40 protein-coding genes (1 of these 40 only partly in view) are annotated in these 43642 nt (G+C 58.9%); 29 read left to right on the plus strand and 11 right to left on the minus strand.

The window, feature by feature from the left end:
* Window positions 1-650: the 3' portion of a polysaccharide deacetylase family protein gene (locus SPL01S_RS13510; RefSeq protein ID WP_062868597.1), read on the plus strand. 631 nt of this gene lie to the left of the window's left edge; only the last 650 of its 1281 coding nucleotides appear in the window; its start codon lies beyond the left edge, outside the window; its stop codon occupies window positions 648-650.
* Between the two features lie 36 nt (window positions 651-686).
* Here SPL01S_RS13510 and panD read toward each other — a convergent pair whose 3' ends face one another.
* The 3 genes from panD to panB form a co-directional block, all read right to left on the minus strand.
* Window positions 687-1067, minus strand: a complete 381-nt coding sequence (gene panD / locus SPL01S_RS13515) for an aspartate 1-decarboxylase (protein ID WP_004947897.1) — start codon at window positions 1065-1067, stop codon at window positions 687-689.
* Window positions 1068-1202: 135 nt separating this feature from the next.
* Entirely contained in the window at window positions 1203-2057 is an 855-nt protein-coding gene (gene panC / locus SPL01S_RS13520) for a pantoate--beta-alanine ligase (protein WP_063200498.1), read from the minus strand.
* A gap of 22 nt (window positions 2058-2079) precedes the next feature.
* Entirely contained in the window at window positions 2080-2874 is a 795-nt protein-coding gene (panB, locus tag SPL01S_RS13525) for a 3-methyl-2-oxobutanoate hydroxymethyltransferase (RefSeq protein ID WP_006327867.1), read from the minus strand.
* Between the two features lie 159 nt (window positions 2875-3033).
* Between panB and qseB the strand changes: the two genes are divergently transcribed.
* On the plus strand, window positions 3034-3696 hold the full coding sequence (gene qseB / locus SPL01S_RS13530; RefSeq protein ID WP_062868595.1) for a quorum sensing response regulator transcription factor QseB: 663 nt from the start codon (window positions 3034-3036) through the stop codon (window positions 3694-3696).
* Window positions 3693-5051, plus strand: coding sequence for a quorum sensing histidine kinase QseC (qseC, locus tag SPL01S_RS13535; protein WP_063200501.1), 1359 nt, complete (start codon window positions 3693-3695; stop codon window positions 5049-5051). The genes qseB and qseC overlap by 4 nt, the downstream gene beginning before the upstream one ends.
* Window positions 5052-5075: 24 nt before the next feature.
* On the opposite strand, the gene folK is transcribed toward qseC, so the two are convergent.
* The 6 genes from folK to thpR form a co-directional block, all read right to left on the minus strand.
* A complete protein-coding gene (gene folK / locus SPL01S_RS13540; protein ID WP_004947882.1) occupies window positions 5076-5576 on the minus strand; it encodes a 2-amino-4-hydroxy-6-hydroxymethyldihydropteridine diphosphokinase in 501 nt (166 codons plus the stop codon).
* Window positions 5576-7129 carry a polynucleotide adenylyltransferase PcnB gene (pcnB, locus tag SPL01S_RS13545; RefSeq protein ID WP_073972054.1) on the minus strand — a complete coding sequence of 518 codons (1554 nt, stop codon included), beginning with the start codon at window positions 7127-7129 and terminating at the stop codon, window positions 5576-5578. The genes folK and pcnB overlap by 1 nt, the downstream gene beginning before the upstream one ends.
* 61 nt (window positions 7130-7190) lie before the next feature.
* Window positions 7191-8090, minus strand: a complete 900-nt coding sequence (gene gluQRS / locus SPL01S_RS13550; RefSeq protein ID WP_063200504.1) for a tRNA glutamyl-Q(34) synthetase GluQRS — start codon at window positions 8088-8090, stop codon at window positions 7191-7193.
* Between the two features lie 72 nt (window positions 8091-8162).
* Window positions 8163-8618 carry an RNA polymerase-binding protein DksA gene (dksA, locus tag SPL01S_RS13555; RefSeq protein ID WP_063200507.1) on the minus strand — a complete coding sequence of 152 codons (456 nt, stop codon included), beginning with the start codon at window positions 8616-8618 and terminating at the stop codon, window positions 8163-8165.
* 182 nt (window positions 8619-8800) lie between these two features.
* On the minus strand, window positions 8801-9508 hold the full coding sequence (sfsA, locus tag SPL01S_RS13560; protein ID WP_063200511.1) for a DNA/RNA nuclease SfsA: 708 nt from the start codon (window positions 9506-9508) through the stop codon (window positions 8801-8803).
* Window positions 9505-10047, minus strand: a complete 543-nt coding sequence (thpR, locus tag SPL01S_RS13565) for an RNA 2',3'-cyclic phosphodiesterase (RefSeq protein ID WP_062868587.1) — start codon at window positions 10045-10047, stop codon at window positions 9505-9507. Before thpR ends, sfsA begins: the two co-directional genes overlap by 4 nt.
* 80 nt (window positions 10048-10127) lie before the next feature.
* On the opposite strand from thpR, the gene hrpB reads away from it, so the two are divergent.
* From hrpB to SPL01S_RS13600, 7 genes are all read left to right on the plus strand, one after another.
* A complete protein-coding gene (gene hrpB, locus SPL01S_RS13570) occupies window positions 10128-12566 on the plus strand; it encodes an ATP-dependent helicase HrpB (RefSeq protein WP_174523959.1) in 2439 nt (812 codons plus the stop codon).
* Window positions 12567-12854: 288 nt separating this feature from the next.
* Window positions 12855-15362: a bifunctional glycosyl transferase/transpeptidase gene (gene mrcB / locus SPL01S_RS13575; RefSeq protein WP_063200518.1), complete on the plus strand. Its 2508-nt coding sequence runs from the start codon at window positions 12855-12857 to the stop codon at window positions 15360-15362.
* Window positions 15363-15610: 248 nt separating this feature from the next.
* A complete protein-coding gene (gene fhuA, locus SPL01S_RS13580) occupies window positions 15611-17806 on the plus strand; it encodes a ferrichrome porin FhuA (protein ID WP_063200521.1) in 2196 nt (731 codons plus the stop codon).
* Window positions 17807-17853: 47 nt separating this feature from the next.
* Window positions 17854-18651, plus strand: a complete 798-nt coding sequence (gene fhuC / locus SPL01S_RS13585; RefSeq protein ID WP_004947844.1) for a Fe3+-hydroxamate ABC transporter ATP-binding protein FhuC — start codon at window positions 17854-17856, stop codon at window positions 18649-18651.
* A complete protein-coding gene (gene fhuD / locus SPL01S_RS13590; protein ID WP_063200524.1) occupies window positions 18651-19559 on the plus strand; it encodes a Fe(3+)-hydroxamate ABC transporter substrate-binding protein FhuD in 909 nt (302 codons plus the stop codon). Before fhuC ends, fhuD begins: the two co-directional genes overlap by 1 nt.
* Window positions 19556-21544 (plus strand): Fe(3+)-hydroxamate ABC transporter permease FhuB, encoded by a 1989-nt coding sequence (fhuB, locus tag SPL01S_RS13595; RefSeq protein WP_063200527.1) that lies wholly within the window; start codon window positions 19556-19558, stop codon window positions 21542-21544. Before fhuD ends, fhuB begins: the two co-directional genes overlap by 4 nt.
* A gap of 309 nt (window positions 21545-21853) precedes the next feature.
* On the plus strand, window positions 21854-22006 hold the full coding sequence (locus SPL01S_RS13600; protein ID WP_013814445.1) for a Hok/Gef family protein: 153 nt from the start codon (window positions 21854-21856) through the stop codon (window positions 22004-22006).
* A 125-nt stretch (window positions 22007-22131) separates the two neighbouring features.
* Here the strand turns inward: SPL01S_RS13600 and metK are convergent, their stop codons facing one another.
* A complete protein-coding gene (gene metK / locus SPL01S_RS13605; RefSeq protein ID WP_062868577.1) occupies window positions 22132-23286 on the minus strand; it encodes a methionine adenosyltransferase in 1155 nt (384 codons plus the stop codon).
* A 584-nt stretch (window positions 23287-23870) separates the two neighbouring features.
* Between metK and yqgG the strand changes: the two genes are divergently transcribed.
* The 19 genes from yqgG to SPL01S_RS13690 all read left to right on the plus strand — a co-directional run bounded on the left by yqgG (window position 23871) and on the right by SPL01S_RS13690 (window position 42588).
* Window positions 23871-24014: a small protein YqgG gene (yqgG, locus tag SPL01S_RS25905; RefSeq protein ID WP_464773948.1), complete on the plus strand. Its 144-nt coding sequence runs from the start codon at window positions 23871-23873 to the stop codon at window positions 24012-24014.
* A 98-nt stretch (window positions 24015-24112) separates the two neighbouring features.
* Window positions 24113-24256, plus strand: coding sequence for a virulence promoting factor (locus tag SPL01S_RS25845; protein WP_006327842.1), 144 nt, complete (start codon window positions 24113-24115; stop codon window positions 24254-24256).
* A complete protein-coding gene (gene speA / locus SPL01S_RS13610; RefSeq protein WP_004947831.1) occupies window positions 24249-26225 on the plus strand; it encodes a biosynthetic arginine decarboxylase in 1977 nt (658 codons plus the stop codon). The genes SPL01S_RS25845 and speA overlap by 8 nt, the downstream gene beginning before the upstream one ends.
* A 957-nt stretch (window positions 26226-27182) precedes the next feature.
* The gene (gene speB, locus SPL01S_RS13615; RefSeq protein ID WP_062868575.1) at window positions 27183-28103 is read left to right on the plus strand and encodes an agmatinase; all 921 of its coding nucleotides are present in this window, start codon (window positions 27183-27185) and stop codon (window positions 28101-28103) included.
* A 297-nt stretch (window positions 28104-28400) separates the two neighbouring features.
* Window positions 28401-29264 carry a 23S rRNA pseudouridine(2604) synthase RluF gene (rluF, locus tag SPL01S_RS13620; RefSeq protein ID WP_063200530.1) on the plus strand — a complete coding sequence of 288 codons (864 nt, stop codon included), beginning with the start codon at window positions 28401-28403 and terminating at the stop codon, window positions 29262-29264.
* A gap of 360 nt (window positions 29265-29624) precedes the next feature.
* Window positions 29625-29942 carry a non-heme iron oxygenase ferredoxin subunit gene (locus tag SPL01S_RS13625; protein WP_004947822.1) on the plus strand — a complete coding sequence of 106 codons (318 nt, stop codon included), beginning with the start codon at window positions 29625-29627 and terminating at the stop codon, window positions 29940-29942.
* Window positions 29943-29944: 2 nt separating this feature from the next.
* On the plus strand, window positions 29945-30253 hold the full coding sequence (locus SPL01S_RS13630) for a recombinase-like helix-turn-helix domain-containing protein (protein WP_062868571.1): 309 nt from the start codon (window positions 29945-29947) through the stop codon (window positions 30251-30253).
* An 18-nt stretch (window positions 30254-30271) separates the two neighbouring features.
* Window positions 30272-31315, plus strand: coding sequence for a Rieske 2Fe-2S domain-containing protein (locus SPL01S_RS13635; RefSeq protein ID WP_063200533.1), 1044 nt, complete (start codon window positions 30272-30274; stop codon window positions 31313-31315).
* Complete coding sequence (locus SPL01S_RS13640) at window positions 31312-32067, plus strand: SDR family oxidoreductase (RefSeq protein WP_063200536.1); 756 nt, start codon at window positions 31312-31314, stop codon at window positions 32065-32067. Before SPL01S_RS13635 ends, SPL01S_RS13640 begins: the two co-directional genes overlap by 4 nt.
* 28 nt (window positions 32068-32095) lie before the next feature.
* The gene (locus tag SPL01S_RS13645) at window positions 32096-32890 is read left to right on the plus strand and encodes an IclR family transcriptional regulator (RefSeq protein ID WP_004947809.1); all 795 of its coding nucleotides are present in this window, start codon (window positions 32096-32098) and stop codon (window positions 32888-32890) included.
* Between the two features lie 109 nt (window positions 32891-32999).
* Entirely contained in the window at window positions 33000-33941 is a 942-nt protein-coding gene (locus SPL01S_RS13650) for a VOC family protein (protein WP_063200538.1), read from the plus strand.
* Entirely contained in the window at window positions 33938-35149 is a 1212-nt protein-coding gene (locus tag SPL01S_RS13655) for an NAD(P)/FAD-dependent oxidoreductase (RefSeq protein WP_063200541.1), read from the plus strand. The genes SPL01S_RS13650 and SPL01S_RS13655 overlap by 4 nt, the downstream gene beginning before the upstream one ends.
* A 23-nt stretch (window positions 35150-35172) precedes the next feature.
* Window positions 35173-36435 (plus strand): MFS transporter, encoded by a 1263-nt coding sequence (locus SPL01S_RS13660; RefSeq protein ID WP_062868565.1) that lies wholly within the window; start codon window positions 35173-35175, stop codon window positions 36433-36435.
* A 29-nt stretch (window positions 36436-36464) separates the two neighbouring features.
* The gene (locus SPL01S_RS13665; protein WP_017893910.1) at window positions 36465-36989 is read left to right on the plus strand and encodes a cupin domain-containing protein; all 525 of its coding nucleotides are present in this window, start codon (window positions 36465-36467) and stop codon (window positions 36987-36989) included.
* Window positions 36989-37807 carry an alpha/beta fold hydrolase gene (locus tag SPL01S_RS13670; RefSeq protein WP_063200544.1) on the plus strand — a complete coding sequence of 273 codons (819 nt, stop codon included), beginning with the start codon at window positions 36989-36991 and terminating at the stop codon, window positions 37805-37807. The genes SPL01S_RS13665 and SPL01S_RS13670 overlap by 1 nt, the downstream gene beginning before the upstream one ends.
* On the plus strand, window positions 37804-38598 hold the full coding sequence (locus SPL01S_RS13675; RefSeq protein ID WP_063200546.1) for an SDR family oxidoreductase: 795 nt from the start codon (window positions 37804-37806) through the stop codon (window positions 38596-38598). Before SPL01S_RS13670 ends, SPL01S_RS13675 begins: the two co-directional genes overlap by 4 nt.
* A 17-nt stretch (window positions 38599-38615) precedes the next feature.
* On the plus strand, window positions 38616-39410 hold the full coding sequence (locus SPL01S_RS13680; RefSeq protein WP_004947791.1) for an aspartate dehydrogenase: 795 nt from the start codon (window positions 38616-38618) through the stop codon (window positions 39408-39410).
* A 16-nt stretch (window positions 39411-39426) separates the two neighbouring features.
* Window positions 39427-40896: an aldehyde dehydrogenase gene (locus tag SPL01S_RS13685; RefSeq protein WP_063200549.1), complete on the plus strand. Its 1470-nt coding sequence runs from the start codon at window positions 39427-39429 to the stop codon at window positions 40894-40896.
* Between the two features lie 51 nt (window positions 40897-40947).
* Window positions 40948-42588 carry a thiamine pyrophosphate-binding protein gene (locus SPL01S_RS13690; protein WP_063200561.1) on the plus strand — a complete coding sequence of 547 codons (1641 nt, stop codon included), beginning with the start codon at window positions 40948-40950 and terminating at the stop codon, window positions 42586-42588.
* A 38-nt stretch (window positions 42589-42626) separates the two neighbouring features.
* Here SPL01S_RS13690 and loiP read toward each other — a convergent pair whose 3' ends face one another.
* Window positions 42627-43379 carry a metalloprotease LoiP gene (gene loiP, locus SPL01S_RS13695; RefSeq protein WP_004947785.1) on the minus strand — a complete coding sequence of 251 codons (753 nt, stop codon included), beginning with the start codon at window positions 43377-43379 and terminating at the stop codon, window positions 42627-42629.
* Window positions 43380-43642: the final 263 nt, after the last annotated feature.

Raw genomic sequence — 43642 nt, forward strand, 5'->3', positions numbered from 1 at the left:
CGTTCAGCAACCAGATGACCTACCTGAAGCAGGCCGGTTATGACACCATTTCCCTGTACCAGTTGGAAGCTTACCTGAAGAATCAGATCAATCTGCCGGGCAAGGCGGTGGTGTTGACCTTTGATGACGGGCTGAAATCGGTCTATCGCTATGCCTATCCGGTATTGAAGGACTACGGCTTCCGCGCAACGGCGTTTATTATTTCTTCGCGCATCAAACGCCATCCGCAGAAGTGGAACCCGGACTCGCTGCAGTTTATGAGCATTTCCGAACTGAAGCAGATACAGGACGTGTTCGACGTGCAGTCACATACGCATTTCCTGCACCGTACCGACGGCAACCGCCAGCCTATTCTGCTGAGCCGTTCGCTGCACAATATCGAATTCGATTTTGAGCGTTCGCGCCGTGCGCTGTCGCAGTTTAATCCGCACGTGTTGTACGTATCCTATCCGTTTGGCGGCTACAATCAGCGGGCGATACAGGCGGCGAAAGACGCCGGTTTCCACATGGCGGTGACCACGGTGCAGGGTAAGGTAAAGCCGGGGGATAATCCGTATACGCTGAAGCGGCTGTATATTCTGCGTACCGACTCCATTCAGACCATGGCGGACAGGATAGCCAACAAGCCGGGAACTGTGGTGGTGCAATAACAGGAAACGGGCGCTGAAAGGCGCCCGTTTTTATTCTCAGGCTACCTGAACCGGCACGGCTTTCGCTTTGCGTTGCAGGTTGTTGTCACCTTCGAAATAGGCGACTTTCGGGTGGTGCTGGCGGGCATCGGCATCGCTCATTTGCACGTAAGAGCAGATGATCAGTTTGTCGCCCACGCAGGCGCAACGTGCCGCCGCGCCGTTGACCGAAATGATGTGCGAACCGCGTTCAGCGGCGATGGCGTAGGTCGAGAAACGCTGACCGTTATCAACGTTATAAATATCTATAGCTTCATATTCCAGAATGCCTGCGGCCTCCAGGAAATCCTGATCGATGGCGCAGGAGCCTTCATAGTGCAAGTCGGCCTGAGTCACTTTCACCCGATGCAGCTTGCCTTGCAGCATAGTACGTATCATAACTTTACCTAACTGAGTATCAGCCTTCACAGGCGATTGAGGTTGAACATCCATCCGGCGTTTATCGTCACCGATAAGTGCCTCCATGTCTACTTTCAGAGGGGCTGAAACAGTGACGATTGCACAAAAAATAGCTTACAACGTCAGGTCAACCTGCTGGTTGTCGATCAGGCGCGCCTTGCCCAGCCAGGCGGCCATCAGTACCACTGCGCGTTGGCTTTCAACACCCAGCGGTTGCAGGCTGTCTGCGTCACGGATAAACAGTTCGTCCGGGGTGAAACCGGCGGCGCGCAGGTGCGCGGCGGTTTGCTCCAGCAGATCGTCGATGTGGCGCTCGCCGTTGCTGAGTTGTTCTGCCAATGCGTTCATGATCTTGCTGAGCTGAGGGGCGATTTTGCGTTCTTCGGCAGTCAGGTAGCCGTTGCGCGAGCTGAGCGCCAGGCCGTCTTTAGCGCGCACGGTCGGCACGCCGACGATATCGATGTCGTACCCCATGTCCGCCACCATCTTGCGGATCAGCGCCAGTTGCTGGTAGTCCTTCTCGCCAAAACAGGCCAGATCCGGCTGAACCAGATTGAACAGTTTGCTGACGATGGTGGCGACGCCGCGGAAATGACCGGGGCGGCTGGCGCCTTCCAGCATGGTGGAAATACCCGGCACGTCGACATAGGTTTGCTGTTCCAGCCCCTGCGGGTAGACATCGGCCGGCGCCGGTGCGAACACCAGGTCGACGTTGCGGCGGGTCAGCTTTTCGCTGTCCTCCTGCAGGGTGCGCGGGTAGCGCGCCAGATCGTCAGGGCGTTCGAACTGCATCGGATTCACGAAAATGCTGACCACCACGATATCGGCGCGCGCGCGGGCTTCATCAACCAGCGTCATATGGCCTTCGTGCAGATTGCCCATGGTCGGTACCAACGCGATGCGTTTGCCGTCCTGGCGCCAGCGGCGGATCTGCTGACGCAGCAAAGGCAGGGTTTCGATAATAATCATTGATAGCTCCTGGAACGATCGCTTAATTAAAAGAGTGTTCTTCAGCGGGGTAAGCGCCTTGCTCCACTTCCTGCATATACTGTTGCACCGCCAGGCGAATATCGCCGCTTTGCGCCAGGAAGTTTTTAGCGAATTTCGGCGTATGGCCACCGGTAATGCCAAAGGCGTCGTGCATAACCAGGATCTGGCCATCGGTCACGTTGCCGGCGCCAATGCCGATCACCGGAATGGACAGCGCTTCGGTGATCTTGCGCGCCAGTTCGGTCGGTACGCACTCCAGCACCAGCAGTTGCATGCCGGCCAGCTCCAGATTTTGCGCATCTTCCAGCAGTTGTTTGGCGGCGAGCTCGTCACGGCCTTGCACCTTGTAGCCACCGAATACGTTCACCGACTGCGGCGTCAGGCCGAGGTGGCCGCATACCGGTACGGCGCGCTCGGTGAGCATTTTCACCGTTTCGCACAGCCAACTGCCGCCTTCCAGTTTCACCATATTGGCACCGGCCTGCATCAGTTCGGCGGCGTTGGCGAAGGCTCGTTCCGGGGTGGCGTAACTCATGAAAGGCATGTCAGCCAGCAGCAGGCAGGCTGGGGCACCACGGCGTACGGCCCGTGTGTGGTAAGCGATGTCGGCGACGGTGACCGGCAGCGTGGAGTCGTGGCCCTGCAGCGTCATGCCCAGCGAATCGCCCACCAGCAGTACTTTAACGCCTTGCTCTTCAAACAGTTGGGCAAAGCTGGCATCGTAGGCGGTCAGTGAAGCAAACTTGCGTTGCTCCTGTTTCCACTGGCGCAAATGGGTCACGGTGGTGGGTTTCATCACTACGTCTCCTGAATAGAGCCGCGCGGTACGCGCAGGGCCCTGGCTGCAAAAAAGTGCTGTCATTCTACTGTAACCCTAACGGGGTGGGTAGCGCAGATCATGAAGCTTAAGGGGTTCTTAAGAACCTTGTGATGTAATAGCGAAAAAGGGATGAGCATGCGAATTCTGCTGATAGAAGATGACAAGTTAATCGGTGACGGCATCAAAGCCGGGTTGAGCAAACTCGGCTTTAATCTGGACTGGTTTACCGACGGGTTGGTCGGCAAAAGCGCGCTGGAAAGCGCACCTTACGATGCGGTGATCCTCGATCTCAGCTTGCCGGGCATGGATGGGATGGATTTATTGCGCCAGTGGCGCCAGGCTGGCCATGATGTGCCGGTGCTGATCCTTACCGCGCGCGATGCGCTGGAGCAGCGAGTCAGCGGCCTGCAGAGCGGTGCCGATGATTACCTGTGCAAACCTTTCGCCCTGACGGAAGTTGCGGCGCGCCTGCAGGCGTTGATCCGCCGCCGTCATGGCCAACTGATGCCGCAACTGGTGCATGGCAATCTGGTGTTTGACTCGGCCACTCGCAGTGTGAGCTGCAACGGCGAGCCGGTAACCTTGACGCCGCGTGAGCTGGCGGTGCTGGAGCTGTTCCTGCATAACAAGGGACGAGTGCTGGCGCGGTCGCTGATCCAGGAAAAACTGTACAACTGGGATGACGAAGTCAGCAGTAATGCCGTGGAAGTGCACATTCATCACCTGCGGCGCAAGTTGGGTAACGGTTTTATCCGTACCATTCACGGCGTGGGCTACACGTTGGGGGAGGTAGAGTGAAACATCTCAGCTTGCGGCTGCGGCTGATCCTGATTTTCAGCCTGCTGGCGCTGGTGACCTGGTGTTCCGCCAGCCTGGTGGCGTGGATGATGACGCGCAACAACATCAATGAAGTGTTTGATACCCAGCAGATGCTGTTTGCCAAGCGCCTGGCGACCGCCAATCTGGGCGATCTGCTGGCCGACGAAAGCGTGCGTAGCCTGCCGAAAACCAAGAAGTTGGTGCATCACGGCAAGCGGGGCAAGCAGGATGACGACGCGTTGGCGTTCGCCATCTTCGACCGCAACGGCAAGATGTTGCTCAATGACGGTGAAAACGGCGCGGATTTCCGCTTTGACGGTGAGCGCGAAGGCTTTACCGATGGCGAAAGGCTGGGCGATGACGACAGCTGGCGGCTGCTGTGGCTGACCAGCCCGGACGGCCGCTATCGTATCGTTGTCGGCCAGGAGTGGGATTACCGGCAGGATATGGCGCTGGGTATGGTCACCGGGCAACTGGTGCCGTGGCTGGTGACGTTGCCGATTTTGATGCTGTTGATCGCGCTGATGGTGGGGCGTGAACTGCGGCCACTGCGCGCGGTGGCCGTCGGGCTGCGCAAACGCGCACCGGACGACGCTACGCCGCTGGATGCGCGTCAGGTACCGACCGAAGTCAGGCCGCTGGTGGATGCGCTGAACGCGCTGTTTGCGCGCATCAATGCGTTGCTGGTGCGTGAGCGGCGTTTTACCTCAGATGCTGCCCATGAGCTGCGTAGCCCATTGGCGGCGCTGCGGGTGCAGACGGAAGTGGTGCAATTGGCCGGTGACGATGAGCCGATGCGCGAGCATGCGCTGGGCAATCTGACGGTGAGCATCGATCGTGCCACCCGCCTGGTCGATCAGTTGCTGACGTTGTCGCGGTTGGATTCACTGTCGGATTTGGCCGATTTGGAGCCGGTCGACTGGAGCCGGCTAGTGCCGATGACGTTGGCGGAGCAGGATCGTCATGCTCACGCCGCCGGTGTCACGTTGCGTTACGAACAGCAGGGCATGCCGGCACCGTTACAGGGGCAAGCGTTGCTGCTGTCGCTGCTGGTGCGTAATTTGGTGGACAATGCGGTACGTTACACGCCTGCGGGCGGCACCGTCACTGTGAGGCTTACAGAGCGCTTGCTGGCGGTCGAAGACAATGGGCCGGGGATAACGGCGGAGCACCTGGTACGGCTGGGGGAGCGCTTTTATCGTCCGCCGGGCCAGGAGCAAACCGGCAGCGGGTTGGGGCTGTCTATCGTGCAGCGCATCGCCGGTTTGCACGGGCTGCGCATCAGCTTTGCCAACCGGGCAGAAGGCGGGTTTGTCGCTCAGGTGATGCTGTAGGGGGCGCTGCATGCCGCGCCCGACTCAGGCTTTTTGTTTGGGCTGATGCCAAAGTTCCATGCCGTTCTCCGGCACGCGCTTCAGGCAACTGGCCAGCGACTCACCGTCAGGGAACACCAATTCGGGGGCGATTTCCGCCAGCGGGTAGAGCATGAACTCGCGTTCTTTCAGGCCGTAATGCGGCACTGTCAGGCGATCGGTATGAATAACCTGCTCGCCATACAGCATGATGTCCAGATCGAGGGTGCGCGGGCCCCAGCGCTCATCTTTGCGCACACGGCCCTGATTGCGTTCTATCGCTTGGGTATGATCGAGCAGTTGTTCGGCGGGCAGCAAGGTATCCAGCGCCACCACCGCATTGAGAAAGTCCGGCTGGTTCTGCGGCCCCAGCGGCTTGGTGCGGTAAAACGACGAACAAAGGATCAATCGGGTGCGCGGAAGATGCTCCAGCGCCTCCAGTGCGGCTTTTACCTGTTGCAGCGGTTGCGCCAGGTTACTCCCCAGCGCGATATAAACGCGGATCATTATGCTCCTTCTTTACGCGGCGTCCGGCGGCGAGGGCGACGCTGACGCGCGCGACGTGGCGCGGGGTCGTCACCCAAAGTACTCAACATGGTTTTCTGACGCGCCGGCGTGGCTTCCTGGAACTCGCCCCACCATTCGGTCAGACGCAGCATTTCCTGGTTTTCTTCCACTTCGGCGCGCAGCGCCAGCAGATCGTAAGCGGCGCGGAATTTCGGGTGTTCCATCAGCTTGTGCGCACGTTTGCCCTGACGGCGAGACAGGCGCAACTGCAACTGCCAGATATCGCGAACCAACGTGGTGATGCGTTTCGGGATCGCCAGCGAACGACACTGTTCGTCCAGCACGTCGTTCATCGCCAACGCGAAGGCGTCGTAATACGCCAGCCCGCTTTCCTGCGCCAGTTTCTGCGCATGTTCCAGCAGCGGATACCAAAGCATAGCAGCAAACAGGAACGCCGGATTGACGCGCATGTCGTTCTGCAGCCGATAATCGGTGTTTTTCAGCACCTGTGCCAGAATGCGCTCCATCGGCGTGTCATGGCTAGGCGTGAAGTGGCGTGCTATCTGCGGGAACAGCGGCTGGAACAGCTGGTATTCGCACAGTTTCAAATAGGTTGGGTAACCGTAACCTGCCTGCAGCAGCTTGAGCGATTCCTCAAACAGACGCGCCGGCGGGATCTCATGCAGCAACGACGCCAGGCGTGGGATCGGCTCGGCGGTTTCGTCGCTGATGCTCATGTCCAGCTTGGCGGCAAAGCGCACCGCACGCAGCATGCGCACCGGATCTTCGCGGTAGCGGGTTTCCGGATCGCCGATCAGGCGAATCACGCCCTGTTGCAGGTCACGCATACCGTCAACGTAATCACGCAGGGTGAAGTCCGCCACGCCGTAATACAGACTGTTGATGGTGAAGTCGCGGCGCTGAGCATCTTCTTCGATCGAACCGAAGATGTTGTCGCGCAACAGCATGCCATTTTGGGCCTGCTGGGAAGAATTCTTGTCTGATTCCGGGGTTTGCTGCTCGTGGTGGCCGCGGAAAGTGGCAACCTCGATGATTTCCGGCCCGAACATCACGTGCGCCAGACGGAAACGGCGGCCGACCAGGCGGCAGTTACGGAACAGCTTGCGCACCTGATCTGGCGTGGCGTTGGTGGTGATGTCGAAATCTTTCGGCTTTTTGCCGAGCAACAAATCGCGCACGCCGCCACCGACCAGATAAGCTTCGTAGCCGGATTTGTTCAGGCGGTACAACACCTTCAGCGCATTCTCACTGATGTCTTTGCGTGAGATTGAATGCTGATCGCGTGGGATCACGGTCATAGGGCCGGTTCCCTCCGCTGCGGGAAAAGGTGGGCGCTTACGCGGCGCAGGCCGGCGGGCAGGGGTTTCTCTGCCGCTTTCGGCGTGCCGTTGTTGTTGCGGCGCGGCAGGCTGTTCAGCCACCACGCTTTCTTCGCGGATTACCTTTTTATCGCTCACCGGCGCATCCTCGCGGGGCAGCTTGTCATCGCGGATTAGTACCTTACGGCAGAAATTGGCTACTCGGGTAAAAATGGTACACCTCGATAGTGACTGATAAAAATGGAGCTAACAAAAAATAGCGGCTAATCATAGCTCACCATGGCTCCTTTGAGAATGCCGATGTGTTTTCATCCACCTGGCGCGGCACATTTTCTAACGTCCAGTGTGCTATAGCCCAGCTCAATAATAACGACAGGTCAAGATCTTGCCAGCTTTCCGGCAGCGGTTGACGCAGAAATTTCAGCGCGGCGATCAACACCGGGCGCGGATCGCCTTCGGGCAGCGCGGGGGCATGATTTTGCTTCGACAACTTGATGCCGTTTGCGCCCAGCGCCAACGGCAGATGCACATAGGCGGGGACCGGCGCCTGCAACTGATGATACAGCGCAATCTGGCGCACTGTCGGCTCAATCAGATCGGCGCCACGCACGATTTCGGTCACGCCCTGGAAATGGTCGTCAACCACCACTGCCAAATTATAGGCAAACAACCCATCGCGTCGGCGAATGATAAAATCTTCCCGCGCCAAAGCCGGATCGGCCCGCAACTCGCCTTGCAGGCGATCGTGAAAGGCGTAAACCGGTGTGGATTGACGTAAACGGATAGCGGCGCCCTGCGGACCAAGATGCAAATCACGGCAGTGGCCGTCATACAAACCGCCAATTTGCTGGATACGGCTGCGGGTGCAATTGCAGAAATAGCTAAGCCCCTGTTGTTGCAGCTGATCCAGGGTTGCGCGGTAGGCTTCGTGACGTTGGGATTGATAGATGACCTGGCCGTCCCAGAGGAGACCATAGTGTTCCAGTGCGGATAAGATACGGGCGGCCGCACCGGCGACTTCGCGCGGAGGGTCAATATCTTCAATGCGAACCAGCCACTGCCCGCGTTGGGCACGAGCCTGGAGGTAGCTTCCCAGAGCGGCAATCAGCGAGCCGAAATGCAGATCCCCGGAAGGCGATGGGGCAAAGCGCCCCACATAATGACTTTCTTGCATATCAGAGGGGAAAGGTTCCCTTTTCTCTGTGTGGCGCACGTTGGAGCGTGCGCCACAGCGGTAACAACTGTATTAGCCGGCCATCTGCTTTTCGCGGATTTCTGCCAGGGTCTTGCAGTCGATGCACAAATCGGCAGTCGGACGCGCTTCAAGGCGACGAATACCGATCTCCACGCCGCAGGAGTCGCAGTAGCCGAAATCTTCGTCTTCCACTTTCTTCAGCGTTTTCTCGATCTTTTTGATCAGTTTGTGTTCACGGTCACGGTTACGCAGTTCAAGGCTGAACTCTTCTTCCTGCGCGGCACGGTCTACCGGATCCGGGAAGTTGGCCGCTTCGTCTTGCATATGCGATACAGTACGGTCCACTTCGTCCCTGAGCTGGTTGCGCCACGCTTCAAGAATAAGCTTGAAATGCTTCAACTGGGCGACGTTCATGTACTCTTCGCCCGGCTTCTCTTGGTACGGCTCCACCCCAGCGATGGCGAGAATGCTCAAGGACGAGGTTTTACGGGTTTGCCCTTCTTGCATGTTGCTTCTCCTACATACACACGCACTATCGAATCCCCAATGCGGGGGAAAAACAGGCCGCTATAAATAACAGATGGAAGGTAGGTTGGCAATTATTCCTGTCGCCTGCTTGACAATGCTGTGAAGGAAGGCGTATTTGGCGACGCGATGACCGGTTGTTGAATTATTGGTGCCCGGTGCCGCTAATCGATAAAAAACGGTAACTTATCACAGAGAGATATACCGTCAGGTGATAATTTAGCCCCATAACAAACGACTTCTACTCCCAACTGCCGAACCTGTGCCAACAGTGCCGCATAACGCTCATCTATATGATGTGCCGGTGCGACCTGTTCAATACCGCTATGTAACACAGCAAAAAACAAAACCGCCCGCTGCCCGCTTTCAACCACGCCGAGCAACTCACGCAGATGCTTTTGTCCTCTGAGCGTTACCGCATCAGGGAAGTAACCACGTTGTTGTTGCAGTAATGTGACTGACTTAACTTCAATATAGCAGTTAACCCTGTTTTCTGCCTGTAATAACAAATCGATACGGCTGTTTTCACTGCCATATCTTACTTCGCCGCTGATTTTACTGTAACCGGATAATTCATTGATTAAATTCTGTTCAATGGCTTCGCGCACCAATCCGTTGGCGCGAAGGGTGTTGACGCAGATCCAATCCCCCTGTTGGGTGTGCGTCAACTCCCAGCTGTGGGCATATTTGCGCTTGGCGTTATCCGAAGTGGAATACCAAAGGGTATCGCCTGGGGTGGCGCAGCCGGTCATGGCACCCGTGTTGGCGCAGTGCAGGGTAAATGTTTCGCCTTCCGGGGTAATCGCGTCGGCCAGAAAGCGCTTGTAGCGTTTAATCAGCGTGGCGGAACGTAGCGGTGGGGTGAAAATCATGGGGTATCCTGATGGGCTAAAGGCCATTGTTCCAGCGGGTGATAACGCGTGCGACCGTTCTCAAATACCGACTGGTACAGCGTGAAGGAGTCGGCGCTGAAGGTCCAGCCCGGCGTTGCGGGCGGCACGGCTACCGGTTGCGTTGCAGAGCGCAGCAGGGTGATGTGCGGATGAAACGGCATCGGGCTTTGGTAGCAGCCGCTGCGGGCCGCCTGTGATCGCAACAGCTCCGCCAGTTGCAACGCCCCTCGCGGTGCGCGGCGGGTGCCAAGCCATACCACGCCAGGGCGCGGCCAGTGGCCAAGATCGTCCAGTATCATGCTGAAGCCGGGTTGGATAATGCGGCCGGCCAGCTTTTTCAGCGCGGTTTCCTTTTGCGCGCTGACATCACCGAGAAACGCCAGCGTCAGATGCAGGTTGGCTGCGGCGACTGGCCGACCGGCTTCGGGCGTGAAAGCTTCGGCGCGCCAGCGAATCACCTGTTGCTGCAGTGCATCCGGTAAGGTCAGGGCGAAAAACAGGCGGCGCGAACTGGACATAGATACCCGGCAAATGAATGAAACGCAGAGTCTAATGCTACAATGTGCGTCGCCCAATGTTAACCACTACGGAGAGTTCTGTGTCTTCACTGCCCGTCAGTGCGGTTCTTGATGAATTGCTCACTGCGCTGCAATCCGCCCCGCAGGTGTTGCTGCACGCGCCAACCGGCGCCGGTAAATCGACCTGGTTACCGCTGCAGATCCTGGCTAAATCCGGCCTGCCGGGCCGCATCATCATGCTGGAGCCGCGCCGGCTGGCGGCGAAAAACGTGGCGTATCGGTTGGCACAACAGTTGGGGGAAGAACCGGGCCAGACCGTGGGTTACCGCATGCGCGCCGAAAGCAAAAGTGGGCCGCATACCCGGCTGGAGGTAGTAACCGAAGGCATTCTCACTCGCATGTTGCAGCAGGATGCCGAGTTGCAGGGCGTCTCGCTGGTGATCCTCGATGAATTCCATGAGCGCAGCCTGCAGGCCGATCTGGCGTTGGCGCTGTTGCTGGACGTGCAACAGGGGCTGCGAGACGATCTCAAACTGCTGATTATGTCTGCGACGCTGGATAACGCCCGTATGACGCAGCTGCTGCCGCAAGCGCCGGTGGTGGTGTCCGAGGGGCGCAGCTTCCCGGTTGAACGCCAATATCAGCCATTGGCCAGCCATCAACGGCTGGAGGATGGCGTGGCGGCGGCGGTGAAACGTCTGTTGTCCGAGCAGAGCGGATCGCTGCTGCTGTTCCTGCCCGGCGTGGCAGAAATCAACCGGGTGCTGGAGCGGCTGAACGGTGAGGTGGCGGCCGATACCGACCTGTGCCCGCTGTATGGCGCATTGCCGCTGGCGCAGCAGCAAAAAGCGCTTCAACCGTCGCCGGCCGGGCGTCGCAAGGTGGTGCTGGCGACCAACATCGCCGAAACCAGCCTGACCATCGAAGGCATTCGGTTGGTGGTGGACAGCGGGCTGGAGCGCGTGGCGCGTTATGACGTGCGTAACGGCCTGACGCGGCTGGTGACGCAGCGCATCAGCCAGGCATCGATGATCCAGCGTGCCGGCCGTGCCGGGCGTCTGGAACCCGGTATTTGCTGGCATCTGTTTGCTAAAGAGCAGGCAGAGCGGGCAGCGGAACATGCCGAACCCGAAATCCTGCAAAGCGATCTCGCCGGCTTCTGGCTGGAGCTGTTGCAGTGGGGCTGCCATGACGTTGGGCAATTGACCTGGCTCGATCGGCCGCCGGAGACGGCGCTGGCGGCGGCAAGAAAGCTGTTGCAACGTCTCGGTGCCACCGACGAAGCCGATAAATTAACCGCACGGGGCCGGCAGATGGCGACGCTGGGTTGTGAACCGCGATTGGCTGCGATGCTGACCCAGGGTGCAGAGCAGGGGACGGATGGATTGGCGACCGCTGCGGCGTTGGCTGCGCTGCTGGAGGAACCGCCACGCAATGGGCAGATGGATATCGGCTACTGGCTGAGCCGCCCACAGCCAAACTGGCAGCGCCGTGCTGCCCAGTTAGCGCGGCGTTTGCAGCCACGATGCGGGCAGATTGATGCAGATTTGGCGCCGAGCCTGCTGGCGTTGGCGTTTACCGACCGCATCGCCCAGCGGCGCGGTCAGGATGGCCGTTATCTGCTGGCCAACGGCATGGGGGCGGCGATGAATCAGGATGAGGCGCTGTCGCGTGCGCCGTGGCTGATCGCGCCAAGCTTGCTGCAGGGCCACAACAGCCCCGATGCGCGCATTCTGCTGGCGCTGCCGGTGGAGATTGATGCGCTGGCGGCGCAACTGCCGGCGATCGTTTCCCAGCAAACCGCGGTGGAGTGGGATGAAGAAAAGGGCACGCTGCGCGCCTGGAAACGCCAGCAGATTGGCCGTCTGACGCTGCGGGCGCAGCCGTTGGCCAAACCGGCCGATGAAGAATTGCAACTGGCGCTGCTCAACTGGGTACGCGCCCAGGGTATCGCGGTGCTCAACTGGGATACCGCCGCCGAACAGCTGCGTCTGCGTTTGCAGTGTGCGCAAAATTGGCTGCCGGAGGCTGCCTGGCCAGCGGTCGATGATGAGTCGCTGCTGGAGAGGCTGGAGCAATGGCTGCTGCCCTCCCTGAATGGCGTACGCGATATGCGCGGGTTGAAGCAGGTCAATATCGCCGAGGCCCTTGCGCGCCTGCTGGACTGGCAGCAAAAGCAGCGGCTGGATAATGCGCTGCCCACTCATTACACTGTGCCGACCGGCAGCCGTTTGCCGATTCGCTATGATGCCGGCAAACCGCCGGCGCTGGCGGTGCGTTTACAGGAAGTGTTCGGTGAACAGCGCAGCCCAATGCTGGCCGAGGGTCGCATCCCGGTGGTGCTTGAGTTACTCTCACCGGCACACCGGCCGCTGCAAATCACCGGCGATCTGGCGGCGTTTTGGCAAGGTGCCTACCGGGAAGTGCAAAAAGAGATGAAAGGGCGCTACCCGAAACACGTGTGGCCGGATGATCCGGCGAATACCGCCCCCACGCGGCGCACGAAAAAATATCAGTAACCCCGTCATACTTGACGCCGCATCTGTGTTGGCTGTGCTCACTTACCCGAATCACTTACTAGAGTAAGCTCATCGGGATAAGCTCTCTTGCCACGTTACTCGGCGCAGCCTCGCCCCGTTGGGGCCAGCGCAAGCGCTGTTCAACAAAACCCTTGGTTTTGTTGTGATGCAACGCCAATTATTTAGGGGGAGAATTCAGATGTTTCTTCTGTTCAGCGGCCTGGCGTCGGGACAGATTAAGCGACTAATAATGGCCGGCAGTGCCGCCAAGTCTGGAGAATGACAGCAATGGCTGGGGATGACCGCGAGCCCATCGGGCGCAAAGGGAAACAACCAAAACGCACCGCGTCGGGCAAACCGCCGCGCCGTCGCCGAGACGACGATTATGACGATTACGAGGAAGACGAGCAGCAAGATGACGATGATGAATATGAAGACGAGGAGGAAAGCGTGCCGCGTAAGGTAAAAGCGACTCCGCCGCGTAAAAAACGCCGTTGGCTTGGCCTGCTTATCAAACTGATTCTGGTGGTTGCGGTGCTGTTGGCGATCTACGGCGTGTACCTGGATTCCCAGATCCGCAGTCGCATTGACGGCAAGGTCTGGCAATTGCCGGCCGCGGTTTATGGCCGCATGGTCAACCTGGAACCGGGCATGCCGTACAGCAAGAAGGAAATGGTCGATCTGCTGGAAGGTATGCAATACCGCCAGGTTAGCCGCATGACCCGGCCGGGCGAGTTCACCGTGCAGGCCAACAGCATCGAGATGCTGCGCCGTCCGTTTGACTTCCCGGATGGCAAAGAGGGGCAAATCCACGCCCGTCTGGATTTCCAGAACAACCGTCTGGCGAAAATCGAAAACATGGAGAACCAGCGTAACTTCGGGTTCTTCCGCCTCGATCCGCGCCTGATCACCATGTTGCAGTCACCGAACGGTGAACAGCGGCTGTTCGTGCCGCGCGCCGGTTTCCCGGACCTGCTGGTGGATACGCTGATTGCCACCGAAGACCGCCATTTCTACGAGCATGACGGCATCAGCCCTTACTCCATCGGCCGTGCGATGCTGGCGAACCTGACCGCCGGGCGTGCAGTGCAGGGCGGCAGTACCCTGACGCAGCAATTGGTGAAGAACTTGTTCCTGACCAACGAACGCTCGCTATGGCGTAAAGTCAACGAAGCCTACATGGCGCTGCTGGTGGATTACCGTTACAGCAAGGACCGTATTCTTGAGCTGTATCTGAACGAGGTGTACCTCGGCCAGAGCGGCAGCGACCAGATCCGCGGTTTCCCGCTGGCCAGCCTGTATTACTTCGGCCGCCCGGTGGATGAACTGAGTCTGGATCAGCAAGCGTTGCTGGTGGGGATGGTGAAAGGTGCGTCGCTGTATAACCCGTGGCGCAACCCGACGTTGGCGCTGGAGCGCCGCAATCTGGTGCTCAAGCTGTTGCAAAATCAGGGGGTTATCGACGCCGAGCTGTACAACATGCTCAGCGCGCGGCCGCTGGGCGTGCAGCCGAAGGGCGGGGTGATCACGCCGCAGCCGGCGTTTATGCAGATGGTGCGTCAGGAACTGCAGGCCAAACTGGGCGACAAGGTGAACGACCTGTCCGGGGTGAAAATCTTCACCACGCTGGATCCGGTATCTCAGGATGCGGCGGAAAAAGCGGTCGAAGACGGTATTCCGGCTCTGCGTGCCGCCCGCCATCTTAACGATCTGGAAGCGGCGATGGTGATTGTCGATCGCTTCAGCGGTGAGGTGCGCGCCATGGTTGGTGGTGCCAATCCGCAGTTCGCCGGTTTTAACCGCGCGATGCAGGCGCGCCGCCTGGTCGGGTCGCTGGCCAAGCCGCCAACCTACTTGACCGCGCTTTCCGAGCCGGACAAATACCGCCTGAATACCTGGCTGGCGGACCAGCCGCTGTCGCTGAAACAGCCGAATGGCAGCGTGTGGCAGCCGAACAACTACGACCGCAAATTCCGTGGACAGGTGATGCTGGTGGATGGCCTGGCCTTCTCGCTCAACGTGCCGACGGTGAATTTGGGCATGGCGGTCGGGCTGGATCAAATCAGCGCTACCTTGCAGCGCCTGGGTATTCCGAAAGCGGAAATCAATCCGGTGCCTTCGATGCTGCTGGGGGCGATTGGCCTGACGCCGATGGAAGTGGCGCAGGAATACCAAACCATCGCCAGCGGCGGTAACCGTGCACCGCTGTCTGCGGTGCGTTCGGTGATTGCGGAAGACGGTTCGGTGCTGTACCAGAGCTTCCCGCAAGCGGAACGCATGGTGCCGGCTCAGGCCGCTTACCTGACGTTGTACGCCATGCAACAGGGCGTAGCGCGCGGGACTTCCCGTTCTCTGTCGGTGAAGTTCCCCAACTACAACCTGGCGGCGAAAACCGGTACCACCAACGATCTGCGCGACAGCTGGTTTGCCGGTATCGACGGTAAAGAAGTGGCTATCGCCTGGGTTGGCCGTGATAACAACGGCCCGGCCAAGCTGACCGGTGCCAACGGTGCGCTGACTCTGTATCGCCGCTATCTGGAAAACCAGACGCCGCTGCCGCTGATGCTGCAGGCGCCGGAAGGCATCAACCAGATTGGCATCGACTCCGCCGGTAACTTTGTCTGTGGCGAGGGCGGGCGCAGCATTCCGGTGTGGACCGATAACCCGCAAGGGCTGTGTCAGGCAAGTCAGGCCGCTCAGCAGCAGCAACAACAGCAGCAACAGCCGGCGGGTGAGCAAAAAGACGCTGATGGCGTCGCCGGCTGGATCAAGGATATGTTCGGCCAAGGGCAGTAAGTTGGCTAGCGGTTAATCCCCGTTGCCGAAAGGTTTTTTGTTGCAGGCCCGTAACTTCGGTTGCGGGCTTTTTTATTTTCCGCGCAGTTTATTTCCATCAGGTTAATACGGTTAAACGGTTAATCCCCCACCTATTTACTGGCTGAATTCGACTTGCAGTTTAATTTGGCTTCTGCATAAAATGCGTCGCTTATAATAATTATTATCGTTTACATTCGTTATCAAATAATTCATCAGAGAAACCACCTATGCCGACCAAGCGTCCATTCTCACCGCAGGCCATGAAGGGCCGTTCTCCCGTCAGTGGGTTGGCGATCACTATCGCTGCCGCGCTGGGTACGCTGGCGATGCCGGCATTTTCCGCTGAAGCCAATCCGGTAGCCAAAGAAGATACCCTTACCGTGGTGGGCAGCAGCCAGCCGCAACAGGAAAGCGCCTGGGGGCCGGTCGGCACCTACGTGGCCAAACACAGCGCCACCGGTACCAAAACCGATACGCCGATTGAAAAGAATCCGCAGTCGGTTTCCGTGGTCACGCGTGAAGAGATGGATATGCGCCAGCCGGATACGGTGAAAGGCGCGCTGGCTTATGCGCCAGGGGTTTATGCCAGCCGTGGCAGCTCCACCACCTATGATTCGGTGGCCATTCGCGGTTTCCCGGCGGTGAATACCAACCAGTATCTGGATGGCCTGCGTCTGCAGGGCGACAACTATAGCGAAGCTTCGGTCGATCCTTATTTCCTCGAGCGAGCGGAACTGCTGCGCGGCCCGGTATCGGTGCTGTACGGCAAGAGTAGCCCGGGTGGGCTAGTGGCGATGGTCAGCAAGCGGCCGACCACCGAACCGCTGCACGAAATCCAATTTAAAATGGGCACCGACAATCTGTTCCAGACCGGCTTTGACTTCAGCGATGCGCTGGATGATAACGGCGTCTATTCCTACCGTCTGACCGGCCTGGCGAAAGACAGCGATGCGCAGCAGAACATGGCGAAAGAGAAGCGCTATGCGATTGCGCCGTCATTCAGTTGGCGGCCGGATGACAAGACCAACTTTACGCTGTTGGCCAATATCCAAAACGATCCCTATACCGGTTTCTACGGCTGGCTGCCGAAGCAGGGTACGCTGATCCCGCTGCCGGACGGCAGCAAGCTGCCAACCAGTTTCAACGACGGTGAAGCAAGCAATTACTTTGCGCGCAAGCAGCGTATGATCGGCTATAGCTTCGAACATGCATTCAATGATACCTGGGCGGTGCGCCAGAACCTGCGTTATATGCAGTTGGAAAGCGACATGAAGAGCATCTATGGCAGCGGCGTTAGCGCGACGGCCCCGACCACGCTGAACCGTGCCTATGTGCAGTCGAAGGAGCACCTGAACAGCTTCTCGGTGGATACCCAGGCGCAGGCCAGGCTGAAAACCGGCGATGTCGACCACACCCTGCTGTTTGGCGTCGACTATTCGCGCATGCGCAATGACATCAACTCCGGCTTCGGTTCTGCCGACAGCCTGAGCATGACCGATCCGCAATACGGCAACGACGCCACCACCGTGACTTTCCCGTATAACTACCTGAACCGTCAGGAACAGACGGGGTTGTACGTGCAGGAGCAGGGCGAGTGGAACCAATGGTTGCTGACGCTGGGCGGCCGTTATGACTGGGCCAAAACCTCGGCCAATAACCGCATCGATAACTATACCAACGAACGTTCGGACGGCCAGTTCACCTGGCGTGGCGGTCTGAACTATCTGTTTGATAACGGCATCACGCCGTATTTCAGCTACAGCGAGTCATTTGAACCGACGTTGGATACCTCCGCTAACGGGCAGACGTTTATCCCGTCGATTGGCAAGCAGTACGAGGCCGGCGTGAAATACGTGCCGAAAGATCGTCCTATTGTCTTGACCGGTGCGCTGTACCAACTGACTAAAAACAACAACCTGACGCCGGATCCGGATAACGCACAGTTCAGCGTCCAGAGCGGTGAGATCCGCTCGCGCGGCGTAGAGTTGGAGGCCAAGGCGGCGTTGAACGCCAACGTCAACCTGATCGCTTCCTACACCTACACCGACGCGAAATACACCAAGGACAACACTTATCAAGGCAAGCCAACCACCGAGATCCCTAAACATATGGCGTCGCTGTGGGCGGACTATACCTTCCACGAAACGGCCGTCAGCGGTCTGACCCTGGGTTCCGGCGTGCGTTATGTGGGGTCCAGCTCATCCTTTAACAGTGACAACAGCACCTTCAAAGTACCGGATTACACGTTGGTGGATGCGACCATCAAATACGATCTGGCGCGTTTTGGCCTGCCGGGCTCGTCAGTAGGCGTCAATATCAACAACCTGTTTGATAAGACTTACGTTTCAAGTTGTTATCGCGACTACGCCTGCTATTGGGGCGCAGAACGTCAGGTGGTCGCCACCGCAACCTTCCGCTTCTAACCGGATAATCGGGGCGGCGGATCGTCGCTCCGAACAGAGTAGGGCCTATGCAGGATAAACACCTCGATCACGACGCCACTTTCGCGTTAGACAACGTCAGCTTTGCCGTTCCCGGCCGTGTGCTGTTGCAACCGCTGTCGCTGACCTTTCCCCAGGGCAAAGTCTGCGGGCTGATCGGTCACAATGGTTCCGGCAAATCCACATTGCTGAAAATTCTTGGCCGCCATCAGAACCCGACCGCCGGCAGCGCGCAGCTTAACCGACGCCCGCTGGCGCAATGGGACAGCAAAGCCTTCGCGCGTCAGGTCGCCTATCTGCCCCAGCAACTGCCCGCAGCAGAAGGCATGACGGTACGCGAGCTGGTGGCGATCGGCCGCTATCCGTGGCATGGCGCGCTGGGCCGCTTTGGCGTGAACGACCGCGAACAGGTGGAAGAAGCGATAGCGCTGGTTGGCCTGAAGCCCTTCGCCAACCGCCTGGTGGACAGCCTGTCCGGCGGCGAGCGGCAACGCGCCTGGCTGGCGATGATGGTGGCACAGGACAGCCGCTGCCTGCTGTTGGACGAGCCGACCTCTGCGCTGGACATTGCGCACCAGGTTGAGGTGTTGGCGCTGATTCAACGCCTGAGCCATGAACGTGGCCTGACGGTGATTGCGGTGCTGCACGACATCAACATGGCGGCGCGCTACTGCGACCATCTGGTGGCGTTGCGCGGTGGCGAGATGATTGCGCAAGGTGCCCCGCTGGAACTGATGCAAGGGCCGGTGCTGGAGCAAATTTATGGTATTCCAATGGGCACGCTGGCGCATCCGAGCGGCGGTGCGCCGGTGAGTTTTGTCTACTGATGCCTGCTTCCTCTGATTTTCAACACGATCCCGTACGCCGCCGTCTGCTGACCGCCATGGCGCTGTCGCCGCTGCTGTTCTCTCTACCGGGGCGCGCGACGATGACACCGCCCGATCTTACGCGCATCGTGGCGCTGGAATGGCTACCTATTGAGCTGCTGCTGGCGCTGGGCGTTACGCCGCTGGCGGTGGCGGATATCCATAACTACAACCTGTGGGTGGAAGAGCCGAAAATCCCGGCGTCGGTGGTCGACGTGGGCCAACGCACCGAACCGAATCTGGAGTTGCTGCAACAATTGCAGCCTTCGTTGATGCTGCTGTCAAAGGGGTATGGGCCAACGCCGCAAAAACTGGCTCCCATAGCGCCGACGATGAGTTTTGGCTTCAACGACGGCAGCGGAAAACCACTGACGGTGGGCCGGAATTCGTTGCAGCAATTGGCGCAGCGGCTGGGGCTTGAGGCACGCGCTGAACAGCATCTGATGCAGTTCGACCGGTTCATTCAGGATGCACGCCAGCGTCTGCATTCTTACACCAGACAGCCGCTGTTGTTGTTCTCCTTGCTGGATACGCGGCATGTGCTGATTATCGGCCAGAAAAGCCTGTTCCAGGAGGTGATGGATCAGCTTGGCATCCACAATGCCTGGGAAGGGGAAACCAACTTCTGGGGCACGGCGGTCGTTGGCATTGAACGCCTGATTACGGTGAAAAATGCGCGGGCGATTTATCTCGACCACGGCAATCAGGCGATGATGGAAAAAGTCAGCTCGACGCCGTTGTGGCAGGCTTTGCCCTTTGTGCGTCAGAACCAACTGCGGCAGGTGCCGGCGGTCTGGTTCTACGGTGCGACGCTGTCGGCGATGCGTTTTTGCCATCTGCTGGAACAGACGCAGGAGAGCTATTCATGAGCGCGCGCATCCGGGTATTGCCGCTGACGCTGATCCTGCTATTGCTGGCGGCGTCGGGCGGCTTGACGATCTACAACCTGTTGCAACAGTTGCCTTGGGCGTTGTGGGCGCAGGCGCTGAGCGCGCCGAATCACGACGATGTGCGTCAGATGCTGTTCCATTACAGCCTGCTGCCGCGGCTGTCGGTCTCCCTGTTGGCCGGTGCCGGTCTGGGGCTGGTCGGCGTGCTGTTCCAGCAGGTGTTGCGCAATCCGTTGGCGGAGCCGGCGACGCTGGGCGTATCCGCCGGTGCGCAGCTCGGGTTGACCATCGCCACCTTGTGGATGCTGCCGGGCGGCGAGATAACCCGGCAACTGGCGGCAATGGCCGGTGCGATCCTGGTTGGTGGGTTGGTGTTCGGCGTGGCCTGGGGCAAACGCATGTCGCCGGTGACGCTGATTCTGGCCGGCCTGGTGTTGGGATTATACTGTGGGGCGGTCAACAGCCTGTTGGCGCTGTTTAATTACGATCAACTGCAGGGGTTGTTCCTGTGGAGCACCGGTGCGTTGAACCAGCAGGACTGGAGCACTGCGCAATTTATCCTGCCGCGCCTGGTGGTAGCCGGGCTATTGGCGGTGCTGCTGCTGCGCCCGCTGACGTTGCTGGGGTTGGACGACGGCGTGGCGCGCAATTTGGGGCTGGGGCTGTCGATGGCGCGTTTTTGCGCGCTGGCGGTGGCGATTATCTTCAGTGCGATGCTGGTGAATGCGGTGGGTGTCATCGGTTTTATCGGGCTGTTTGCACCGCTGATGGCGAAGATGCTGGGGGCGCGCCGGCTGGCGCACCGCATGATCTTGGCGCCGCTGCTGGGCGCTTTGCTGCTGTGGCTGACCGATCAGGTGATGATTTGGCTGACGCAGGTTTGGCGTGAGATCCCGACCGGGGCGGCGACCGCGTTGTTTGGCGCTCCGCTGTTGCTGTGGCTGTTGCCGCGCCTGCGTAGCGCCGCCACGCCGCCGCCGATGAACCTGGGCGACAAGGTACCGGCCGAACGCGGCCATCTGTTGGCCTGGGTGACGCTGGCGGGGGTTGTGCTGCTGGTTGGCATCGCCGTGGCGCTGATGTTCGGGCAGAACGCCACTGGCTGGCACTGGAGCTACGGCGCAGAACTGGAGTCATTGATGCCGTGGCGTTGGCCGCGGGTGCTGTCCGCGTTGGCGGCGGGGATGATGCTGGCGGTGGCCGGCACCTTAATCCAGAAGTTGACCGGCAACCCGATGTCCAGCCCGGAAGTGCTGGGGATCAGCTCCGGCGCGGCCTTTGGCGTGGTGGTGATGTTGTTCATCGTACCGGGCGATGCCTTCGGCTGGCTGCTGCCTGCAGGCAGCCTGGGGGCGGCGGCGACGTTGCTGGTGATTATGGTCGCCGCCGGTCGCGGCGGTTTTTCTACCGAACGCATGCTGTTGGCCGGCATTGCGCTCAGCACGGCGTTTACCACCACCATTTTCCTGTTGCTGGCCAGCGGCGATCCGCGCATGGGCGGGCTGCTGACCTGGATTTCCGGCTCGACCTATTCGGTGACGTCGGAGCAGGCGATCCGTACCGCAGTCATTGCGGCAACGCTGATAGTGTTGGCGCCGCTGTGCCGCCGTTGGCTGACCATTCTGCCGCTGGGCAGCGCGACCGCCCGCTCGGTGGGCATTGCGCTGACGCCGGTGCGGGTGGCGATTCTCCTGCTGGCCGCCACGCTGACCGCCATGGCGACCTTGACCGTGGGGCCGCTGAGCTTTATCGGCCTGATGGCGCCGCATATGGCGCGCATGCTGGGCTTCCGCCGCGCATTACCGCAGATGGTGATTGCCGCGCTGCTGGGGGGCCTGCTGATGGTATTCGCCGACTGGTGCGGCCGGATGGTGATGTTCCCGTATCAAATCCCCGCCGGGCTGCTGGCGACCTTTATCGGCGCGCCGTATTTCGTTTACCTGCTGCGTAAACAAACTTCGTAGCCGTCATCGCAACGCCCGTTTCTGCCATCAAAGGCTCAGCATTGCTGGGCCTTTTTTCTGCTTTCAGGCTGTTGCAAGGCGTTGCGTATCAATGCGCAGAAACGGAATTCAGAACGGAAAAAGGCGGTGGAACTGAGGCGGAGATCAATATACTGCGTGCGGGTGCTCAGGATCTTTCGTCCTGAGCCTGAGCAAGGGACAGAAAGAGAAAAGCCCCGAGTCGATATTTATCAACCCGAGGCCAACTCTAACGCCAGACAACGTTAGGCTAGCTTCTTACCCGCCGTGAGGCAAGGAGAAGGAGGCATGATGCCGGACAAACGGAGTGTAGTAAAACTGGTCGTTATTTGTGCCACGGTAATATCATTGGTATGGATAACACGCAGCAAGATTTGTGAGTTGCGTATCAGATCGGGCAACACGGAGGTTGCGGCCATTTTGGCTTACGAATCCAAACGGTAAGGCCACTCAACGGCGGGGGCTTTGCTCCCGCCCATAGGCTGTTTGCGCGTTGATCCATGAGCACCTACCCGATAAAACAAAAACGGCAAGCCAGGGGCTTGCCGTTTTTACCAGGATGCGCAGGCTTATTTCAGGCCGGCGGCATCGCGCAGCAATTCTGCCTTGTCGGTCGCTTCCCAAGGGAAGTGCTCACGACCGAAGTGGCCGTAGGCTGCGGTTTCGCGGTAGATCGGTTGCAGCAGGTCCATCATCTGGATCAGGCCGTATGGGCGCAGATCGAAGAACTCGCGCACCAGCAAGGTCAACTGTTCGGTAGACACTTTCTCGGTACCGAAGGTTTCCACCATGATGGAGGTTGGCTCTGCCACGCCGATGGCGTAGGAAACCTGGATCTCGCAGCGGTCGGCCAGGCCGGCAGCAACGATGTTTTTCGCCACGTAGCGCGCCGCGTATGCCGCTGAGCGGTCAACTTTGGACGGGTCCTTACCGGAGAATGCACCGCCGCCGTGACGGGCCATGCCACCGTAGGTATCCACGATGATTTTACGCCCGGTCAGGCCGCAGTCGCCCATTGGGCCACCGATAACGAAACGGCCTGTTGGGTTGATGTGGTATTTGGTGCTCGCGCTCAGCCATTCGGTAGGCAGAACCGGCTTGATGATCTCTTCCATCACCGCTTCTTGCAGGTCTTTCAGAGAGATATCTTCGGAATGCTGAGTGGACAACACCACTGCGTCGATGCCGACGATTTTGCCGTCGTCATACTGGAAAGTAACCTGGCTTTTTGCATCCGGGCGCAACCACGGCAGGGTACCGTTTTTACGGACTTCGGCCTGGCGTTGTACCAGACGGTGCGCGTAAGTCACCGGTGCAGGCATCAGCACTTCGGTTTCGTTGGTGGCATAGCCAAACATCAGGCCCTGGTCGCCGGCACCCTGTTCCAGCGGATCGGTACGGTCAACGCCCTGATTGATATCCGGGGATTGCTTGCCGATAGCGCTCAGCACGGCACAGGAGTTGGCGTCAAAACCCATATCCGAATGAACATAACCGATTTCACGTACGGTTTTACGGGTGATTTCTTCGATATCTACCCAAGCGCTGGTGGTGATTTCGCCACCGACCAGTACCATGCCGGTTTTCACGTAGGTTTCGCAAGCTACGCGCGCCTTCGGATCCTGTTCCAGGATGGCGTCGAGAACGGCATCGGAGATCTGGTCGGCAATTTTATCGGGATGCCCTTCGGATACGGACTCGGACGTGAATAGGTGTTTAGCCATTGTATTCTTTACCTTGCATAAGACGGGTTAGAAATTACTGCACAGCGCTGGAGATCCGGCATCGAAGCGAAGGGTCTTCCGCTGATGGCGCGAGATACATCCTGCAACGCCCCTCAGGCAAAGCCGTTAAGCAGTTTCTTAGTTATGCCCGTCGTCTTTCAAGCTGTCGCGTTGTTACCTGCGCTCGCTCACCTGGCGGCAACTTGAAATTCATAGGGCACAAATCAGTATAGATGGATTAACATCTGGACGTCTATTTTAGGTCAGGCTTTAGCCGGATTGCCAGTATTTTTTTGCCGTTTCGCTCTTTTGTGTAAAGCCCTCGGCGCCATTTTCATCGCTTGAAACAGTTTCCGGCGAATTTTCATTTTGCATTTTCCCCAGGTTATCGGTATAAACTGCGCGCGCGGCTCATTTGGTGCACAGTGCGGAGCAAAAGTGGCAAGCTCCCGCTCATGGCCTTAATGGTCAGCCGCAGACGCTGACAGTTGGCGTCGCCGCTTCATAGAACGGTCACGTTCTTACACTATTAATAGAGGCTCAGTCGTTCATTCCGGGCGACGTGCGTGGAGGTGGTTGGATTAATGATCCGTTGTCTACCGGTTGTTGGTTCTCAACAGCAGTGCCGTTCTGGCGCACATTCTTCTGCTATTTCCCGTCTTGTCTCTACTCCACCTTCCAGGTGTGATAAACACTTGGGCGCTACTCAGGATTCTCGGGCCGGTTAACGGTCGTCTGAAGAACTGAACAAGGGTAGCCTGCAGCCTTCCTGTGGGATGTTTCTTGACCCGATTCACGAGGTTTGAACAGGGTGTCTTACAATTATATGAGTGATAAACCGATCGCTGACCGCGAACGGCAGTTTTATTCGCTGCCGCAAGGGCGGTTTGTTGGGTTGTTCTCGCGGGTTGTAGCTGCGATAGTGGCTGACTGTATCGTCAGTACGGGATGTGAGGCGAGTAATGTCTGATGATCTGTTGATTCACCGTCCGCCAGCCGCGGGCGAACCTATATCTTTACGCTCCATGCAGGAGGTTGCCATGAATGACCGTGATGCCAGCAAGATGCTGCGCACTTATAACGTCGCCTACTGGGGCAACAATTATTATGACGTCAATGAACTGGGCCACATCAGCGTGTGCCCGGATCCGGACGTCCCTCAGGCGCGTGTCGATCTGGCTGAACTGGTGAAAGAGCGTCGCAAAGACGGCCAGCGTCTGCCGGCGCTGTTCTGCTTCCCGCAGATCCTTCAGCACCGCCTGCGTTCGATTAACGCGGCGTTCAAACGCGCGCGTGAGTCATTCGGCTATGAAGGCGGTTATTTCCTGGTTTACCCGATCAAGGTAAACCAGCACCGCCGCGTGATCGAATCCCTGGTCAATTCCGGCGAACCGCTGGGGCTGGAAGCCGGCTCCAAAGCCGAACTGATGGCGGTGCTGGCGCATGCCGGCATGACCCGTTCGGTCATCGTCTGTAACGGCTATAAAGACCGCGAATATATTCGTTTGGCGCTGATCGGCGAAAAACTGGGACACAAGGTGTACCTGGTGATCGAGAAGATGTCCGAGATCAACATGGTGCTGGAAGAAGCCGAACGCCTGAACGTGGTACCGCGTCTGGGCGTGCGTGCGCGTTTGGCGTCTCAGGGCTCCGGCAAATGGCAGTCGAGCGGCGGCGAGAAGTCCAAGTTCGGCCTGGCGGCCATTCAGGTCCTGAAACTGGTGGAAACCCTGCGCGAAGCGGGCCGCCTCGACAGCCTGCAATTGCTGCATTTCCATCTGGGTTCACAACTGGCCAATATTCGCGACATCGCCACCGGCGTGCGTGAATCGGCGCGTTTCTACGTTGAGTTGCACAAGTTGGGCGTTAACATCCAGTGCTTCGACGTGGGCGGCGGTCTGGGTGTGGATTATGAAGGCACCCGTTCGCAGTCCGACTGTTCGGTGAACTACGGCCTGAACGAATACGCCAACAACGTGATTTGGGGTATCGGCGACGCCTGTAATGAGCACGGCCTGCCGCACCCGACGGTGATCACCGAATCCGGTCGCGCGGTCACCGCTCACCATACGGTGCTGGTGTCCAACGTGATCGGCGTTGAACGCAACGAGTTCAGCGATCCTTTGCCGCCGGCGGAAGATGCGCCGCGTGCACTGGAAAGCATGTGGGAAACCTGGCAGGAAATGAACGAGCCGGAGAACCGCCGCTCGTTGCGCGAATGGCTGCACGACAGCCAAATGGACCTGCACGACGTTCACACCCAGTACGCTCACGGCATGCTGGATCTGACCAAGCGCGCCTGGGCCGAGCAGCTGTATCTGAACATCTGCAACAAGATCCAGCAGCAGCTTGATCCAAGCAACCGTGCGCACCGTCCGATCATCGACGAACTGCAAGAGCGTATGGCAGACAAGTTCTACGTCAACTTCTCGCTGTTCCAGTCCATGCCGGACGCCTGGGGGATCGATCAACTGTTCCCGGTGCTGCCGCTGGAAGGGCTGGATAAGCCGCCGGAAGGCCGCGCGGTGCTGCTGGACATCACCTGTGACTCCGACGGTACTATCGATCACTACATCGACGGCGACGGCGTGGCGACCACTATGCCAATGCCGCCGTACGATCCGGAAAACCCGCCGGCGCTGGGCTTCTTTATGGTGGGTGCCTACCAGGAAATCCTCGGCAACATGCACAACCTGTTCGGTGATACCGCCTCGGTTGACGTGTTCGTCTTCCCGGACGGTACGGTAGAAACCGAGTTGTCCGACGAAGGCGACACCGTTGCCGACATGCTGGAATACGTGCAGCTCGATCCGATCGCGCTGCTGGCCAAATTCCGCGATCAGGTGAAAGAAACCGATCTGGACGATGAATTGCAGGCGCAGTTCGTGGAAGAATTCGAAGCCGGTTTGTATGGTTATACTTATCTGGAAGACGAGTAAGTCATAGACCTGTCGGTTTTCAGATTGCCGCCTGTTTGGCGGTAGTCTGAAGTGACTGACCGGGTTAAATAATAAATGGGTGCATTTAGCACCCATTTACATTGACCTTCTATACTGGCCATTAACGTGGTTCCTACTTCTAAAGTGTCGGCTTTGATGAACATCCTCGGCCTTCATGGCCTGAGTCTGCATTCCTACCAGAGATACAGAGCATTGCCTTTGTTGTTAGCTTTATAATAACGTTTATTTCCCTTCAAAACGTCGATAAAGATAATCTACTGCCAGCATGGATACAGGCACATAGACAAGTATTATTTCCATGGAAATATCATTCAATGCATCAGATTGAGAGCACAAATAACCCAACGGGATACTTAGCAAGAAAGTTATAACTTCTAATATTATATAATTTCTTTTGTTTTTAATTGTCCGTGTTTTTTGCATGGGCATGATTTTTAAAATCATATTTATCAATCTCTATTTTTATATGAGTATGTGGTTTTAAATTATTATGCTTACTATTTACCTTTTCGTTTTACATAATCCATTGCAAATAATTTATATTTATTCAGGTGCTTGTTTATAGTTCGATCTTAATTATTTAAGAAATGAGTTGGAGTGACAAACGTATATAATTTATCCCCCAGGTAAAGAGATCCTCATCACAAACTTCAAGCGCCGGGAACCTATGTTATACCCCCGTAAAGCACAATCGAGCGGAACGGTCACTTGTCTGCAAGATGCAGCGTATATACTTGCTAACGACGAGCAGCCAGGAAGACGATGCGCGGGCTTGAAGCGCGAACCAAATACGGCGATAATCTGCCGCATCAGCAGTAACGAAACAGACATCGTATCAATCCCTTTCTCGTCGGGCTAACGACGCGGGAGGGATTTTTTTTTGCCAACGCCTGGTGATTTTACCGCAGGCGAAACGTTGAAATATGAGGGTTTACAATGAGCACGTTAGGCCATCAGTCCGATAATTCCTTAGTGTCCAACGCCTTTGGTTTCCTGCGCTTTCCGCTGAATTTCATGCCTTATGACAGCGATGCAGAGTGGGTCATCACCGGCATTCCATTCGATATGGCAACCTCCGGCCGCGCCGGTGGCCGTCATGGCCCTGCGGCGATCCGTCAGGTTTCCACCAATCTGGCGTGGGAAGGCAACCGCTGGCCGTGGAGCTTTGATCTGCGCGATCGTCTGAACGTGGTTGACTGCGGCGATATCGTGTTCAACTTCGGCGACGCTCAGGACATGAGCGACAAGCTGCAGGCGCACGCGGAGAAATTGCTGAAGGCCGGCAAACGCATGCTTTCATTCGGCGGTGACCACTTCGTCACGCTGCCGCTGCTGCGTGCGCACGCCAAACATTTCGGCAAACTGGCGCTGGTGCATTTTGACGCCCACACCGACACCTACGCCAACGGCAGCAAATACGACCACGGTACCATGTTCTTCCATGCGCCGAACGAAGGCCTGATTGATCCGAACCGCTCGGTGCAGATCGGTATTCGTACCGAGTTCGATCACGACAACGGTTTCACCGTGTTGGATGCCGCACAGGTTAACGATCGCAGCGTGGACGACCTGTTGACGCAGATCAAACAGATCGTCGGCGATATGCCGGTGTACCTGACCTTCGACATCGACTGTCTGGATCCGGCGTTCGCACCGGGCACCGGCACCCCGGTGATCGGCGGCCTGACCTCCGATCGCGCGCTGAAACTGGTACGCGGCATGCAGTCGCTGAACATCGTCGGCATGGACGTGGTAGAAGTGGCGCCAGCCTATGACCAATCCGAAATCACCGCGCTGGCCGCGGCGACTCTGGGCCTGGAAATGCTGTATCTGCAAGCCGCTAAAAAAACGAAATAAGTTCCTAATAGTATTAACAGGCGGCTATAGGCTGTAAACCGAGTCGTTTGTAACTGTACCATAGAGAAATACACACAACCGGTATCTATATACCCTATGGATTTCAGGTCACAGCTAGGCACCCAGCTCGCTCATCCCCAGGAGCTTACTTTTGTAAGTGACTGGGGGGAGTGACAAATCTGTCGGGAACAGATTTGAACGCTGCTTGCAGCGGCCCCGAAGGGGCAAGGCCCAGGGATGGGTCTTGTAAGCAGGTAACAACGCTGTGGCTTGAAAGACGACGGGTATGGAGAAAACATGCTGACCAAGCCTTCAACACGTCTTAACAAATATATCAGCGAGAGCGGTATCTGCTCCCGCCGCGATGCCGATCGTTATATCGAACAAGGCAACGTTTTTATCAATGGCAAGCGCGTTGCGCTTGGCGATCAAGTGTTTCCAGGGGACGTGGTCAAGGTCAATGGCCAACTGATTGAACCCCGCAACGAAGACAACCTGATCTTCATTGCGCTCAACAAACCGGTGGGGATTGTCAGCACCACGGAAGAGGGCGAGAAAGACAATATTGTCGATTTCGTAAACCACAGCACCCGCATCTTCCCGATCGGCCGTTTGGATAAGGATTCGCAGGGGCTGATCTTCCTGACCAACCACGGCGATCTGGTCAACAAGATCCTGCGCGCAGGCAACGATCACGAGAAAGAATATCGGGTTACGGTCAACAAACCGGTGACCGACGATTTTATCCGTGGCCTGGGGGCCGGCGTGCCGATGCTGGGCACGGTGACTAAAAAGTGCAAGGTAAAGAAAGAAGCGCCGTTTGTCTTTCGCATCGTGCTGGTCCAGGGGCTTAACCGCCAGATCCGCCGCATGTGCGAGCATTTTGGCTATGAGGTTACCAAGCTGGAACGCACTCGCATTATGAATGTCAGCATGGCCGGGCTGCCGCCGGGTGAATGGCGCGATTTAACGGATGACGAGCTGGTCGAACTGTTTAAATCGATTGAGGATTCCTCCTCAGAAGCCAAGCCGGCGAAGAAGGCCAAACCTGCGGTGAAAAAACCGGCCGGCAGTGCGCCGAAAAGCGCCGATAAACCCGCCGGCAATGCGGCTGCCCGCAAGCGTTTTGCCCAGCCAGGCCGCAAAAAGAAAGGCCGCTGAGTGGTCAATAATCCCCGTTAGCCACCGCGCCGGGTGATTATTAAATAGCGATAATGAAACGCCCCCGGTCTTGATGATCGGGGGCGTTTTGCTTTATGGGGCTGCTCTCGCCAACAAAAACGACAGAACCCCATTAACGACTTCTAATATATAAACTCACTATGAAACGCATGCCTGATATCGGTTTTTCATATCGGTGCATTTTTTCGTGATCCTTCCCACACTTGTTACGATAAAACAACCTTTCATTAACATTTGCCACCTTGCTCCCTTGACGAAAGTTTCGCCAGACTTATAGTGAGTGTATTAAATAAGAAACTGAGTTTCATATATGAAACAATCAGATAGAGGATAGAAGCAATGAGCTGGAAGAACGTGTGTGAAGTGTCTCAGGTGAAAGAAGATTTTCCTTTCTCCGCCAACGTGGAAGGGAAAGAAGTCGGGGTGTATCTGATCGACGGCAACTATTACGCGCTGGAAGACGTTTGCCCACATGCTTATGCCTTGCTCAGCCAAGGGTTTGTCGATGACGGCAAGATCGAGTGTCCGTTGCACGAAGCGCTGTTCGATGTCCGTACCGGTCAGTGTCTGCGTGAGCCAGGCGGCCGTGATCTGCAAACCTATCCCACCAGGGTGATAGACAATCAAATCCAAATCACCTTTATTGCGGAGGAGTAATCATGCAGCACATCACCGATTTCAATCCCTGGCTGCCGGACACCCAACAGGTGATCCCGGCACGCGTTGGCGGCAACGGCCAGATCCACCAACCTGGCCAATTCCAAAATGTCATCTGGCAGAACCGCAGCCGGGTACCGGACGGTTTCGAGACCGCGCTGGTCGCGGCATTGGAAGAGATCTTCGAGCAGGGTGCGGAAGAGCTTGAGCAGATCGTCAGCGCGCTGAACCAGCGCCGCCTGTTTGATCGCAGCGGCCAGCCGTGGAATGAGGCGGCGTTCCGCGAATTCCTTCACGTTAACGGTTACTGAGCAGCCCGGGAGAAGGCAATGACAGCAAACACAACATCCTCCGCACAGACTTTGCAGGACTATCTCGATCAGGGGCTGCGCGGCATGTGGTACCCGGTGCTGGCCAGTTGGGAAGTGGGCAATAATCCGGTAGGCATTACGCGTCTTGAGCAGCAGATTGTGGTGTGGCGCGACGGTGAAGGCGCGATCCACGCGCTGGAAGATCGTTGCCCGCATCGCGGCGCACGGCTTTCTATGGGCTGGAATCTGGGCGATCGCATCGCCTGCTGGTATCACGGCGTGGAGGTCGGTGGCGACGGTACGGTAAAAGACGTGCCTGCGGTCGATCGCTGCCCGCTGGTGGGGCAGAAATGCCTGCGTTCTTACCCGGCCAAAGAGGCCTACGGCGCCGTGTTCCTTTATTTCGGCATCACCGCCGACGAAGCGCCGCCGGAATTGACCTTCCCGCAGGAACTGGCAGATGAGGCGGCCTACAGCAACTTCCTGTGTACCGCCAGTTGGGACTGCAACTATCAATACGCCTTGGAAAACGTCATGGATCCCATGCACGGCACCTACCTGCATTCCTCTTCGCATTCGATGGCGGAAGGGGATCGCAAGGCGGACATGGCGCTGGAGCCGACCGATACCGGGTTCATCTTTAAGAAGAATGGCCAGATTGGCGTCAACTTTGACTGGGTAGAGTTCGGCAGCAGCGGAGCCTACTGGATGCGGCTGTCGATCCCGTACAAAAAACGCTTTGGGCCGGGCGGCCACTTCTGGATCATCGGCATGGTGGTGCCGGAAGATAAAGATCATTGCCGGGTATTCTTCTGGCGTATCCGCAAGGTCAAAGACTGGCAGCGCGACATCTGGCGCTTTATGTACCGCAACCGCCTGGAAGCACTGCATTGGGACGTACTGGAACAAGATCGCATCGTGCTGGAGAACATGGCGCCAAACGCGCGTGGCCGTGAATATTTGTATCAGCATGACGTCGGCCTTTCCCGCCTGCGCCGCATGATGCAGAAAGAGGCGCAAAAACAACTGGCGATGCTCGCCGAACAGGAGGCCGCGCAGTGAACGGCCTGCTGGCAGGAAAACGCATTGTGGTGACCGGCGCGGCGCGCGGTCTGGGCCGTAGCTTCGCCGGGGCCATCGCCCAGGCGGGCGGTCGGGTGGTGATGTGCGATATTCTGGCGGATGAACTGGCGGACAGTGCCGCCGGCCTGCGTGAGCAGGGAGCCGAAGTGGAAACGCAGGTTATCGATCTGGCGTCGCCGGTCTCGATCACCGCCGCGTTCAGCACCATTGCCGAAGGCGGTACGATCGACGGGTTGGTGAACAACGCGGCGCTGGCAACCGGCGTCGGCGGTAAAACCATGATGGAATACGATATTGATCTGTGGGATCGGGTCATGCAGGTTAACGTGCGCGGCACCTGGTTGGTGAGCCAGGCCGCGGTACCGCTGCTGGCGAAAAACCCGCATGCCAAGATCGTCAACGTGGCTTCGGATACCGCGCTGTGGGGCGCACCGCGCTTGATGGCCTATGTGGCCAGCAAAGGGGCGATTATCTCGATGACCCGCTCGATGGCGCGTGAACTGGGCCCGCAGGGGATTTGCGTTAATGCTATCGCACCAGGCCTGACGCGGGTAGAAGCTACCGAATATGTGCCCGCCGAGCGCCACCAGCTGTACGAACAGGGCCGGGCGCTGGCCGGGGCGCAACATCCTGACGACGTGAACGGCACTGTGCTTTATCTGCTGTCGCCGCTGGCGAACTTCGTGACCGGTCAACTGTTGCCGGTCAACGGCGGCTTTATCTTTAACTAATCTACATTTTATTAGCCAGGAGCAGCACATGGCAGACGATCAAGCGTGTAAGTATCTGATCCCGGGGCTGGATCGCGGGTTGCAGCTGCTGCTGGCGTTTGGCGAGCAGCACAAGGAAATGACCTTTGCAGAATTACATCGCCTGGTCGATATGCCGAAGGCGACCGCCTACCGCGTGGTGCAAACGCTGGAACATCTGGGTTTTCTGGAGCGTAACCCGCGCACCAACACCTTTGCACTGGGCATCAAGGTGCTGCGGCTCGGTTTTGAATATATTGCCTCTCTGGATGTGGCGCAGGCCGGCCAACCGGTGATCGAACAGCTGCGTGACCGCAGCCAATGCAGCAGTCACCTGGCGATCCGCGATGAGCGCGATGTGATCTACATCGCCCGCGTCAGCGCCGCCGGTTCGCAAATCAATCAGGTCAGCGTCGGCACTCGCCTGCCGGTACACCAGACTTCGCTCGGCCGCATGCTGTTGACCAGCGCTACCCGCGAAGAGTTCGAACTGTTGTACCCGCAAGAACAATTGCCGGGCAGCGGGCCGGGCACCCCGGCGGATCGTGAAACCTTGTGGCAAATGGTTCAGCAGGACAAAGCGCGCGGCTATGTGATCGGCGAATCGTTTTTCCGCCACGGCATTTCTTCGATCGTCTATCCGATCTTCAACCGCGAGCAGCGGGTTGAGGCTGTGGTCAGCATTATGGTGCCGTTCGATGAGATCCCGAAAGCGGATCGCGAACGGTTGCGCAAGGAGGTGCGGGATGCCGCAGAGAAAATCTCCGGCTTCCTGGGCGCACCGCCGCAGGCAAACGTCGGTTAACTGACGACACCGACTCTTTTACTCAGGCAGGGATAAGGTCCACACCCATCAGGGGCCGGGGTTCGATCATGCCTGAAAAACGCATTCAGCGAGAACGTGAGGCACAATAATGAGCGTAATCGGAATCGAAAAACTGGAATTTGGCGTCGAAGATCTGCCAACTTGCGAAAAGTTCATGCAGGACTTCGGCCTGCAGGCGGCGCAGCAGCATTGGGGGGAACGCCAGCGCGAATTCACTACCCTGAGCGGTGCGCGCGTGGTGCTGCATCCGTTGCAAAGCGAAGCATTGCCGGCGGCATTTGAGGGCGGGTCCACTCTGCGCCGGATGACCTGGGGCGTCGGCAGCCCAAGCAAATTGGCGGCCCTGGCGCCGTTGCTGGCGCAGATGCCGGGTTTCCGCCAAGTGGGGGAAGAGCTGGAGTGCCGCGATCCGAACGGCATGACGCTGCGCTTTAGCGTCAGCCAACAGCGCGATGTCGAGTTGCCGGTATCGCCGATCAACCAATGGGGTGACGTGCGCCGCATCGATCAGCCCAGCCCGGTATATGCGCAGGCGCAGCCGATCAACATCGGCCATGTGGTGTTCTTCGTCGAGGATCTTGCCGCCACCGAAAAATTTTACCGTGAAGTGCTGGGTTTTCAGGTCTCGGATCGTTATATCGATCGCGCGGTGTTCCTGCGGACCCAGGCGCGCGGCGGCCATCACAATCTGTTCCTGCTGAAACTGCCTAATCGCCCGCGTGGCCTCAATCACGTGGCCTTTACCGTGCGCGACATCCACGAGGTGATCGGTGGCGGCATCGCCATGAACAAAGAGAAGTGGAGCACGTTCATCGGCCCTGGCCGCCACCCGATTTCCTCGGCCTATTTCTGGTACGTCAACAGCCCGACCGGCGGCGCATTCGAGTACTACACCAACGACGATTACCTGACCGAAAACTGGCAACCGCGCGAATTGGAGCACTCACTGGTGTCGTTCACCGAGTGGGCGGTGGAAGGCGGTATCGACCACGACACGCGTCGCCAGCAGAAAAAACCGGAGGCGCTATGAGCCAGCCAGTGCAGGCGGGCATCGTGATTATCGGCGGCGGGCAGGCCGGCGGTTGGGCGGCGAAAACGCTGCGCGATCGGGGTTACGCGGGCCGGCTAACGGTGATCAGCGACGAACCCTATGATTTTTACGAACGCCCGCCGCTTTCCAAGGCGGCGTTGCTGGACGGCAATGCGCCGCTCAGCAGGCTGTTCAGCGAGCAGGTGGTCGCGGGGTTGAACATCGACTGGTGTCGCCCGTTGCGTGCCGAAGCCATTGATGGGCAGCAGCAAATCGTCACGCTCAGCGACGGGCGGCAGTTGCAGTTTGATCAACTGTTGATCGCCACCGGCGGCCGGCCACGCCTGCCGGACGCCCGTTGGGCCAGCCATCCGCGGGTGATGACGCTGCGCTCCTGGGACGATGCGGCAAAACTGCGCCAGGCGTTGCAAGGTTGCCGCCAGTTGGCGATCGTCGGCGGCGGCTGGATCGGACTGGAGATCGCCGCTTCCGCCCGGCGGCTCGGTGCCGAGGTGACGGTGTTTGAGCGCCAGCCCGCGTTATGCATGCGCAGCGTAGGCGCGGATGTTTCGCAGGCGTTGCTTGAGCTGCACCAGCAGCAGGGCGTAACGGTACGCTGCGGCTGCGGCGAGATCTCGCTGGAAGATCGCGACGGCGCTGCGTGGATCGGCAGTGAAAGCAGCGATCCTCAGGCTTTCGATCTGGTGGTCGTGGGCATCGGCGTCGAACTTAACCTCGAGCTGGCGCACAGCGCCGGGCTGAAGGTCGACGCCGGTATCGTGATCGACGGCCAGGGGCGCACCAGCCACCCGGCCATTTTCGCCGCAGGTGATGTGGCGCGCCACCCGACGCTTGGCCTGTGCCTGCAGTCCTGGGCCTATGCGCAGAATCAGGCGATCAGCACCGCTTGCGCGATGCTGGATGCCTTTGCCGCCCCATACAACGACGTGGCCTGGCTGTGGTCGGATCAATACGACACCAATATTCAGATCCTCGGCGTGCCGATCGGCGGGGTGCATCACGTGGTGCGCCGCACGCCGCAGTCACAGGTGTTCTTTACGCTCAACGCCGACCGGCAACTGGTGCAGATGGTGGCGTTTAACGACGCGCGCACCATCAAGCTGGGTAAACGCTGGCTGGCCGGCGGGCGGGTGCTGGAGCCGCAGCAGTTGGCGGACGCGGAATTTTCTCTGATGGCGTTGAAATAACGCCCGAACCTCGGGAGCGTTTCATGACTACGCAAGACATTGACGCCCGCGCTGGACGGGTGGGGGATGCCGTTGCCGAAAATCCGCAGCAACGGGTGCGCTGGTCGGTGCCGATCGCGCTGTTCGCCTGCGTGCTGCTGGCGTTTTTCGACAAGATCAGCATTGCGGCGCTGTTTTCCGACAGCGAGTTCCAGCAGGCGCTGGGCATCAGTTTTGATCCGGCGCGGCTCGGCTTGCTGATGAGTGCGTTTTTGTTCTCTTACGGCATATCTTCCATGCTGTTGAGCGGCATTGGCGACCGGCTGAATCCGGTTAAGGTGCTGATCGGCATGATGGTGGTGTGGGGCGTGCTGATGGTGTTGATGGGGTTGTCCCGTTCTTATCACACCATGATGACGCTGCGCATCCTGCTCGGCATCGCGGAAGGGCCGCTGTTGCCGATGGCATACGCCATTATCCGCCAGGCTTTCCCGCAGCGCTTGCAGGCTCGCGCCACCATGTTATGGCTGCTTGGCACGCCGCTGGGGGCTGCACTCGGTTTCCCGGTCACGCTGTATATCCTCAATACCTTCGATTGGCAGACCACCTTCTTCTTTATGGCGTTTCTGACGCTGCCGGTGATGCTGTTGGTGCTGTTTGGCATGCGTCATCTGAACGTGGCGCGCCCGGCAGCCAAAACCGATGCGCAACCTGTGGCGGCGGAGCGTAAACAGCAGCGCCGGGAACTTTTGCGCAATCCGCATTTCTGGATGATCTGCCTGTTTAATATCGCCTTCCTGACCTACCTGTGGGGGATGAACGGCTGGCTGCCCAGCTACCTGATCAAGGGGAAAGGCATCCATCTGGAACATGCCGGTTACCTGTCTTCGTTGCCGTTTATCGCCATGCTGCTCGGCGAGGTGGTCGGTGCCTGGCTGTCGGACAAGCTGGATCGTCGCGCGCTGGCCTGCTTTGTCTCGCTGTGCGGCGCCGGGCTGGGGTTGGCCGTGGTATTGCATCTGCAGGGCACCTACAGCGTGATAGCCGCGATGGCCTTCAGCACCTTTATGTGGGGCGCCGGGGCGCCGAACATCTTTGCGCTGCTGGCGAAAGCGACCAGCAGCAAGGTCAGCGCCACCGCAGGCGGTATTTTTAACGGATTGGGCAATTTTGCCGGTGCGTTGGCGCCGGTGCTGATGGGGGCGCTGATCGCCGCCAGCGGCAACATGGATAACGGCCTGCTGTTCCTGGTGGTGATGGCCTTCATCGGCTGCATCATCCTGCTGCCGTTGCTGAAAAAATACTGATTTATCTATGGCTACAGAGGAGTGACAACATGTCCCAGGTTGAGAAACAAGCCGGCGTCAAGCCGCAGGATCAGTCGATAGAGAATTGGGTGGAATCGCGTATCGCCCGCTTTGAAGGCCGTAAATATGACTGGAATGCGTTGAAGTTCCAGGCCGACTACGACCCGAAATACCGTCGCGCGCAGATGCGTTACATCGGCACCGGTGCTACCGGGGTGGTTAACGACACCAACACTATTCCGGCGGGAAACTTCACCTTCTCCACCATGGTGCTGCCGTCAAAATGCGAAGGGCCGCTGCACCTGCACGACGACGTGGAAGAGGTGTTCTTTATGCTCAAAGGCAGCATCACGCTGATGATCCAGGACGGTACGGAATACTACGAAACCAAGCTGAAAGAGCGCGATCTGATCTCGGTGCCGGCCGGCGTCTACCGTGGGTTGTTCAACCACGGCGAGGAAGAGGCGCTGATGTGCGTGATGCTTGGCACGGCAAAACCGGAAACGCCGACCTACCCGGCCGATCACCCGTTATCCAAAGTGAAGCGTAACTGATGAACGGCCTGGCACAACGTCAGCAGCGGCGCTGCGGAGGGTACTCCCTCAGTTGGCGCGAAGCGGGACAGGGCCGACCGGTGGTATTGCTGCACGGCATCAGCTCAGGCTCAGCTTCGTGGATCAAGCAGTTTAACGACGCTGGGCTGACCGACGGCCACCGCCTGCTGGCCTGGGACGCTCCCGGCTATGGCGGCAGCCTGCCGCTGGCCTCCGCTGAGCCGGACGCTGCCGCCTATGCCGCTGCGCTGGCCGTGCTGGTGGCCGAACTGGGGCTGGAGCAGCCGCTGATTGTTGGTCACTCGCTCGGCGCGTTGATCGCCAGCGCCTATGCCGCAGGCTATCCGGACGGGTTGTGCGGTCTGGTGTTGGCGGACCCCGCACAGGGCTATGCCACGGCGCCGGAGGAAAAACGCCGGCAGGTTTACAGCCAACGCAAACAGATGATTGAAACGTTGGGGCCGCTGGGCTACGGCGAACAGCGGGCGGCTGCGCTGCTGAGTGACGAGGCGTCGGAACAGGATATCGCCTGGGTGCGCAACGGCATGCAGCAGCTCGATCCCGAGGGCTTCCTCAGCGCCGCCTGGATGCTGGCCAACGAGGATATCGGCCGCTATTTGACGCGTTATCGCGGCCCGCTGGAAGTGTGGTGCGGTGATAAAGACCGCATCACGCCCCCCGAGGCGGCTGCGAGGCTGGCGCAACAGCATGACGCGCCGCTGCGCCTGATTGACGGCGCAGGGCATGCCAGCTATCTCGAGGCGCCTGCGCTGTTTAACCGCTATCTGCAGGATTTTACGGGAGCAATTCAACCATGAATTTTCAGCTTGAGGATCGGGTCGCGGTCGTCACCGGCGGCTCGTCGGGCATTGGCTTCGAAACCCTGCGTCTGCTGCTGGCGGAAGGGGCCAAGGTGGCGTTTTGCGGCCGCAATGCGGACAAACTGGCCGGCGCCGAAGCCAGCCTGCGCAATGAATTCCCGCAGGCGCAAGTGCTGGCGCTGTGCTGCGACGTGCTCGATGAGCAGCAGGTGGCGCAGTTCGCTGAACGGGTGGCCACACACTTCGGCGGCGTTGATCTGTTGATCAATAACGCCGGCCAGGGATTCGTCGCCCACTTTGACCAAACGCCGCGCACCGCCTGGCTGCATGAGGCGGAGCTGAAGCTGTTCGGCGTGATTAACCCGGTGCAGGCGTTTCTACCGGCTCTGGAGCGCTCGGACATTGCCTCAATCACCTGCGTGAATTCGCTGCTGGCGCTGCAGCCGGAAGAACACATGATCGCCACCTCGGCGGCGCGCGCCGCGCTGTTAAACCTGACGCTGACGCTGTCGAAAGAGCTGGTGGCGAAGGGCATTCGCGTTAATTCGATTCTGCTGGGCATGGTCGAGTCCGGCCAGTGGCGGCGGCGTTTCGAGGAGCGCAGCGACAAGGATCAAAGCTGGGAACAATGGACGGCGGCGATCGCCGAACGGCGCGGCATTCCGATGAAACGCCTCGGTAAGCCGCAGGAACCGGCGCGGGCGTTGCTGTTCCTTGCCTCGCCGTTAGCGTCCTTTACCACCGGTGCGGCGCTCGACGTCTCCGGCGGATTTAACCGCCATCTGTAATGGCTGGGAGCTGAAAAATGAAGAACATCATGATGATTGGCTACGGCGCGATGGCGAAGGAAGTGCTTTCCCGCCTGCCGGAGGGCGTCTGCGTCGGCTGGATTGTGGCGCGTGCGGCCCATCATGCGGCTATCAATAGTGCTTTCGACGGCAAAGTGCAGGCCTTGACGCACCCGGATCACTGTACCGGGCAGCCGGATCTGGTGCTGGAGTGCGCCAGCCAGCAGGCGGTGGCGGAGTTTGGCGAGGCGGTGGTGAAACGCGGCTGGTCGTTGGCGGTGATCTCTACCGGTGCGCTGGCGGATGCGGCGCTGCAACTCAGGTTGCAGCAGGCCGGGCGGCAATATCAGGGGCGGGTGATCGTGCTGTCCGGTGCGGTGGCGGGCATGGATGGGTTGGCGTCGGCGCGCGAGGGCGGGCTGGACAGCGTCACCTATCAGGCCAGTAAAAGCCCCGCCAGTTGGCGCGGTAGCCTGGCAGAAAAACTGATCGACCTCGATACGGTCAGCGAGGCGCGGGTGTTCTTTGAAGGGTCGGCACGCGAAGCGGCGCGGCTGTTTCCGGCTAATGCCAACGTGGCGGCGACCATCGCGCTGAACGGGCTGGGCATGGACGCTACGCGGGTGCGATTGCAGGTCGATCCGCACACCCGGCGCAATACTCACCGGCTGCAGGTGTGCGGCAGCTTCGGTGAGTTCCATATAGAGCTGAGCGGCAACCCGCTGGCGAGCAATCCCAAGACATCAACCCTAGCGGCGCTGAGTGCGGTACAAGCCTGTCGCCGTCTGATCGACGGTGGCTTTATTGCCTGAACGGCAGGAGCGGAGCATGGAAAAGTTAAAGATTTTTGTGGCCGGGCGCTGGTGCGAAGGCCGGGGCGATGAAATGGCCTCGGTATTCCCGGCCGACGGCAGCATCAATGCGCGGCTGAATGCCGCCAGCGTTGAGGACGTGAATGAGGCGGTGGAAGCGGCGGAGCGCGCCTGGCGCGCCCCCGAGTGGCGCGGGCTGGTGCCGCACCAGCGCGCCTCGATCCTCTATCGCGTCAGCAACCTGATTCTGGCGCAGCAGGAACAGCTGGCGCAGTTGCAAACCCGCGACAACGGCAAGCCGTTGGCGGAAACCCGTGGTCTGGTGGCCAGCGCGGCAGCCACTGCCCGCTATTTCGCCGCCGCCTGCGAAGTGCTGGAGGGCGAGCTGCCCACCCAGCGCAGCGCCGAAGTGATGACCCTGAGCCAGTATCAGCCGATGGGCGTTATCGCCGCCATCACGCCGTGGAACTCGCCTATTGCCAGTGAAATGCAAAAGGTGGCCCCGGCGCTGGCCGCGGGCAATGCGGTGATCCTCAAGCCGGCCGAAGCCACGCCGCTGATGGCGCTAAAACTGGCGGAGCTGTTCGAACAGGCGGGGCTGCCTGCCGGGCTGCTCAGCGTGCTGCCGGGCAAAGGCTCGGTGATTGGCGAAGCGCTGGCGCGTCATCCGTTGGTGAAAAAGATTTCCTTTACCGGCGGCACCAGTACCGGCCGCCATCTGGCGCATATTGCCGCTGAAAAACTGATCCCCACCTCTCTGGAACTGGGCGGCAAGTCGCCGACCATCGTGTTGGAAGATGCCGATCTGGAACAGGCGGCGCGCGGGATCTGCTACGGCATTTTCAGCTCTGCCGGCCAGGCGTGCATCGCCGGTTCGCGGCTGTTTGTACAGCGTTCGCTGTACCAGCCTCTGCTGGCGCGCCTGAGTGAGCTGGCGGCGGGATTGCGGGTGGGCAACCCGCTGACGCCGGGGGTGCATCTTGGTCCGCTGATTAACGACAAACATCGCCAGAGCGTGGCGGACTATGTGGCGCTGGCGCAGCAAGAGGGCGGGCGGGTCGTGATTGGCGGCGAAGCACCGGCCGATCCGCTGCTGGCGGGCGGCAGCTATTACCTGCCGACGATTATCGAAGGGTTGAGCAACAGCGCCCGCGCTTGTCAGGAAGAGATTTTTGGCCCGGTGCTGGTGGCGCTGCCGTTCGACGACGAACAGCAGTTGATCGAACAGGCCAATGACTCGGTGTACGGCTTGGCGGCCGGGATCTGGAGCCGTGACTTCCCACGGGCAATGGCGCTGGCGGAGCAATTGGAAACCGGCACGGTGTGGATCAATACCTACAAAACATTTTCTATTTCTACGCCTTTCGGCGGTTTCAAAGAGAGCGGTCTGGGCCGCGAAAAGGGTCTGCACGGCATCAAAGCCTACATGCAGCAGAAAAGCTTGTACCTGGCGCTGAGCCATCAGGTGAACCGCTGGAGCGATTAGCTTTGGTCGACGGTGCGTACCCCTACAACGAACATAATGAGAAGGCAGATGATGAGCGATAAAATAACGGTTGGTGAAGCGATAGCCCGGACGCTGGAGCAATACGAGGTGTCGGCGATGTACGGCATCATTTCGATCCACAATCTGCCGATTGCCGATGCGGTGGGGCAGCGCGGAAAAATCCGCTTCGTACCGGCACGCGGTGAAGCGGGGGCGGTCACCATGGCCGACGCTCACGGGCGCTTTTCCGGTCTGGGCGTGGCGCTGACCAGCACCGGCGCAGGGGCCGGCAATGCGGTCGGCGCGATGATCGAGGCGTTAAACGCCAACACGCCGCTGCTGCATATTACCGGCCAGGTGGAAAAAGCATATCTGGATGCCGACGCCGGGTTTATTCATGAAACCCGCGATCAGCTCGGTTTCCTGCGCGCCTGTTCCAAGCGCGCCTACCGGGTGAATTCCCCGGAGCAGGCGGTGGCGGTGATCCAGCGGGCGATCCTGGATGCGCAGACCCTGCCTTGCGGCCCGGTGGCGGTAGAGATCCCGATCAATATTCAAAGCAGCCTGGTATCCAGTTCGGTGCTGAACCGGCCGTTAGCGCCCGCGCCGTTGCCGCCGGCGGATGATGAGGCGGTAGAACGTCTGTATCAGCGGGTGAAAAGTGCCAAACGGCCGCTGTTGTGGCTGGGGGGCGGGGCGCTTGCCTGCGGCGATGCGGTGCGCAAGCTGGCCGACGCCGGGGTGGCGGTGATCTCCAGCACTCACGGACGCGGCATTCTGCCGGACAGCCATCCGCGCAGCCTGAGGGCATTTCATAATTCGCCGAGCATTGAGGCGATCCTGACGCAGTGCGATCTGACGCTGGTGGCCGGTTCGCGCCTGCGCAGCAACGAAACCCGCACCTGGACGTTGCCGCTGCCGCGCCCGTTGGTGCAGATTGATATCGATCCGGCGGCGGGCAACCGCAACTATCTGGCCGATGAGCAAATCAACGGCGACTGCGCCGCATTGCTTAACGCGCTGGCCACCCGGTTGGGCCCGTGCGAGAAGGTGAATGCCGACTGGGATGCCGAGATCGCCTCTGCGGTGCGGCAGGCGGAAAGCGCGTTGCGCGAGCAGTCGGGAGAATACGCCAAACTGAACGACGCCATTGCCGCTGCACTACCGCAGGATGGGTTGTTGGTGCGTGATATCACCGTGTCCGGCAGCGTATGGGGCAGCCGTTTGTTCCGCGCGATTTCGCCGCTTTGCAACATTCACTCGTTGGCCGGGGCGATCGGCATGGGTCTGCCGATGGCGATCGGCACCGCGATCGCTAACCCGCAGCGCAAGGTGGTTGGGCTGGTGGGCGACGGCGGGCTGGCGTTGGGGCTGGGAGAACTGGCGACGATGGCGCAGGAGCAGGCCAATATCACGCTGCTTGTCATGAACGACGGCGGGTATGGCGTGATGCGCGGCATCCAGGATAAATACTTTGCCGGCCGCCAGTATTACAACGAGCTGCATACCCCGGCGTTTACGCTGGTCGCCGAGGCGATGGGGTTGAAGGCCTGGAAGGTGGACAGTGCGGCGCAGTTCAAGGGCGTGCTGGCGGAAGCGATTAACTATCCGGGGCCGTCGGTGGTGGAGGTGGATATGAACAGTATCGGGCCGCTGACCTTCGCCGGGCCACCGCAGAAGTCATTGTATTAAGAGATAAAAAATGCCCGGCGGACGCCGGGCATTGCGGTTTACTTGCCTGCCGCGATGCGGTCGCGAATATGCTGAGCTCGCTCTTCGGAGGCCGGGTGATCGTCGAACATGCTGCTTTGACGACCGGCTTCCATTTTCGCCAGTTTTTCAAAGCTGGTGACCAGGCCGTTAGGATCGATACCGCGTTTTTTCAGCAGATCGAACGAATAATCGTCCGCTTCGCTTTCCTGTTTCTGCGAGAACTGGGCGTTAACCAGTTTTTCGCCCACATCCGCCAGTTGCGATTGCGACAGCGAACCTATGATGCCGCCGGTTGAGGATGCCGCAGTGCGCAGCGCCACGGTGCCGTAAGCGACCTGCATCGCCTTGCGGGTATGGCCCAGCGCCACGTGGCCCATTTCATGGCCCAGCACGCCTTCCACTTCGTTGTCGGTCATCATGTCCATCAGCCCGCTGTAAACGCGGATACAGCCGTTGGCCATCGCCCAGGCGTTCACGTCTTTGGTGACGTAAACCTTGTAGTTGGCCGGCGTGCCGTTGATATTATCTCCCAGCGCCGCCGCGATTTTGTTCAGACGTTTGGCGTAGGTGCTGTCGGCAGGCGCGATTTGTGCCTTGCTGTCCATCTCTGCGCAGGATTTAACACTCAGGGTTTTTACGTCGTCATTGCTCAGCGTTGCCGCCTGAAACGCCTGCGCCCCAGACTGCATCAGCGTATCGGTATTCAGGTTTTGACAGCCGCTTACCAAAGTGGCAATGCTTAATGCAATCAAAGAGGTACGAATCTTCATAAGGCCATCTTCCTGTAATGGTAACAAGGGGGAGTGCGATTGTAGTTTAGGGGGAAATCTTGTCGCATGAGACTAGTGTACGTCAGCAATCGGGAGAATAGTGTTATTCCGAAAAAACGGCCGATCGTGCTAATAAGTTGTGAACTCGCTCTCATTTGGCATTAGGGATTGCCGTTTTAATGCTGAGTCTGAGAAAATAGAAAACTTGACTGATTTTTTAATCCGACCTGGAGTAAAACATGTCCTCTCGTAAAGAGCTTGCC

Origin of the sequence: Serratia plymuthica NBRC 102599 (genome assembly GCF_001590925.1) — a bacterium.
In the GTDB taxonomy this organism is placed as follows: Bacteria; Pseudomonadota; Gammaproteobacteria; order Enterobacterales; family Enterobacteriaceae; genus Serratia; species Serratia plymuthica.

Bases quoted from the DNA above. Each gene is read 5' to 3' on its own strand.
- panD (WP_004947897.1), bottom strand. From the start codon at position 1,067: ATGATACGTACTATGCTGCAAGGCAAGCTGCATCGGGTGAAAGTGACT.
- panC (WP_063200498.1), bottom strand. From the start codon at position 2,057: ATGATTATTATCGAAACCCTGCCTTTGCTGCGTCAGCAGATCCGCCGC.
- panB (WP_006327867.1), bottom strand. From the start codon at position 2,874: ATGAAACCCACCACCGTGACCCATTTGCGCCAGTGGAAACAGGAGCAA.
- qseB (WP_062868595.1), top strand. From the start codon at position 3,034: ATGCGAATTCTGCTGATAGAAGATGACAAGTTAATCGGTGACGGCATC.
- folK (WP_004947882.1), bottom strand. From the start codon at position 5,576: ATGATCCGCGTTTATATCGCGCTGGGGAGTAACCTGGCGCAACCGCTG.
- gluQRS (WP_063200504.1), bottom strand. From the start codon at position 8,090: ATGCAAGAAAGTCATTATGTGGGGCGCTTTGCCCCATCGCCTTCCGGG.
- dksA (WP_063200507.1), bottom strand. From the start codon at position 8,618: ATGCAAGAAGGGCAAACCCGTAAAACCTCGTCCTTGAGCATTCTCGCC.
- sfsA (WP_063200511.1), bottom strand. From the start codon at position 9,508: ATGATTTTCACCCCACCGCTACGTTCCGCCACGCTGATTAAACGCTAC.
- thpR (WP_062868587.1), bottom strand. From the start codon at position 10,047: ATGTCCAGTTCGCGCCGCCTGTTTTTCGCCCTGACCTTACCGGATGCA.
- mrcB (WP_063200518.1), top strand. From the start codon at position 12,855: ATGGCTGGGGATGACCGCGAGCCCATCGGGCGCAAAGGGAAACAACCA.
- fhuA (WP_063200521.1), top strand. From the start codon at position 15,611: ATGCCGACCAAGCGTCCATTCTCACCGCAGGCCATGAAGGGCCGTTCT.
- fhuC (WP_004947844.1), top strand. From the start codon at position 17,854: ATGCAGGATAAACACCTCGATCACGACGCCACTTTCGCGTTAGACAAC.
- fhuD (WP_063200524.1), top strand. From the start codon at position 18,651: ATGCCTGCTTCCTCTGATTTTCAACACGATCCCGTACGCCGCCGTCTG.
- fhuB (WP_063200527.1), top strand. From the start codon at position 19,556: ATGAGCGCGCGCATCCGGGTATTGCCGCTGACGCTGATCCTGCTATTG.
- SPL01S_RS13600 (WP_013814445.1), top strand. From the start codon at position 21,854: ATGCCGGACAAACGGAGTGTAGTAAAACTGGTCGTTATTTGTGCCACG.
- metK (WP_062868577.1), bottom strand. From the start codon at position 23,286: ATGGCTAAACACCTATTCACGTCCGAGTCCGTATCCGAAGGGCATCCC.
- yqgG (WP_464773948.1), top strand. From the start codon at position 23,871: ATGATCCGTTGTCTACCGGTTGTTGGTTCTCAACAGCAGTGCCGTTCT.
- SPL01S_RS25845 (WP_006327842.1), top strand. From the start codon at position 24,113: ATGAGTGATAAACCGATCGCTGACCGCGAACGGCAGTTTTATTCGCTG.
- speA (WP_004947831.1), top strand. From the start codon at position 24,249: ATGTCTGATGATCTGTTGATTCACCGTCCGCCAGCCGCGGGCGAACCT.
- speB (WP_062868575.1), top strand. From the start codon at position 27,183: ATGAGCACGTTAGGCCATCAGTCCGATAATTCCTTAGTGTCCAACGCC.
- rluF (WP_063200530.1), top strand. From the start codon at position 28,401: ATGCTGACCAAGCCTTCAACACGTCTTAACAAATATATCAGCGAGAGC.
- SPL01S_RS13625 (WP_004947822.1), top strand. From the start codon at position 29,625: ATGAGCTGGAAGAACGTGTGTGAAGTGTCTCAGGTGAAAGAAGATTTT.
- SPL01S_RS13630 (WP_062868571.1), top strand. From the start codon at position 29,945: ATGCAGCACATCACCGATTTCAATCCCTGGCTGCCGGACACCCAACAG.
- SPL01S_RS13635 (WP_063200533.1), top strand. From the start codon at position 30,272: ATGACAGCAAACACAACATCCTCCGCACAGACTTTGCAGGACTATCTC.
- SPL01S_RS13645 (WP_004947809.1), top strand. From the start codon at position 32,096: ATGGCAGACGATCAAGCGTGTAAGTATCTGATCCCGGGGCTGGATCGC.
- SPL01S_RS13650 (WP_063200538.1), top strand. From the start codon at position 33,000: ATGAGCGTAATCGGAATCGAAAAACTGGAATTTGGCGTCGAAGATCTG.
- SPL01S_RS13655 (WP_063200541.1), top strand. From the start codon at position 33,938: ATGAGCCAGCCAGTGCAGGCGGGCATCGTGATTATCGGCGGCGGGCAG.
- SPL01S_RS13660 (WP_062868565.1), top strand. From the start codon at position 35,173: ATGACTACGCAAGACATTGACGCCCGCGCTGGACGGGTGGGGGATGCC.
- SPL01S_RS13665 (WP_017893910.1), top strand. From the start codon at position 36,465: ATGTCCCAGGTTGAGAAACAAGCCGGCGTCAAGCCGCAGGATCAGTCG.
- SPL01S_RS13670 (WP_063200544.1), top strand. From the start codon at position 36,989: ATGAACGGCCTGGCACAACGTCAGCAGCGGCGCTGCGGAGGGTACTCC.
- SPL01S_RS13675 (WP_063200546.1), top strand. From the start codon at position 37,804: ATGAATTTTCAGCTTGAGGATCGGGTCGCGGTCGTCACCGGCGGCTCG.
- SPL01S_RS13680 (WP_004947791.1), top strand. From the start codon at position 38,616: ATGAAGAACATCATGATGATTGGCTACGGCGCGATGGCGAAGGAAGTG.
- SPL01S_RS13685 (WP_063200549.1), top strand. From the start codon at position 39,427: ATGGAAAAGTTAAAGATTTTTGTGGCCGGGCGCTGGTGCGAAGGCCGG.
- SPL01S_RS13690 (WP_063200561.1), top strand. From the start codon at position 40,948: ATGAGCGATAAAATAACGGTTGGTGAAGCGATAGCCCGGACGCTGGAG.
- loiP (WP_004947785.1), bottom strand. From the start codon at position 43,379: ATGAAGATTCGTACCTCTTTGATTGCATTAAGCATTGCCACTTTGGTA.